We start from the raw sequence: 57,135 nt of genomic DNA, 5'->3' as shown, positions 1-57,135 counted from the left end.
GGATGAAGGCACCGATGCCGACATCACCGTGCTCGACGCCCGCGCCACGCCGGCGATGCGGCTGAGGATGGCGACTGTGGAGACGCTGGCGGAGGAGCTGTTCCTGCTGCAGACGCTGGGCGACGACCGTGCCGTGCGCGAGGTCTATGTCGCGGGGCGGCCGGCCAAGAGTGATATGATCGCGGGTTAGGACTCATCATCCGCGCGGGACAAGATGATGATTGCGCCTGGTTGCCAAGAGGTTCCCCCACTCCGTCGCCGCTTCGCGGCGCCACCTATCCCCCTCCGGAGGGAGAGGAAGGGAGCCTTTGCTTCGGAGGACGGGCGCCGGTTCGGACAGCTTTGCGCCCTTCCTCTACCCCGTCGATCGGGGGAGAGGTGTCGAGAGAAGCTCGACGGAGTGGGGGGGCGATCCTGGCGGGGCAAGACCACCACCGCGACGAGACCTTGACCGGGCGGAGCTTGTCGTACACACGATTTGTGACGATTTCGGAGAACAAAAATGGCCGCCGCAGACGACATCGCTCTGATCCAGAAACAGGAAGAGACGCTGGTCTTCCCGGCCTTCGACGAGGCCGTCGCGTTCAAGGTCGGCGCGGCGATCCGCGAGCGGGCGCTGGCCGAAAAGCTGCCCATCATCATCGATATCAGGCTGTGGGATCGGCCGCTGTTTTATGCCGCGATGCCCGGTTCAAACGCCTCCAACCCCGACTGGGCACGACGCAAGATCAATGTGGTCAAGCGCTACCTCAGGAGCACCTATCGTCTGGTGCTGGAACAGCAGCGACCGGACCGCACCTTCAAGGTCGGCGAGGGGCTGGATATTGCTGATTACGTACTGGCCGGCGGCGGGTTTCCGGTGACTGTAAAGGGTGCCGGCGTCATCGGCGTCATCGCCGTCTCCGGCCTGCCGGAACGCCAGGATCATGGCGTCGTCGTCGATGCACTGTGCGATCATCTCGGCGTCGATCGGACACAATTGGCGCTGCCGCCGGAAGGTAAATCGTGACGTTGGCGCTGCCCCTCATCCGCCTGCCGGCACCTTCTCCCCGTATAGTGACGGGGAGAAAGGACAAGCTCGAGCGCTGGCGATCCCCTCTCCCCGTCTTTCACGGGGTGAGGGTGAGGGGCAGCGCCAACGTTTGCTCATTTTGAAAACCGCCAGTTACGGCCAAGGATAACCGTGCTCGATCCCAAATCCTTTCTCATCTCGATCTTCAATGCCGCTGTTGCCGCTGCCGATCCTGAACGGACCATCAGGGATCATCTGCCGGCCAGGCCCAAGGGCCGCACCATCGTCATCGGCGCCGGCAAGGGCTCGGCGCAGATGGCGGCGGCATTCGAGAAGGTGTGGGATGGCCCGATCGAAGGGCTGGTCGTCACCCGCTACGGCTATGGCGCCAGATGCGAGCGCATCGAAATCATCGAGGCGGCACATCCGGTGCCGGACGCTGCCGGTCTTGAGGCGTCGCGGCGCCTGCTCGAAAAGGTGCAAGGGCTGACTGCGGACGACCTGGTAGTGGCGCTGATATCGGGCGGAGGATCGGCGCTGCTGCCGTCGCCTGCCGCCGGCCTGACGCTCGCCGACGAAATCGCCGTCAACGAGGCGCTGCTTGCCTCCGGCGCGCCGATCGCGGCGATGAACACAATCCGCAAGCATCTCTCGACCATCAAGGGCGGCCGGCTGGCAGCTGCCGCCTGGCCGGCCAAACTGGTATCACTGGTTGTCTCTGACATTCCCGGCGACAACCCGGCGCTGGTGGCCTCCGGCCCGACCGTGCCCGACTCCGGCAACCGCGCCGATGCGCTGGCCTCGATAGCGGCCTACGGCATGAAACTGCCCGACGCCGTCATGGCGCACATCAACTCGCCAGAGGCCGATGCGCCAGATCTGGATGACCAGCGCTTTTCACGCAATGAAGTGCACCTGATCGCCTCGGCTGGCGTGTCGCTGGAAGCGGCAGCCGCTGAGGCAAAACGGCAGGGCATCGAAGCCGTCATCCTCTCCGATTCCATCGAGGGCGAGGCGCGCGAGGTCGGTGGCGTGCATGCAGCCATTGCGCGCGAAGTGGCGACGCGCAACCGGCCGTTCAAAAAGCCGGTGCTGATCCTGTCCGGCGGCGAGACGACCGTGACCTTGCGGGCCCCTGTTGACGGAAAAAGGGGCAAGGGCGGCCGCAACTCCGAATTCCTGCTCGCCTTTGCCATCGGTATCAGCGGCGCGGAAGGTATTCATGCATTGGCCGCCGATACCGACGGCATCGATGGCTCTGAAGACAATGCCGGCGCCTTTGCCGATGGCTCAACTGTCTCGCGCATGCGTGCCGCCGGCATCGACGCCAAGGCGATGCTGGCCGGCAACAATGCCTGGACGGCGTTCAACGCGATCGGCGATCTGTTCGTGCCGGGGCCGACGGGTACGAATGTGAATGATCTGAGGGCAATCCTAATCAGTTAATTCGGCCGTGGCGGCCGAAGTTTCCAACGTTGGATTCACGACCGTAGGTGATTGGCTGAAGCCACTCAGCTTCGTCATCCCTGGGCGAAGCAGGAGCGAAGCTCCGTCGCGAAGCCCCGGGTCCATTCCGTGATGTTAGCCGTCGAGCGCAGCGGAGCAGAATTCTGCACCGTAGCAGCGTCCAAACGTCGCGGCATGAATCCTCGGGTCTGCGCTGCGTCGCTTCACTCCTTGCTCCGCCCGCGGATGACGATGTCGCTGAGGCTTTCGCTCATCTCACGACCCCATCAGCCGCTTCACCTCTCTCATATCCTTTAGGAACCGCTCGCGCTCAGCCTCCTTGTCCGTCGGCTCGTGAATGCGCAGGATAAAGGAGGGGTGGATGGTGATGAACACGCGCAAGCCATCCTCGCGTTCGATCAACTGGCCGCGCATTTTCGTCACGGCAATGGCCTTGCCCAGCAGCGACAACGCCGCCGTTGCCCCAAGCGCCACGGCGAGGTCCGGCTTGATCAGCTCAAGCTCCCGGCCGATCCACCAGCGGCAGGCCTGGACTTCGCCGGCATTTGGCTTCGAATGGATGCGGCGCTTGCCGCGCGGCTCGAACTTGAAATGCTTGACGGCGTTGGTGACGTAGACTTTTTGCCGGTCGACGCCTGCGTCATCGAGAATCGCATCGAACACTTTGCCCGCTGGCCCGACAAAAGGTTTGCCGGCGAGATCTTCCTGATCGCCAGGTTGTTCGCCGACGAAGACCACTTTGGCGTCATCCGGCCCCTCGCCGAACACGGTCTGTGTCGCGTCGCGCCAGAGCGGGCAGCGACGACAACCCTTTGCAGCCTCGCGCAAATCGGAAATCGTCTTGGCATCGTCTTCATCCGGCGCCTCGGCCGGCTCGGGCTTCGGCCAATGTCTTGCCTGCAGCTTGGCGTGGTGCGGCGCCGGCGTTGTCGGCAGTCTGGCAATCATATCCCTGGCGGCCTCGTCCGCTCCTGCGATCAGATCTGGAATGAGCGAGGCCTCGGGAAGGTTCCGCCAATATTTCTTCGGCATCTCCTTCTGCATCGCCTTCACCTTGAGCCGCGCCGGGTTGAAGATGTTTTCGAAATAGGTCAGCCACAACGCCTCGGTGTCGTCCTGATCGGGTGCATCGCCCTTGGCCGCACCCGGCCCGATCGCCAGCCTTTCGCCGTTCCAGTCGGCGGAGGCATAGGGCGTCAGGATGGTCCAGCGCATGCCGGTGAACCGCCGGACGAAGAAATCCGCGTTGCGCTCGACAATGAAATGCTCCGGCTCGAACCAGGCGACGTAGCGCTCGTTCTCGCCGTCGCCGATCTTCCGGAAGCGTACGAAGGCATGCATCTTATGGCTGTCGCGCCGCACCGCCTTTTCCATGGCTTCGAGCCGCCTGGTGTCGGGATCGGATGCGATCGCCAGCAGTTTCGGCTCGGTGCGCAGGCGCCAAAGCATCCAGTAGAGAAAGGCAAACCGGCCGGGGTCGGAGTGGCAGAAGGCGGTTTCGGCATGGGCGATGAACTCGCGCCGGACGGTAAGCTGCGCGCCCTCTGGCACCGCCGGCAAGGCATCTTGAGGATCATTGGCGTCGGACCCGACACCCCAACTAATATCCTCAGGTCGGACCTCATTCAGCGCCAGACGCCGTGCCGCATCGCGCCAACCGGCGAAATCGGTCTGGCTCGCTAGCCGGACAGTGTATCGGGCAAGGTCGAGCTGGGCCGGCTGCATGGTCAAAACAGAGACAGTTGTTCGCAGGACTTTACGATCGTGTCGCGCAAGCCGGTCTTGTCCGTCAGTCTACCCGGCGACCAGCATTCGGCGATGATGAAGGGCCTCAGCTTGGCGATCGAATGGCAGATCCGTCCGACATCTTCCAGCCGCATGTGTCGGTGGCGGCGGGTTTCAAGGATCTTCGCCACCACCTTGGTGCCCAGACCCGGAACCCGCAGCAGCGCTTCCCGATCGGCGCGGTTGATGTCGATGGGAAACCTCGCCCGATTGCGCAAAGCCCAGGCGAGCTTGGGGTCAATGGCGAGATCGAGCATGCCGTCGCTGCTGCTGGCGAGGATTTCCGGCTGCGAAAAGCCGTAGAAGCGCATCAGCCAGTCGGCCTGATAGAGCCGGTGCTCGCGCATCAGCGGCGGTTTTTGCAGCGGCAGCGACGATGACGAATCCGGGATCGGGCTGAAGGCGGAGTAATAGACGCGCCGCAGATGGTAGCTGCCATAGAGCCGCGCACTGGTGTGCAAGATGCCGTCGTCGGATGTCTTGTCGGCGCCGACGATCATCTGCGTCGACTGACCTCCGGGCGCAAAGCGTTCGCGCTTCTTGGTCCTCAGCGTCGGCTCGGCTTTTTCCTCCATCTTCCGGCGCAGGTTCGCCATGGAAAGGCGGATCGTTTCCGGCTTCTTCTCCGGCGCCAGTTTCTTGACGCCCTCATCGGTCGGCAGTTCGACGTTGATAGACAGCCGGTCGGCGTAGAGCCCGGCCTGCTCGACCAGTTCGGCCGAGCTTTCCGGAATGGTCTTCAGATGAATATAGCCGGAGAATTTTTCGTCCAGCCGCAGCCGCCGCGCCACCTCCACCATCTCGGCCATGGTCTCGTCCGGGGAGCGGATGACTCCTGAGGACAGGAAGAGGCCCTCGATGTAGTTGCGCCGGTAGAAATCCATGGTCAGCTTCACCACCTCCTCGATGCTGAAGCGGGCGCGGCGCACATTCGATGACGAGCGGTTGGTGCAGTAGCTGCAATCGTAAATGCAGAAATTGGTCAGCAGGATTTTCAGGAGCGAAATGCAGCGGCCATCCGGCGCGTAGGAATGGCAGATGCCCATGCCTTCTGTGGAGCCGATACCGCCGGATTGGAGCGAATCCTTCTTCGCCGAGCCCGACGAGGCGCAAGAAGCATCGTATTTGGCGGCGTCAGACAGGATTGCCAGCTTTTCACGGACGGTAGGTGCGCTCATCCGTTCATGATATGTTCTTGAAGGCTGCAGCGCCACCTCGTTTGATGCAGGCGGCGAAAAAGTAATCGCCGCCTGATCGTCGGGCTAGCAGGACGACTGCCCGAGTTCCAGGCGGTCTCTCAGACCTCATGGAGGTAGAGGTGGTAATCCAGCTCGCTGACGGTGCGGGCGACGCGCAGATACTCCGACTGCTTGATCGCCACGAAGGTGCGATGCAGATCCTCGCCAAGCGCCTCTTTCAGGAAGCTCGAGGCCCGCGCCGCCTCGATCGCGGCGCGCCAGTCGACCGGCATGGTCGTGCGCGTGATGGCGGCTTCATAGCCATTCCCAGTGGTTTCGGGGCCGGGGTCGAGGCCTTCGTCCAGACCCTTGATGATGCCGGCCAGCACCGTTGCCGCGATCAGGTAGGGATTGGCGTCGACACCCGACGGCCGGTGCTCGATGCGCCGGTTTTTGGCGTCGCCCGCCGGGATGCGCAGCGCCACCGAACGGTTGTTGACGCCCCAGGTCGGCGCCACCGGCGCATAGGACTGCGAGACGAAGCGCCGCCAGGAATTGGCGTGCGGCGCAAACACCAGCATCGATTCGGCCATGGTCTGGATCAGCCCGCCGAGCCCCTGCAGCAGCGGCAGCGACCAGCTTTCGCCGCCAGCCTCGGCAAAAACGTTGCGGCCGTTCTTGTCCTGCAACGAAACATGGAAATGCATGCCGGAGCCGGCGTATTTTTCGATCGGCTTGGCCATGAAGCAGGCGGTGACACCATGGCGGCGCGCCTGCGCCCGCACCAGCCGCTTCAACATGACGAGGTCGTCGGCCGCCCGCATGACATCCCTGCGATAGTTCAGCGTCAGCTCGTACTGGCCGGGCGCGTATTCGGAAATCACCGTTTCGGCCGGAATGCCTTGCGCCTTGGCCGCGGCATAGATGTCGGAAAACAGCGGCTCCATGCCGTGCAGATGGTCGACGGAATAGACTTCCGTCTTGGCCGAGCGGCGGCCGTCGAGCACGGCGTCCGCCGGCTTTACCTTGCCGTCGGCGTCACGCTCATTGGCAAGCAGGAAAAATTCGAGTTCGAAGGCGCCGGCGGGATAGAGGCCCTTGGCCGCCAAGATGTCGACCTGCCTGGCCAGCGCCAGCCGTGGGTCCGACGACATAGGCTGTCCCTCGAGATGGTACATCGCCATCAGCAACTGGCCGCGCGGCGGGTTCGTGCCGTAAAGCGGCACCAGCGTGCCGGGGATCGGCCATGCCCTGAGATCGCCGTCTCCAGTCGTCCAGATCAGCCCGGTTTCGTGCACATCCTCGCCGGTGATGTCGAGGCCGAGGATCGAGATCGGCATGTGGCGGCCGCCCTCGAAGATGCTTTTCAGCTCATGCCGGCGCACGATCTTGCCGCGGCCGACCCCGTTGGCGTCGGTCAAGACGATATCGAAGGCTTCGATTTCGGGATGGGCGTCGAGAAAGGCTTGCGCCTCGGCGGGCGTCGAGCCCGAAGGTGAAGTCATGATTAGTGTACTCGAGTTTGGCTTGGCAGCTTGTCTCATGCCGTCAGCCTTGCCGCAACCGTGGCGAAGGCGGTGATCAGCCGGTTGACCTGGACGCCGGTGGTGGCCGGTGAGATCAGCATCATGTTGTGAAAGGGCGCGATCAGCACGCCCTGGTTGACCAGCGCGACATGGATAGCCGCCTCAAGCTCCGGCGCATGGGCAGTCTCGGCTTCGGCGCCGTTCCTGAGCGGGCCAGGGGCGCAGATGAACTCGACGCGGGCGCCGACGCGGGCGACATGCCAGGGCAGATTGTAGCGATCGATGACGCCGGTCAGCCCGGCATCGAGCCGCAGGGCGAGGCGATCCATCCGGGCATAATTCTCCTGCGTCATCACCTCTTCGAGCGTTGCGCGCATGGCTGCGAACTGCAGCGGGTTCGCCGACAGCGTCGTGCCCATGCCGGAATAGCCCGGCTCCTTGGTTCGATTGTAGTCGGCATAGCGCGAGGCGACCTCGTCGCTCATGCCCCACACGCTTGCCGGCACGCCGCCGGCGATCGGCTTGCCCAGCACGAACAGGTCGGGCTGTAGTCCGAATTTCCTAGTGTAGCCGCCGGGTCCAGTCGAAATCGTGTGCGTCTCGTCTATCAGAAGCAGCGTTCCGGCCGCGCGCGTCAGTTTGCGCAAGGCGTCGTGAAAACCCGGATCGGGCAGCACCATGCAGGAATTGGTCAGCACCGGCTCAGCAATGACGCAGGCGACATCCTTGTCCTTGAGCGCTGCTTGCAGCGCGGCGACATCGTTGAATTCAATGACCTTCGCCATCGTGGTCAGGTCGCGAAACTCACCCGCCAGCCCCGGCCGATTCACGGGCTTGCCGTCGACCATCCGGACCATCGTCTCGTCGACCGAGCCGTGATAGCAGCCGTTGAAGACCAGTATCTTTTCGCGGCCGGTGACGGCGCGGGCGACGCGCAGCGCGAAGCGGTTGGCGTCGGTGGCGGTGGTGGCGATCTGCCAGAACGGCAGACCGAAACGCTGTGTGAGCAGCGGCCCGATGGCCAGCGCATCTTCCGAAGGCAGCATATAGGTCAGGCCGCGCCCGGCCTGGCGGCGGATGGCGCGCGCCACCGGCGGCGGGGAATGGCCGAACATCGAGCCGGTGTCACCGAGGCAGAAATCGTCCAGCCTGTTGCCGTCGATATCCGTGATGGCGGCGCCCTTGGCGCTTTCGACCAGGATCGGGAATGGCGTCGGCCAGTCGTTCATCCAGTGCATCGGCACACCGCCGAAGAAGCCTGGCAGGCCGTTACCGACCTTGGCCTGCGATTTCGGCCGCGCCTTGCGGAAGGTGTTCGCCTCGCTTGTCCGCAATGCAGCGATGCGGTCACGGCTGATACCGCCGATGGATGCTTTTGAACTGTTCGTGCTGTGCATGAAATCCCTCTCGGCCGGCACACTACCCAATTGGCGACGGCAACCGCAATTGGCCGTGTTGGTGCCCTGCATTGGGTCAGCAGCAAGTTCGGCAGACTTGACCTTCCGGCGCAGTCGGGCGCCAATGCGATCGGGTTTGTGGTTTGGGGAGAAAAATGCGGACGATCATCTGCGCTATTGCGCTACTCTTGTCGGCCGCTGCGGCTTCCGCATCGGGCGGCGTCTGGTGTTCCGTCGATGACAAAGCGGTGCAATTCGAGGTCGGCGCCGGGGTCACCAGAGGCATGGGCGGCCCGACCTTCAATTTTCGCGGCGATCTCGAGATACTTGGCCGGCCGGAAGGCGACAGTCTGCGCAAGACCGTCTTCGAGGATTCCGACCTCACCCAGTACTGGCTGGACGACAAGGAGTTGCGGCTGAACATCTACCACGAGCATCAGCTCGGCGATAAATTCAACTCTGTCGAACTGACGATCCTGACCAAGACCAGTGACGAGGGCGTCTATGCCGGCCGGTACACGCTTGCCGTCTACGACAACGCCGCCGACACGGAACAGGACGGCAAGCCGAAAGAATTGACCGGCAAGGTGTCGTGCGGAGCCGAATAGGTCACGCCGAGATATCGATGACGCCGCAGTCGCCGGCGGCACTGCCGAAGGCGACCCGGCGCTCTTCCTTGTCCCACATCATCGCGGTGATGGCGCCCATGCCCGGGCGGCGCAACAGCACCTCTTTGGCATCGGCAAAGCGCACCGCCATGACCATGCCGTCATCATAGCCGACGGCGACGACATCCTGGCTCGGATGGCAGGCAACCGATGTCACCATGGCGTTGCCGCGCGTGCCGAGCTCCAGCGGCGCCTTGCCCATCGGGCCGTCCTTGCCCGAAAACGGCCAGACGATCGCCGCCGGCGCGCCGGAACTCGCCAGCCACTTGCCCTTCACGCTCCACGATAGGCTTTTGACCTTGCCGGGATAGCCGGTCATGCGCATGTGCTTGCCGTCGGCGAGCTTCCAGCCATGCAGCGCGTTTTCCTGCATGGTGGTGACGAGGAAGGCGCCATCCCGCGAGAAGGTCACGCCGGTATGGGCGCCGGCCCATTCCAGCTCCACCGGTCTGCCCTCGGCGGCCGGGAAATGCAGCGTCGCGCCATTGTAGCGGGCGATGCCGAAGCGCATGCCCTTGGGGGAGAAGGCCAGCCCCTCGACCGAACGTGGATGGGCAAACTCTTTGGTCTTGCCGTCGGCAAAGCGCACGAACGCAGTCTTGCCCGTGGCATAGGCGATAGCGCCTTGCGGCCCGGCGGCAACGCTGGTGATCCACTTCTTGCCGACGCTGGCGAGTTCGCTGACATTGCCGCCGGCGGCAACGGCAAAAATCTTGCCGTCCTCGCCGCCGGTGATCAGGCGGTCGTTGGCGGCGTCATGGAACGTGGAGAGCAGGCCGTCATTGGCCTGAATTGTCTTGTGGCCGTTGTCGAGCCTATGAACTTTCCCATCGGCGAGCGCAAAATGCGGCACGTTGTCGAGGAAGACGGCGGCAAGGCAGTGACCTTCCAGGTCGAGGGGAGCAACTGTGGGCATCAGGACCATTCCAATGAAGCTGTCACCACTCCCGGGAAGCCACTGAGGCGGCCAGGCCTGGCGCCGACCTTCTCCCCTTGTGGGAGAAGGTGGATCGGCGCGCAGCGCCGAGACGGATGAGGGGTGTTGAACGGATCGCCGTCGGTGCCGAGCTGGAGCACCCCTCATCCGACCTCGCTTCGCGAGGCCACCTTCTCCCACAAGGGGAGAAGGAAGAGCGGGCAGCGCTAGCGCCATAGAGTCCGGAAATCAAGCCGCCTGGCAGGCGTCAAAGCTCTTCTTCAGCCGTTCGGCGTCAAGCTCGCGGCCGATGAACACCAGCCGGCTCTCATGCTTTTCGCCGTCTTTCCAAGCGCGCTGGTGGTCGCCTTCGATGATCATGTGCACGCCCTGGATGACATAGCGCTCGTCGTCGCCCTTGAGCGCGATGATGCCTTTCAGCCGCAGGATGTTGGGACCTTCCCTCTGAGTGATCTTCTCGATCCACGGGAAGAATTTCTTCGGGTCCATCTCGCCGCCGCGCAGCGACACCGACTGCACGGTCACGTCATGGATGTCGGAGGGATGCGCGTGATCGTGATGATGATGGTCGTGATCATGGTCGTGGTGATCGTGGTCGTGATCATGGTGGTCGTGATCATGATCGTGCGCCTCGAGAAAATGCGGATCGTTCTCCAATGCGCGCGACAGGTCGAAGGCGCCGCGGTCGAGCACTTCGGACAGCGCCACGCCGGCGCGCGTGGTGCGGTGAATCCTGGCCGCCGGGTTGATGGCGCGGATGGTCGCTTCGACCTTGGCCAGCTCTTCGGGCGTCACAAGGTCGGTCTTGTTCAGCACGACAACATCGGCAAACGCGATCTGGTCCTCGGCTTCCTTGGAATCCTTCAATCTGAGCGGCAGGTGCTTGGCGTCGACCAGGGCCACGACAGCGTCGAGTTTGGTCTTGGAGCGCACGTCGTCGTCCATGAAGAAGGTCTGCGCCACCGGCACAGGATCGGCGAGGCCGGTGGTCTCGACGACGATGGCGTCGAAGCGGCCGGGACGGCGCATCAGGCCTTCGACGACGCGGATCAGGTCGCCGCGCACCGTGCAGCAGACGCAGCCATTGTTCATTTCGTAGATTTCCTCGTCGGATTCCACGATCAAATCATTGTCGATGCCGATCTCGCCGAATTCATTGACGATGACGGCATAACGCTTGCCATGGTTTTCCGACAGGATGCGGTTGAGCAGCGTCGTCTTGCCGGCGCCGAGATAGCCGGTGAGAACGGTCACGGGGATTTGCGTCTGTGCTTCGCTCATATCTTGCCTCGAAATGGCTGGGCCACGGAATTGCGGGCCGCAAGAAGGGATTGTTGGCCTGATATAGGATGTGTGCCGGTCTTTTGCACGAGGCAAACCGCCTGGGTGTTTGACCCAGGATTGACGAAGCGGATGGGAGTGCGAGGGATGCCGACCATCAACGTGTCGCCGGAAACGCCTCTTCGTTGACCTGTGCTAAGCCGCGCCGCGTCAAACCGTTGCAATCGCCTTGGCGGAAACTCGTTTGTCATCTAACTGAAATAAACATCTGGCATCACCATTTCGAGCACCACAAATGCTTGCCGGCAAAGCTGTTTCGAAAGCCGGAATCTTTTGGATCGTCGATTGCCAACCGGCCGGCTGCGTCTATGCTGCACGCACCGGTACGGCCGAAGAGGGATCACCATGGCCAAGGCGGACAAGACTGCAACGATGAGCCGGCTGCATTCGGCGGCAAGGCTGGCAAGGACCGCGCTGGCGGCGCGGCTTCTGGCGCACGGCTTCTATGCCGGCCAAGACCAGATCATGCTGACGCTCGACCGCGAGGACGGCCAGACGCCCGGCAATCTCGCCGGCCGCCTCGGCGTTCGCCCGCCGACCATCACCAAGACCATCAACCGGCTGCAGGCCCAGGGCTTTTTGGAAAAGCGCGCCTCTTCCGCGGATGCACGCCAGGCGCATATCTTTCTCACCGACACCGGCCGCGAGATCATCCACGCCATCGAGAAGTCGGTGAAGAAGACCGAGAAGCAGGCGTTGAAGGGCCTCGACAAGAAAGAACAGAAGACGCTGTTCAAGCTGCTCGCCCGCATCGAGGCCAATTTGTCGAACGAGGAGCTGGTGCTTGTCGACGACGATGGCGACATCGACGATTGATCTTCCTGACCTAGGCGGCTACCGAAGGCCCGCGCACCAGGGTCGACCAGCGGCCGGGCGTCAGGCCGAATGCTTTCTTGAAATGCCTGTTGAAATGGCTCTGGTCGCTGAAGCCGGCGCCAACGGCAATCTCGGCCAGCGGCTCGCCCACCTCGATCATCCGTCTTGCCTTTTGCAGCCGGCGCATCAGCAGGAACCGATGCGGGCTGGTGGAATAGGTCGCGCGAAAATGGCGTGACAGCGCATAGCGGTCGAGCCCGGTGACGGCTTCCAGCTCATCGGAACGAACGGACCGCTCGGCATTCTCCTCGAGATAGCCGCGCGCCAGCGCTGCCGCACGCGAGGCCGACTTCCCCATCGGCTTTGCTTTCTGTCCCGCATGACGCCCCAGATGCTGCGCCAGCTCCGCAACGAAATCGGCGACGAACAGCTCGTCCAGTTCCTCATCGAGCGGCGACAGGGCCGAAAGCAGCGTGCCACGCAAGGCAGGATCGCTGACCACAGCATCCCTGACGAAAGGCAGCGGCGCGCCGTCGAGGCAGTCGAGCAGCAGTGAGGGTTCCAGATAGAGGATCCGGTAGCGCAGACCATCCTCGGTCCCGGCGCTGCCATCGTGCACTTCGTCGGGATGCAGCACGATAACCTGGCCGGGCAGGCTGTGGTTGACAGTGCCCCTGTAGTGGAAGCGCTGCACACCGGAAAGCGTCACGCCGACGGCAAGTGTATCATGACGGTGCAGGTCGAAGGCGTTGCCATGGAAATGCGCCTCGATGCGCTCGATGCCGGTGCCGCCTGGCGCCGAGACGATCCGGTCTTCATCCGCGCACGAACGTCCAAGACCCTGTGTCGCCTCACCGTCTAGATCGTGCGTCATCACCTATCCCTGCCCTTCATGGGCGTGCTCCGGAGTCCTCATTTTGGTGTTCGATACGAAATTTGCAATCGTGCTGCGGGACAATCTCGCCGTCTGGCAAAAGCTCAACGTCACGGCCTTCCTGACCAGCGGCGTCGTCGCGCAATTCCCCGACATTATCGGCGAACCCTACCGCGACCGCGCCGGCAACCTTTACAATCCTCTGTCGATCCAGCCGGTCATCGTGCTTTCGGCCGATGGGCCGACGCTCAACTCCATCCACCGGAAGGCGCTGGAGCGGGGCGTGACGGCGTCAGCCTATGTCGAGGAGATGTTTGCCACCGGCTTCGATGCGGCCAACCGCGCCGTCTTCGCCGAGTTCGGCCCTGAGGACGCCAAGATCGTCGGCATCGCGCTGCGTGCCGACAAGAAACTCGTCGACAAGATCACCAAGGGCGCCCGCATGCACGCCTAATTCAGCAGGAAGCGTGTAACGGCGCTCATGAATTCAGTCGGCCGCTCGACGTTCAGCATATGGACGCCCGGAAGCAGTGTAAGCGTGGCGCCGGGGATGCTGGCTGCGATCGCCTCGCTGTGGCTTGCCAGCGTTACCTTGTCGTCTTCTCCACCGATCACCAGGGTGGGGGCGGTAATGAGGGAGACAGTCCGGCGCAGATCGCAATCGCGTACGGCGGCGAAGCATCCCGCGAGACCTTGGGGCGGCGTCGCCAGGACCATCGCGCGGAACGCGTCGACGGTTTCGTTTGGGCCGGCAAGCATCGAGGCGGGAAACCAGTTGTGCATGAACATGTCCGCGGTGGCCGACATGTTGCTCGCTGCAAGGACAGTCCTGATCTGCTCATCAAAGTAAGAAGCCGGCCCGAGATGCGGCGAGGTGTTGGAAAGGATGAGACGCTCGATGCGCTCCGAGGCATGGATACCCAGCCACTGCCCTACGAAGCCGCCCAGCGACAGCCCGCAGAAATGCACGCGGGCGATTTGAAGCGCATCCAGCAGCTCAAGGACGTCGCGGCCCAGCCGATCAAGCGAATAGGCTCCGGCCGGAGCATCGGAACTGCCGTGGCCGCGCAGATCATAGCGCAGCACCCGGAAAAATCCGGCAAGTTCCGCTAGCTGCCGGTCCCACATATGCAGGTTCGTCGCAATGGAATTCGAGAGCACAAGCACAGGGCCGGCCCCCGCCAGCTGATAGGCGATCCGGCAGCCGTCGCCCGTCGTAAAATAAAGCGTGTCAGTCATCTGGTCCTCATCTCACCCTGGCGAAAGGAGTTCGATGCTCCCGCCGCCCTTTGAATGAGCCACCCTAGGCCTCGTAATTATCCAGGAAAATTACTATGATTGGACGATCTCAGTAGGTTTTTACGATAATGAATGGTCTGAAACTCCACGACTTACGGTGCTTTGACGCCGTGGCAAGCGAGGGCAGCTTCCAGGCGGCCGCCCTTGCCTTGAACCGATCGCATCCATCCGTCTTCGCCGCTGTCGCACGCCTCGAGCAGTTGCTCGGGCTCACACTTCTCGACCGCAGCGGATATCGGGTGGGGCTGACGGAGGCGGGCCGCGAGTTTCACGCGCGAGCGCAGCTGACATTGCGCGAGCTCGACCATCTGCGAACCTATGCGGGCCAGTTGGCGAGCGGCGAGGAGACGGTCCTGCGTGTCGTCATGGGTGATCTCTGCCCGCGACCGCAAATCCTGCGTATGCTCAGCGGCTTCTTTGCCGAACGCACCGGGACACGCCTGCACCTGGAGTACGAGGCGGTCGGCGGTCCGCTCGAACGGTTGATGGAAGGCTCGGCTGACCTCATCTTCCATCGCGCGGATCCTTCCGATCCGCATCTCGAGCGGATCGATCTCTGCGCGGTGCCCCTCGTGCCGGTGGTGGCGCCTGGGTTCCTTCCGTTCGCGCCTGGCCGCGAGATTGCGCCGGAGCAGATGCGGCCCTTCACCCAGTGCGTGATCCGCGACACGGCGCGGCGGCCATCGCCGGAGAGCTATTTCCTCATCGACGGTGCGCATCAGTGCTCGGCGCCGGATCATCTGATGAAGAAGGAACTGATCCTTCACGGACTGGCCTGGGGCCATCTGCCGGCATGGCTGATCGAGGACGAACTGCGGGATAGGAGGCTGATCTCGATCGCTGGTGCACATCTGCCCGGCCGGACGGAGATCCTGGCGGCGGTGCGCCGGCGCGACCGACCGCATGGACCCGTCGCCGAGGCGTTGTGGCTTCATCTCCAGGCGCAAGTGGCATCCGACGAGGCGCTTTAGCCGGCATAGGATCGGCCCGCGCTGAGCCTGCGCGCGGCTCCTGTTGTGCCAGTCGCTTTTGGCTTGCCGGGCGCACGCGATTGCCGCAAAGGTTAAGCGTTGATCCTCCCTGCCCGGCCTGACATTTGAACGTTCCCGCAAGATCAGACGAAAGCGCAACGCCGCCCGCGGCGATGCTGTTCATGCTGTCCACCTATGTCTTTTTCACCTTTCTCGACACATCGAGCAAATATCTGGTGCTGGCCGGCGTCTCGGCGCTGATCGTCGCCTGGGCCCGCTTCACCGTCCATGTCCTGCTTGTCGGCGTCTTCCTGCGCGGCTGGCGCGAGCCGTCGCGCTTCCGCGCCAACAATTTGCCGGCCCACATCCTGCGCGGCGGTCTGCTGTTCGGCTCGACGATGTGCAACGTCATGGCGCTCAAAACGCTTCAACTGGCCGAGACCACCTCGATCTACTTCTTCGGGCCGATGGTGATCACCGCCCTTGCCGGACCGCTGCTTGGTGAATGGGCCGGCTGGCGGCGCTGGCTGGCAATCCTGTCGGGCTTTGTCGGCGTGCTCGTCATTACAAGGCCGGGCATCGGCGTGTTCGGCATCGGCCATCTTTTCGCGCTCGGCTCGATGCTGTCGAACAGTTTTTACGTCATCATGACGCGGCGGATGTCAGCCAGCGAAACCTCGGAAAGCCTGATCCTGTTTTCGGCGCTGGCGCCGGCCGTGCTGCTTCTGCCGATGCTGCCGTTCTCGCATGGGCTGCCGCAGGATGGCTGGCACTGGTTCATACTGGTGATGCTGGGCGTGTTCGGCGCCGGCGGCCACTGGCTGCTGGTGCAGGCCTACCGCCTGGCGACCACCACGGCGCTGGCGCCGTACCCCTATTCGCAGATGGTCTGGATGATCCTGTCCGGCTGGATCATCTTCCACCAGTTCCCCGACCGCTGGACGCTGGTGGGTGCTGCCATCATCGTCGCCAGCGGCCTTTACATCATCCATCGCGAGCACCGTTTGCGGCTGCGCAATCGCACGACCGTCGATGCCGAGGCGGAGGCGCTGGCGAAAAAACTTTGATTTGCTCCGAATCCGATGGCATAACGCCGCATTTAAAAAATTTAAAAAAACTCGGGGAGCGAAGGGCTGGCACAAAAGATCAAGCTTTCGACGATCGCGGATGCGCTTGGCGTGTCCACGGCCACTGTCTCCCTCGCCTTGCGCGACAGCCCGCTGGTCGCCGGCGCCACGCGTGACCGCATCAAGGAACATGCGCGGGCCATCGGGTATATCTACAACCGCCGCGCCGCCTCACTGCGCACCTCGCGCTCGGGCATTGTCGGTGTCGTCGTGCACGACATAATGAACCCGTTCTTCGCCGAGATCCTGCGCTCGATCGAAAGCGAACTCGATCGCAGCCGGCAGACCTTCATCCTGTCCAACCATTATGACCAGTTGGAAAAGCAACGCACCTTCATCGATACGCTGCTGCAGCTTGGCGCCGACGGCGTCATCATGTCGCCGGCCATCGGCACGCCGGCTTCCGACATCGTCATGGCCGAGGAAAACGGCCTGCCGGCGGTGCTGATCGCACGCAGCGTGGAAGGCGCCGACGTGCCGGTGTTTCGTGGTGACGATGCCTATGGCACGGCACTTGCCACCAATCATCTGATCTCGCTCGGGCACAAGCGCATCGCCATGATCGGCGGCACCGACCAGACCTCGACAGGGCGCGACCGCTACCAGGGCTATCTCAACGCCATGGAGGCCGCCGGGCTTGAGGTCAGGCCGTCCTGGCGCATCGCCGGGCCGCGCACCAAGCAGGGCGGATTCGAGGCGGCTGGACAGTTTTTGGCGCTTAAAGACAAGCCAACCGCCGCTTGCTGCTGGAATGATCTGGTCGCCATCGGCCTGATGAACGGCATTGCCCGCGCCGGCCTGGTGCCGGGCGCCGACATCTCGGTCACCGGCTATGACGATCTCGAGGAGGCGGCAATCGCGACACCGGCGCTCACCACGGTCTGGAATGGCCAGCGAGAGGTCGGCCGCCGTGCCGCCAGCGCGCTGCTCGACAAGCTGAACGGACAGGCGGTACGGCCGTCACAGGAACTGATCAAGCCGGAACTGCATGTGCGCCAGTCGACCGGCAAGCCGGTGGAGCGTGCATGACCAAGACTGATGCGTTGCAGACCGTCGCCGTTCTGGTGCCGGGACATTTCAACGACCATGCGGTCGAGCGCATCGACCGCACCTTCAAGCGGGTCAAGATAGAGCGCGCCGATCCCGCCCTGGTCACCGAGGAGATGCGCCATGACGTGCGCGCCATTGCGTCCTTTGCCGGCGTCAATGCGGCATTGATGGATGCATTGCCCAACCTCGAACTCATCGCCTCCTTCGGCGTCGGCTATGATTCGGTCGATGCCGGCCATGCGGCCAAGAAAAACATCATGGTCACCAACACCCCCGATGTTTTGACCGAGGAGGTCGCCGACACCACGATCGGCCTTTTGCTCAACACCGTGCGTGAACTTTACAACGCCGAGAAATGGCTGCGCGACGGCAGTTGGGTGAAGAAGGGCAACTATCCCCTGAGCCGGCTGACCTTGCGCGGTCGGCATGTCGGCATTTTCGGCATGGGCCGCATCGGCCTTGCCATTGCGCGCCGGCTGGAAGCGTTCGGGCTGCCGGTGGCCTACCACAACAGGCGCAAGGTCGAAGGTCTGGCTTATGAATACCACCCGACGCTGAAGGGCCTTGCCGAAGCGGTCGATACGCTGATTTCCGTAGTGCCGGGCGGCGCTTCCACGGAGAAGGCGGTCAATGCCGAAATCCTGGCGGCGCTTGGCGCCAACGGCGTTTTCGTCAACATCGGCCGTGGCAGCACGGTCGACGAGGCAGACCTCGCCGCAGCGCTTGCCAACGGCACCATCGCCGCGGCCGGGCTCGATGTTTTCGCCGATGAACCGAATGTGCCCAAGGCTTTGCTGGAGGCGCCAAACACCTCGCTTTTGCCCCATGTCGGCTCGGCCTCGCACCATACGCGCCGCGCCATGGCGGATCTGTGCGTCGACAATCTGGTATCCTGGTTCAGCGAGCGCCGGCCACTGACCCCGGTGCCTGAGACGGCGCAAGTCAAGCCACGAAGCTGAGCGGCTCTCTGCCACACTCGTTAACGTCGGCTTAACGCTTTGGAATCATTCTGCATCTGCGCCGGGGGCGCGGAGTGCAAGATGACGAAACTTCCGGCATCGATTGCGGCAGCGGCACTTTTCGCCGGCTTTCAGCTGTTTCACGGCGGCAGCAGTGAAAGTTCGGCCAATGAAGCAAGGCCGGCAACCACCTTCAGGCTGGTCGCCAATGGCGACGAAGGCGACTGCGCGGTTAGCCGCGGCGCCGCGATTGACGATGGCCTGTCGCTGTTGACCGTGGCGCCGAATTGCCGCGGGCTGCTGCCCGGCATCGAGCGGGCAAAATTCTGGCGAGAGGGCGAGGACGGCACGATCGCGTTCAGCGCCGACGGCACCGACCCGATCGTCACCTTCTCGGTTGCGGATGGCGACGGCTACGAATCCTACGCTCCGGCCACGCCGCTGCTGTCGCTGGCGACAACCGGCGAACGGGATCAATCCGCCGGCAATTGATCGCCGGGATTTATTCCGCCGCCGCCCGTGCACCGGCCTTCGCCGCCGCATGCAGCCGCACCGCATCGCCGAAGGCGCGGAAGATCTTGGCCGAGTTGTTGTCCGACTTGACCCAGTATTCGGGGTGCCATTGCACGCCGACGGCGAAGGCGCGGGCGTCCTTCACCGAAACTGCCTCCACCGTGCCGTCGCCGGCAACCGCCTCGACCTGCAGCTTCGAGCCGAGCCGGTCGATGCCTTGGCGGTGCAGCGAGTTGACCTTGATGTCGCCGGCGCCAAACACGCCGGCCAGGCAGCTGCCCGGCTTGATCGAAATGGTCTGATGAATGGCGAAGCGTTCGTCCTGGTTGTCGCTCACCGGCGCGCGATGGTCGAGCGAGCCTTCGCGCTCCTGGATCTCGGTGCCAAGCGTGCCGCCCAGCGCAACGTTCAACTCCTGGATGCCGCGGCAGATGGCAAGCAGCGGCACGCCGCGCTCGATCGCCTTGCGGATTAGCGGCAGCGTGGTGGAATCGCGCGCCGGGTCGTAGGGGCCGTTGGCTTCGCTGGCGTCGCCGCCATAGAGCGATGGATGCACGTTGGACTTCGAGCCAGTGACCATGACACCGTCGACCGAAGACAACAGCTCGTCGAAGTCGAGCCGGTCACCGAATGACGGCACCAAAAGCGGGAACACGCCGGCGCCGGAAAGTGCTGCCTCGATATATTGCTGCGGGACGGCATGCCAGGTGTAGTTGTCGAACTGACGGACGTCGGTTGATATGGCGACGAGCGGCTGGTGCATTTTGGGTCCGGATTCCATTTGGCGCGAAGCGAATAGCTATTGTGCCTGCAAAATAGGCGATCCGAAGGCGCTTTTCCATGGCAAGTTTCGCCATCTCGCATGGGCCACGCGGCGAACGTTAGACATAGTTGCAGGCTGGCCGGCCGGCCCGCGGATTTGTCGCCAGCGCCGCCGTCAAATCCCGCCACCATGCTGGACTCGACCTTTTGCCCGTGTATTGTTTCGGGCAAATCGATACCGGACGTGAGGAGATGTCCCTGATATCGGTTGTTGGTCCAATAGGGAGGAACTGCATGGATCGTCGTTCATTCATCCGCAAGGCCGGGGTCACCGGCGTGGGCGCAGCGGCGGCTGCCGCTACGCTAGCCGCACCGGCAATCGCCCAGTCCAATCCGAAAGTGACGTGGCGGTTGGCGTCGTCCTTTCCCAAGTCACTCGATACGATCTATGGCGGCGCCGAAGTCTTCTCCAAGATGCTGTCTGAGGCGACGGACGGCAATTTCCAGGTCCAGGTCTTCGCCTCCGGCGAACTCGTGCCCGGCCTGCAGGCCGCCGACGCCACCACTGCCGGCACTGTCGAGGCCTGCCACACGGTGTCATACTATTATTGGGGCAAGGACCCGACATGGGCGCTCGGTGCGGCGGTGCCGTTCTCGCTCAACGCGCGCGGCATGAACGCCTGGCACTATCATGGCGGCGGCATCGACCTGTTCAACGAGTTTCTTGCCACGCAGGGTCTTTTCGGCCTGCCCGGCGGCAACACCGGCGTGCAGATGGGCGGCTGGTTCCGCAAGGAGATCAACACCGTCGCCGACCTGTCCGGCCTCAAGATGCGCATCGGCGGCTTTGCCGGCAAAGTGGTGCAGAAGCTCGGCGTCGTGCCGCAGCAGATCGCCGGTGGCGACATCTATCCGGCGCTGGAAAAAGGCACGATCGACGCCGCCGAATGGGTCGGCCCCTATGACGACGAGAAGCTCGGCTTCTACAAGGTCGCGCCCTACTACTATTATCCCGGCTGGTGGGAAGGCGGCCCGACCGTCCATCTCTTGTTCAACAAGGCCAAGTACGAGGAGCTGTCGCCCGCCTACAAGTCGCTTGTGCACACCGCCGCGCAGGCGGCGGACGCCAACATGCTGCAGAAATACGATTTTCTCAATCCTGCGGCGGTGAAGCGGCTGGTGGCCGGCGGCGCGAAATTGCGCCCGTTCAGCCAGGACATCATGGCCGCCTGTTTCGAGAAGGCCAATGAGGTCTACACCGAAATGGAAGCCACCAACGCACCGTTCAAGAAGATCTGGGACTCGATCAAGGGCTTCCGCAAGGAGCACTATCTGTGGGCCCAGGTGGCCGAGTACAATTACGACACCTTCATGATGGTCCAGCAGCGCAACGGCAAACTGTAGGCTGGGATCTGTCCCTTCTCCCCGTCACTATACGGGGAGAAGGTCCCGGCAGGTGGATGAGGGGCGGCGCAAACTTCGGCGATTGATCGCCTTGGGCTTGGTAGCCGCCCCGAAATTATAGCTTATCTTTCCAAGCGTTGACGCTGCACCTCACCTGCCTGCCGGCATCCTCTCCCCGTATAGCGACGGGGAGAGGGACGCGGTCATCGTCGTTTCGCCAATCGCCAACGTCGCAGGATTGAGGCTGCCCTTCAATCCCTGCCCGGCACCACCAACACCTTGACCTCGCCGGGGGCGGCCGGGTTGGAGATAACCGAGGGGGCTCCGTCCAGGCCGACCTGTCTGGAGATGAGCTTGTCGATCTCGATTGCCCCGGACGCGACAAGGTCCGCTGCCCGCCTGTGGGTGAAGGGGTTGATGAACGAGCCGAGAACCTTCAGTTCGCGAAACAGGATGTCGAACGGTTCGAAGGGCACTTTCACGCCTTGCGGCATCACGCCGACGATCACCACCGTGCCGCCGGACTTCGCCAGCCGCATCGATTGTTCGACGGTATCGGGGACACCGGCGCATTCGAGCACCACGTCGGCCCCGCCGGGCACAAGGCCGGTTGGGCCGGCGATCGCCTCGATCGGGTCGACCGCGCTTGGGTCGACCGTCGCCGTTGCACCGAGCTCTTCGGCGAGCGCACGGCGGGAGGCCTGCCGCGTCGACAGGATGATGGTCGCCGCTCCTGCGAGCCTCGCCAATTGCACGGTAAGCAGGCCGATGACGCCGCCACCAAGCACCACCACGGCAGCGCCGGGTCTGATTCCGGCGAGGTCGACAGCGTGCAGGCAGCAGGCCAGCGGCTCGCAGAAGGCGCCATGCGTTGGCTTGAGGTTCGCAGGCAGAAGAAAGGCCTGGCTCTGCGGCATCACGACATAGTCGGCGAAGCCGCCGTCGCGATGGATGCCGATGGCCCTGAGATTGCTGCACAAATTGACCCGGCCAGCCCGACAATGGCTGCAGCGTCCGCAGAAGATGTTGGGATCGCCGGTAACATGGTCACCGATGGCGATGCCGGAAACCGCATCACCGACAGCCTCGACGATGCCGCAGAATTCGTGACCAAGCGTCACCGGCGGGCTCGAAGGGAATTCGCCGTGGAGGAGGTGACGGTCGGTGCCGCAAACGCCGCAGGCTTCGACGCGCACCAGAACGTCCTGCGGTCCCGCAACAGGCTTGTCGACCTCCCGTAGCGCAATGCTGCCCACGGCTTCCAGGCGCACGGCTCTCATGACATCCTCACTCAGGTTCTCAGTGTTCACACATCAGTTGAAGTTCGGCGGCTGCGACAGGTCGGTCGCCGGCGCCGCCGGCTTGGCGGGCGGCGTCTCGCCGAAATTCGGCGGCTGCGAGAGATCGTTCGACGGTGGCGCCGCAGGTGATGGGCCACCGTTGGCTGGTGGTGGTGTGCCGAGAGGCGCAAGGCCTGGCATATCAGGCAAGTTGATCTCGATCGTTCCCGGATCGACGGCCGCACCCTTGTAGCGCATGACCATTTGCGGGAAGGCGATGGTCAGCCCGATCATGATCACCTGGATGCAGACGAAGGGCACGGCGCCCCAATAGATCTGGCCGGTGGTCACCGGCGCGATCTGCTTGCCGGTGAGGCGATCGAGATAGGGCACGCGCGCGGCGACAGAGCGCAGGTAGAACAGCGCAAAGCCGAAAGGCGGGTGCATGAAGCTTGTCTGCATGTTGACGCCGAGCAGCACGCCGAACCAGATCAGGTCGATGCCGAGCTTATCGGCAGCCGGCGCCAAGAGCGGTACGATGATGAAGGCGAGCTCGAAGAAGTCGAGGAAGAAGGCGAGCACGAAGACCAGGATGTTGACGCCGATCAGGAAGCCGACTTCGCCGCCCGGCAGCGACGTCAACAAATGCTCGACCCAGACGTGGCCGTTGACGCCGTAGAAGGTCAGCGAGAACACCCGCGCGCCGATCAGGATGAACAGCACGAAGGAGGAAAGCCTGGTGGTCGACGCGAGCGCCTGTTTGATGACATCCAGCGACAACCGCCCCTTCATTGCCGCCATCGCCAGGGCGCCAACCGCGCCCATGGCGCCGCCCTCCGTCGGGGTGGCGATGCCGAGGAAGATGGTGCCCAGCACCAGGAAGATCAGCGCCAGAGGCGGGATCAAAACGATGATCACCTGCTGCGCCAACCTGGACATCATGTTGATGTTCAGGCCCTTGTCGGCGATCGCCACGATATAGATCAGGGCTACGCCGACGCTGGCGCCAAGAATATCGGCATTGTCGCCATGCGCCGGCGCAAGGTAGCGATAGGCCGCATAGAAAGCCGCGACTGCCACCAGCAGTGCCGCGAGCAGCGACAGCACGCCGTGGCCAAGCGTGCGGGCCGCCAGCGGCAACGCCGGCATCGAGTTCGGCCGGACGATCGACATGATCAGGATGTAGAGCGTGTAAAGGCCGGTCAGCACCAGGCCGGGGATCAGCGCGCCGGCATACATGTCGCCGACCGAACGGCCGAGCTGGTCGGCCAGAACGATCAGCACCAGCGACGGCGGGATGATCTGGGCGAGTGTGCCGGATGCCGCGATGACGCCCGACGCCAGTCGTCGGTCATAGCCGTAGCGCAGCATGATCGGCAGCGAGATCAGGCCCATGGCGATGACCGAAGCCGCGACCACGCCCGTGGTCGCGGCAAGCAGCGCACCGACGAAGATCACCGCATAGGCAAGGCCGCCGCGAACCGGGCCGAACAGCTGGCCGATCGTGTCGAGCAGGTCCTCGGCCATGCCCGATCGTTCCAGCACGATGCCCATGAAGGTGAAGAACGGGATTGCCAAGAGCGTGTCGTTCGACATCACCCGGCTGCCGTAGAAATTGTCGGGCAGCGCATGCAGCAGCGGCCACGCCAGGTTGATCGAGCCGCCCGAATAGGGCGACAGCACGACACCGATGAAGAAGAACATCAGGCCGTTGGCGGCGAGCGAGAAAGCGACGGGGTAGCCGATCAGCAGGAAGATGATCAGCGAAGCGAACATGATCGGCGCCATGTTCTGGGCGATGAACTCGATCATGGGCGCGCCTCCTGGGCGAGCGCCTTGGCTTCTTCGGCAAGGGCTTTCGCCTCGAGCTCGGCCTGTTCGTGCACCGAGATGAACGGATTGGGATCGTCCATGTCGCCGCGCATGATGGCGATCTTCTTGATGATCTCGGAGATGCCCTGCAGCGCCAGCAGGAAGAAGCCGACGAGCAGGATCGCCTTGGCCGGCCAGATGATCAGGCCGCCGGAATTGTTCGACATTTCGCCGCTGCGGAACGACAGCGACACGTAGGGTATAAAATAGATCACCATCAGCGTCACGAACGGCATCAGGAAGAAGACATGGCCGAGCAGGTCGATCCAGTGCTGCACGCGGCGCGACCACATGCCGTAGACGATGTCGATGCGGATATGGTCGTTCTGTTTCAGCGTGTAGGCGGCGGCCAGCATGAAGGCGGCGCCGAACAGGTACCACTGCAGTTCCAGCCAGGCATTCGACGAGACGTCGAAGACCTTGCGGATGATGGCATTGGCGGCGCTGACCAGGATTGCCAGCAGGATCAGCCACGATATCCACCGGCCGATGAACTCGTTCATACGGTCGATCGTTCTGGATAGAGCGAGCAGCCCTGCCATGCATTCCTCCCTGAGGTCGAAGGCGCGCCGTCTCCCCTATTTTCCGTCGCGCCGCTGTGGCCCAACGGTATGCCGTGCGTGGTTCGGCGGGTCAACATGGCATGGGCGCGATCAACGCCGTCGTGACGGGAGGCAGGGGATAAGTGCCGACCGGCTGCTGCGTCATGCAACCAAAGTCTGACAGCGGATGCGGCGATCAGGCGATCTTCTGCTGGTCGCGGCCGGGACCGATCAGCACAAGTGCCGCGACCAGGAACAGATACATCCAGCCATCGCGCCATTCGATCGGGAAATAGCCGGCCCATAGCGACTCCGCCATGCCGAAGGCGGCCGCACCGAGCGCGGCCCGAGGCGGAGAGAGATAGCCGCCCACCGCCGTCACGAACAGGATTTTCAGCCCGTAGACGAGGCCGGAGCCGAAGCTGACATTGCCGTAGTAAAGGGCGGCCATGATTCCGGCCAGCGCGGCGCAGAAACCGCCGAACAGCACCGCATGCCGGAACACTGCGCGCACGTCCACGCCGCACATGGCAGCCGCTTTGGGATCGTCGGAGACGGCGCGCCAGCGGCGGCCGAAGCCCGAGCGGGCAAACGCCCATGCAGCGAGCATGATTGCCGCCAGAACCACCGCGCAATCGATGAGTTGGATCAGCGTCAGCGTCGCCTGGAAGCCGGCATCCTGAGCGAAGACAATGGGTTGCGCCAGCATCGGCGGCAGCCACCAATCATGCGTGTCGGCGGCGATACGGCTTGCTTCCGACAGCACCAGCAGGATGCCGAGCGTCGTCACCACAATGGCATTGGGCGTGCGGTCGGCCAGCGGTTCGAAGACGCTGCGCGACAGCACGTGGCCGATCAGCGCGGCATAAAAGAAAGCCGTGACGACGCCGAGCACCACTGCCGCCAGCAAGGTCAGCCACAATACCTGATAGCCGAAGGCCACGGTCAGGATCATCGTCTGGCCGCAAAAGGCGAACAGCGCGCCATAGGCGAGATTGGTCCGGTGCAGGATGCCGTTGGTCAGCACGTAGCCGAAGGCAAGCAGCGCATAGAGCGCGCCGGAATGCAGCCCGTTCAGCACCTGCTGGAAGAAATAGAGCATAGACAGCTTTCCGGGCGCCGGAGCCCGCGCCAAGGTTTGCATCGTAGAATCTAACTTGTCAAATGCGTTTTATGGGTTAGATTTCTGATATGACAGTATCCTGGACCCCACATCGCTTCACCGGCGGCATTCTTGCGCTCGATACGGCCAACACCGTGGTGTTGCGCAACGATCCGGAAAAGACCTTCGACCGTTTTGACGATCCGGCCGAGATCGCGCGCTTCGCCGATGCCGCAAGCGGCTTTCGCGGTGCCGAGCTTGGCGGCAGACCGCTGGAGGCGACCTCGCCGGACAGCATCGCCCCGGTGGTGCTGGCGATCCGCGAGACGACCGACCGCCTGTTTCGCGGCGCGGTGTCGAAAGGTGCGCTTGCCGCCGGCGATCTCGCCGCTTTTCTCAAGGCCTGCGCCAACGGCCTAGATCGGAGCCTGGCCGAAATCGGCGCACCGGGCAGACCGTTCGGCGATCCGGCGACGCCGATCGCGTTCGAGGCGGCGCTGGCGGTTTCGGCCTTGTCGCTGCTGCGCGACGACACGGTCGCCAGGCTCAGGATCTGTCCCAATTGCAGCTGGCTGTTTCTCGACAGGAGCCGCAATTCCAGCCGCCTTTGGTGCGATATGGCTGTGTGCGGCAACCGCCAGAAAGCAAGCCGTCACTATCGCCGCCGCACGGCGGCACATGAGGTCAACAATGCCTAGGGTTGTTTTTCGTTCGATCCTTGTCGGTGCAGCGCTCATTGCAGCCGTTGCGCTTGGCGCCTGCCGCGACACCGGCGGCGACGGCAAGCTGTTCGAGGTTTCCGGCAAGGTCGTCGTCTTCAATTACCGTCTCGCCCGGGCGACCTATGTCGTGACGCTGCGGCCCCTGCAGCCGATGGGCGAAGGCCAGGTTGCGGTCGCCAGTTTCCAGAATCCGGCCGGCGGCCCTCCCCTGGTGATCGAGCAGAAGGTCTGGCCGAAGCTCGACAAGGTCAGCCTGGAGAGCCCGGCGCTGACCTGTATCGTCAAGGACAAGCCCTATGCGATTTCGATCAGCATCAGGGGTCCTGACGGCACGTTCCTGCAGAAGATCGACACGACGCTGATGTCGAGCGAGGACCAGTCGATCCTTCCCGACCGGCCGCTGGTGGTCGACCAGCTCTATACGGCCAATCCCGATCTTGCCGGCCATCCCGACGGCAAGCTGCCGGGTGAGCCGAAGCCGGATTGCTCGAAAGGCTGACGCGTCTTAGCCCGGCGCGACTGCGTGGAAATTTCTGGTCGCCGGACAACCGCCGCGGACCGATTTCGTGCCGGATACGCGACGGCAGCGGATCGTTCGTTGCGCTTTGCCTGGCACTTTCGATTTCGTTTGACCTGCCTTGCAAGCGGAGAAAGACTGCGCCATCTCACTCCTACGTTGGCCGCGCGCCCCCCGGTGCTGCCTCCGCCGAGGAAATGCCTGATGACGCTGCACGACGTCGCGCTCGACGACAAGTTCGATCTTTGTAAGGAGCGCATCTTCCTGTCCGGCGCACAGGCGGTCATCCGCATGCTTTTGATGCAGCGCGAGCGCGACCGACGGGCCGGCCTCAACACGGCCGGCTTCGTGTCCGGTTATCGCGGCTCGCCGCTCGGCGGCCTCGACATGCAGCTGTGGCGGGCGAAAAAGCAGCTGGCGCAGGCCGACATCGTTTTCCAGCCCGGCCTCAACGAGGAGCTTGCCGCCACCGCCTGCTGGGGCTCTCAGCAGGCGGGATTGCTGGGTGAAGGCACGCATGACGGCGTGTTTTCGGTCTGGTACGGCAAGGGGCCGGGAGTCGACCGCTCCGGCGACGTTTTCCGCCACGCCAACCTCGCGGGATCGTCGAAGTATGGCGGCGTGCTTGCGCTGATGGGCGACGACCATATGGCCGAATCATCGACCAATGCGCACGCCACCGAATTCCTGTTCGTCGACACCATGGTGCCGATCCTCAACCCGGCCGGCGTTCAGGAGATCATCGACTACGGCCTCTACGGCTTTGCCATGTCGCGCTTCGCCGGCACCTGGGCGGCTATCAAATGCGTCAAGGACAACATCGAATCCACGGCCTCCGTCGATGCCGCGCTCGAGCGCCTGAACATCGTCGTGCCGAAGTTCGATATGCCGCCCGGCGGCCTCAACATCCGCGATGAGATCGACATGCTTGGCCAGGAGGAGCGGCTGCATGAATACAAGCGCGCCGCTGCATCCGCCTTCATCCATGCCAACGGCCTGAACCGCGTCGTCTATTCGGGCGGCCGCGCGCCGAAGCTCGGTATCATCACGCTGGGCAAGAGCTATCTCGATGTCCGCCAGGCGCTGGAAGACATCGGCATCGACGAGGCCGCCGCCAACCGCATCGGCATCCGCCTGTTCAAGGTCGGCTGCCCCTGGCCGCTCGACCTGCAGCATATCGCCGAATTCGCCCGCGGCCTCGACACCATCGTCGTCGTCGAGGAGAAGCGCTCGCTGATCGAGGTGCAGCTGCGCGAAAACCTCTACGGCACCGCCACCCAGCCGGCGATCGTCGGCAAGAAGGACGAGCGCGGCGACTGGCTGTTCCCGGCCAAGGGCGCGCTCGACCCCAACGAGATCGCCATTGCGCTGGGCGAGCGCATCCTGCGCACAATCGGCCCTTCGGAAGAGATCACTGCCAAGGTGGCGAAGCTGCGCCAGTTCCAGGCGATGCTTGCCGAAACCAGCGATATCGGTTCGCGCACGCCGTTCTTCTGCTCCGGCTGCCCGCACAATTCCTCGACCAAGGTGCCCGACGGCTCGATCGCCGCCGCCGGTATCGGCTGCCATTTCATGGCGCTGTGGATGGACCGCAACACGGTCGGCTTCACCGCCATGGGGGGCGAGGGCGCACAATGGGTCGGCCAGGCGCCATTCTCCAAGCGCGGCCACATTTTCCAGAATCTCGGCGACGGGACCTACAATCACTCCGGCACGCTGGCGATCCGCTTCGCGCTGTCGACCGATGCCAACATCACCTACAAGATCCTCTACAACGACGCCGTCGCCATGACCGGCGGCCAGCCGCATGAAGGCGGCCTGACTGTCGACATGATCGCCAGGCAGGTGCGCGCCGAAGGCGTCGAGCGCATCGCCATCGTCACCGACGAGCCGGACAAATATGCGGGGAAGGCCGAATTCCCCTCTGGCGCCACCATCCACCACCGCGACGACCTCGACCTCGTCCAACGCGAACTGCGCGACGTCAAGGGCGTCTCGGTGCTGCTCTACGACCAGACGTGCGCCGCCGAAAAGCGCCGCCGCCGCAAGCGTGGCACCTTCCCGGATCCCGACAAGCGGGTCTTCATCAACGAACTGGTCTGCGAGGGCTGCGGCGATTGCGGCGTGCAATCGAACTGCGTTTCGATCCAGCCGGTCGAGACCGAGTTCGGCCGCAAGCGCAGAATAGACCAGTCGAGCTGCAACAAGGATTTCTCCTGCGTCAACGGCTTCTGCCCGTCCTTCGTCACCGTGCACGGCGCCAAGATCAGGAAGGCCGAAGGCATTGCCGGCCGCTCCGACCCGCTTGACGGCGTGCCGGTGCCAGCCGAATTCCCGCTCGGTAGCGAGGGTTGGGCGGCGATCATCGACGGCGTCGGCGGCACCGGCGTCGTCACCATAGGTGCTGTGCTCGGTATGGCCGCCCATCTCGAGGACAAGGGCTGCGGCATGATCGACATGGCCGGCCTCGCCCAGAAGGGCGGTTCGGTGTTCACCCATGTCCGCATCGCCCGCACGCCGGACGACATCCACGCGATCCGCGTTTCGGCCGGCAAGGCCGACCTGGTACTCGGCTGCGACCTTGTCGTGTCCGGCGCCAAGAAGGTGCTTGGCGCGGTGCGCGAAGGCCATACCATCTTCCTTGCCAACACTGCCGAGATCATGCCTGGCGAATTCGCCCGCTCGGCCGATTTCTCGCTGCCCATCGAGCGCCTGAAGAAGGCGATCCGCGCTGCCGCCGGCGACGACAAGACGCATTTCTTCGACGCCACGCGCACCGCCACCCAATTGTTCGGCAATTCGCTCGGCGCCAACATGTTCATGCTCGGCTTCGCCTTCCAGCATGGCGGCCTGCCGCTGTCGGCGCAAGCTATTGAAAAGGCGATCGAATTGAACGGCGAGGCGGTGGCGATGAACATCGCGGCGTTCCGCTGGGGCCGGCGCGCCGCGCATCAGCCGGAGTTTGTGCGCGGCCTCATCGCGCAACCGAGCAAGGCCACTGAGATCGCCGAGACGCTGGACGATATCATCGCCCGCCGCGTCGCTTTCCTCTCTGCCTATCAGAATGCCGCCTATGGCAGGCGCTATGTCGAGCGGCTGGCGGTCCTGCGTGCCGCCGAGGCAAAGGCCGTGCCCGGCTCGACCGCGGTGACCGAGGCAGCCGCCAAAAATCTGTTCAAGCTGATGGCGATCAAGGACGAATATGAGGTGGCGCGGCTCTACACTGACGGCTCCTTCGCTATGGAGCTGTCAAAACAGTTCCAGAGCTACGAAAAGCTCGAATTTCATCTGGCGCCGCCGATCATGGGCAGGCGCGGCAATGACGGCAAGCCGAGGAAATCGAGCTTCGGCCCGTGGATGATGAAGGGTTTTCGCCTGCTGGCGGCGCTGAAAAGCCTGCGCGGCACGGCCTTCGACGTGTTCGGCTACAGCGCCGAGCGGCGCATGGAGCGGCAGCTTCTGGCCCGCTATGAGGCCGATCTGGAGCTTGTCGCCAAAGCACTTGCGCCAGGCAGGATCGAGGCCGCCATCGCCCTTGTCTCGGTGCCGGCGCTCATTCGCGGCTACGGCCATGTCAGGCAAGCCAGCGCCGAAAAGGCAGAGGGCGAGCGCACAAGGCTTGTCGAGCGGCTGGCCAACACGCCGGCGCGGCCTGAACTTCAGGCCGCCGAGTGATCGATACGCCTTGTTTACCTGAACACGAATTTTCGCGGTTTACGCCGATGGAGCCGACTTGACGCCAGGCGTCGGAACGGCATCTCTAAACCTTTCTTAAGGCGAATGTGACATGACTGCGGTTCGTGCGACACCGCAGGCCATGCAAGAAAACAAAGCCGCAGAGATAGGTGAGGACGTCTATGCTGGGTTCGTGCGATCGTTGTTCAACGATCCCGGGATCCTGCTGATTGGCGCATTTTGCCATGGCCTCATCGGCATTCTGGTTTATTTTACCTCGGGGCATCCGGCCTATCTTGCATTGGCCGCGCTTATGCTTGCGGCGGGGCTTTACCGTTACTACGGCATCCGCAAAGGCCTGCGCATAGGCAGTTTCGAAACTTATGAACAAGCCAAGAAGTGGGAACGCTACTACCTGGTTGGCGGCACCATCCAGGCTTTCTTCATGGGGCTTTTCTGCTTCACCTCAATCTATCTCATTCCCGATGTCTTCGGGGAAAGCGCCGCCATCGCCGTCATAATGGGCTCGACGGTGACCATTGTCGGCCGCAATTACGGCTCCAAGACCATGGTTGCGGTGCAGGCCTTCACGGTCGTGCTGCCGATCGCGGTCGGGCTGATGCTCAAGGGACATCTCGGCGATTTCATCCTCGGCCTCTACATCGTGCCGTTCATCTTCATCATCACCCGGATGGCCAGCCACGTCCGCACCGTGCTGTTCAACGCCATTTCGGAGCGCAAGACGGCCGCCAGGCTCGCCGAGCGCTTCAACCGCGCGCTCAACACCATGTCGCATGGCCTGGTCATGCTCGGCCCCGACGGCAAGGTCGTGGTCGGCAATGCCGAAGCCGCGCATCTGATGTCGCTGCGCTCGCCTGACCAACTGCTCGGGCGGTCGATCCATTCGCTGCTCCTGCGCGGCGTCGCCGGAGGCATGCTGGCGCCGAAAGACTGTCGTTATGTCGAAGCGCAGCTGACGCGCGCCTTGCGCGAGGGCCGCGACCGCAAGGTGCTGGTCTCCTTCTCCAATGGCCAGCACTATGAGTTCTCGGCCCGCGAAGGCAATCAGGATCTCGGTGTCATCACCTTCGAGGACGTCACCGCCCGCGTCGAGGCTGAGGAAAAAATCCGCTTCATGGCGCGCTATGACAGCCTTACCGGCCTGCCGAACCGCGCGTATTTCCATGAGCTGGTCGGTGAAGCCATGGCGTCGGGCAGCCGCGACCGCCTGTGCGCCCTGGCGGTGCTCGATCTCGACGATTTCAAGAGCGTCAACGACACCCTCGGCCATCCGGTCGGCGACGGACTTATCTATGCCGTTGCCGAGCGGCTGGCGGCCGTCGCCGGGCAAGGCGTCAATGTCAGCCGTTTCGGCGGCGACGAGTTCATGATCTTCTTCGACCGCGTCGAGGATGAAAGCCATCTGACGGGCCTGCTCGACCAGATCTTTGCCGATCTGCAGGGCGAGGTCGACGTCGCAGGCCACGGTCTGCGCATCCAGGCAAGCGCGGGCGCCGTGCTGTCCAGGGTCGACGACACCGATGTCGACGCCATGATCGTCAAGGCCGATCTGGCGCTCTACAAGGCCAAGGAACTCGGCAAGAACAACTGGCGGCTGTTCGAGGCAGCGATGGATGCGGCGTTCCGCAACCGCCAGCTGATGAAGGCCGACCTGCGCACGGCGGTCGAAGGCAAGGCGCTGCGGGTGGTCTATCAGCCGATCGTGGCGATGAACACCATGCGCATCGCCAGCTGCGAGGCCCTGTGCCGCTGGGATCATCCCGATCTCGGGCCGGTTTCGCCCAGCATCTTCATTCCGCTGGCCGAAGAAATGGGCATCATCTCCGAGATCAGCACTTTTGTGCTCGCGGCTGCCTGCGCCGAATGCGCCAAATGGCCGGGCCAGACCAGCGTCTCGGTCAACCTTTCGGCCAAGGATTTCCGCAACCGCGACGTTGTCCAGAAGGTTCGCGACGCGCTTGCCACTTCGGGGCTCGCCGCCGGCCGCCTCGAGATCGAAGTCACCGAAACCGCGCTGCTCGACGACAAATCGCTAACGCGCCAGTATATCGAGGAACTGAAGCAGCTTGGCGTGCGCATTGCGCTCGACGATTTCGGCACCGGCTATTCAAGCCTGAGCTACCTCCACAAGCTGCCGCTCGACAAGATCAAGATCGACCGTTCGTTCCTGATGGACGTGACCCAGAACAAGCGTTCGCTCGACTTGTTGAAGGGCATCGTCGACCTGACCCGCGTGCTCGGGCTGACCGTCACCATCGAAGGTGTGGAAACCTTCGAACAGCTGAAGATCCTGGTGCATTCGGTCAAGCCGGACCTCGTCCAGGGCTTCCTGTTTGGCGCAGCACTTAGTGCCTCGGGCATAGAGACCATGTCCAACGTGACCTGGCCTTTCGCCGCCGAGCTGCGGCCGGCGGCAAAACTCGCCACGCCCTGACCCGTCATTAAATTGCGCTTGAAAAGCCCGTCTAAAAAGCGTTGTATTGTCTAGACGTTAACTGATTGTTAAGGTTAATGATCGGTAAACACAGACGATTAGAGTTTCATCTTCTTGTTCCTTCGGTCGTCCGGTATTGTTCTCCTGCGGCGGTACGAGGGGAAGTAATGGACACGCATCAGTCAGGTGTGCTTTCGGGTGCGGCAGTCAAATCTGGCCCGCCTTCCCTGTTCGCCCGCAACGTCCTCGACGTCCTCGAGCGTGTCGAATACCGGCGCTGCGAAAGCGGCGAGGATCTCGAAGCGGTCTACCGGCTGCGCTACAAGGCCTTTCATACACACGGCCTGCTTGACACCATTACCGAACAGAAGCTCGTCGATCACCTTGACGAAGTGCGCAATTGCTACTGTTTCGGCGTCTTCATGGATGGCGAGCTGGTCAGCACCGTCAGGCTCCACCATTTGACCCGCGAGACCCCCGAAGCGCCGATCATGACCGTTTTCGGCGACCGGCTGCTGCTGCGGCTGGCGCGCGGTGAAACCTTCATCGACCCGAGCCGGTTGGCGATCGATCCGCAAATGTCGTCGGCCAACCGCGCCCTGCCCTATGTCACGCTGCGGCTCGCGGTTATCGCCAACACCTTCTTCAACGCCACCAGCTGCATTTCGATGATCCGCGAGGAGCACACGGCCTTCTACCATCGCATCTTCGGATCGGTGCAGGTCGGCGAGCCGCGCCTCTACCCGCCCTTCACCATGCCGATCTTCTTCTATGAATCGATCTGCGAGCAGAACATGGCCCCGACGCTGGAGCGCTTTCCCTTCTTCCAGTCGACGGCGCTGGAGCGGCGTATGCTGTTTGCCAAGGCGCCGGCCGGCGAGCTCGCGCCGCTGACCATCCTGCCCACCGCTAAATATTTTCGCGAAGCAGCGTAATGTCGGCAAAGCCGGCGCACTTTAGCGCCCGGTGCGAGGAGCTTTCCGGCCGCTTCGGCGTTCTGGACGTCACGACCCCGACGCGGCCATAGAAAGGAACCGACATGCATATTCCCGAGCTAGCATTGACCCCGCTGATCTCGCTGATTGCCGGCGTGCTGATCCTGGTGATGCCGCGGCTGCTCAACTACATCGTCGCGCTCTATCTGATCGTCATTGGGCTGCTCGGGCTGTTTCCGCATCTAGCCGGTTGAAACGCAAAACCCTCAACGTTCGACGTTAGGCCGGCGACAAGAGCCCATACCGCCGGCTTTCAACATTCTTTGAGGCTGTTGTCGCTGGTCGTGCGGCAATAGCGCCATTGCTCTTGGTCCAGCTTTTCGCTATGTGCCTCAAAGATGTCTTCGAAGGGGTATTCCTATGGCTGATCACACGCCGACCGGTCCTGTCGAACTGGGCGCGAAGATGGACTATGCCGAACATGACCGCACCTATCATGGCTTTCTGGCGCTGGCCAAATACGGCTCGCTGTTCTGCGGCGCCCTGCTCCTGGCCATGGCTTTCGGCTTCTTCGCAGGCGGCTTCTTCTCCGCGACCATCCTGTTCGTGCTGATCCTCGCCCTCGGCGCCTTCATTCTCCGATAGTCTCTTCAGACCCTTGCCAAGGGCGTAGCCGGACATCCGGCCGCACTCTTTCGCAAAGCCGCACTCTTGCGCAAACAGGTTCCAGCCGAAAGGATCATGCGGTGGGACAGACGGTTTTCATCCCTCGCGAGCTCGATGCCAGCGAGCCTCGTGTCGCGGCCTCGCCCGATACCGTGAAGCGGCTGGCGGCGCTGGGCTTCGACGTCACCGTCGAGACGGGCGCCGGCACCAGGTCGCGCATTCCCGATGAGGAGTTCGCCAAGGCGGGTGCCGCGATCGGCAAGGCTTCGGATGCGAGACGGGCGGATGTGGTGCTGAAGGTGCGCCGGCCGACCGACGCCGAGCTGAAGGGCTACAAATCGGGTGCGGCGGTCATCGCCATCATGGATCCCTACGGCAATGATGCCGCGGTCGCGGCGCTTGCCGAGGCTGGGGTCACCGCCTTCTCGATGGAATTCATGCCGCGCATCACCCGCGCCCAGTCGATGGACGTGCTGTCGTCGCAGGCCAATCTCGCCGGCTACCAGGCCGTGATTGACGGCGCATCGGAGTATGACCGCGCGCTGCCGATGATGATGACTGCGGCCGGCACCGTGCCGGCGGCGAAGATCTTCATCATGGGCGTCGGCGTTGCCGGCCTGCAGGCGATCGCCACGGCGCGCCGTCTCGGCGCTGTCGTCACCGCCACCGACGTTCGTCCCGCCGCCAAGGAACAGGTGGCGTCGCTTGGCGCAAAGTTCCTCGCCGTCGAGGACGAGGAGTTCAAGGCGGCCGAGACCGCCGGCGGCTACGCCAAGGAAATGTCGAAGGAGTACCAGGCGAAGCAGGCAGCGCTCACCGCTGAGCACATCGCCAAGCAGGACATCGTCATCACCACGGCGCTGATCCCCGGCCGGCCGGCGCCGAAGCTGGTGTCGGCGGCGATGGTCGCCTCGATGAAGCCGGGTTCGGTGATCGTCGACCTCGCCGTCGAGCGCGGCGGCAATGTCGAAGGCGCGGTTGCGGGTCAGGTGGTGACGACGGCCAACAACGTTAAGATCGTCGGCCACCTCAACGTGCCCGGCCGCGTCGCCGCATCGGCCTCGCTGCTCTACGCCAGGAACCTGTTCGCCTTCCTCGAGACGCTGGTCGACAAGACCAGCAAGACGCTCGCCATCAACCGCGAAGACGATCTGGTTAAGGCGACGATGCTGACCGACGCTGGCCGCGTGGTGCATCCGGCCTTCGCCAAGGCGGCGGAACAGCCCCATATCGAACCGGCGGCCATTCCGGCCGAGACCATGGTGGCTGATGCCACGCCGAAGAAGGCTGCACCGAAAAAGGCGTCCGACAAAGCCACTGCCGGCAAGTCCGCCGCCAAGCCGAAGGGGATCGCGTGATGGATCAGACCTTGCAGAAAGCCCTCGATCAGCTCGACCAGGCAAGTGCCGCCGTCCGGCTGGCTGTGCAGAACCTGGCCAACGCGCCCGGTGGCGCCGATGCGGCGGGCGATGCCGCGCACGCACTGTCCGGCGGCGCCATCGATCCCTTCGTCTTCCGCTTCGCCATCTTCGTACTTGCGATCTTCGTCGGATACTACGTCGTCTGGTCGGTGACGCCGGCGCTGCACACGCCGCTGATGGCGGTCACCAACGCCATCTCCTCGGTCATCGTCGTCGGCGCGCTGCTGGCCGTCGGCATCTCGGCCTCCGGCATTGCCACCGGCTTCGGCTTCGTCGCGCTGATGCTGGTCTCGGTCAACATCTTTGGCGGCTTCCTGGTCACCCAGCGCATGCTGGCCATGTACAAGAAGAAGGACCGGTAGAGCGCCATGAACGCCAACTTCGCGTCCTTCCTCTACCTGGTCTCTGGCGTCCTGTTCATCATGGCGCTTCGCGGCCTATCTCATCCGACCACCAGCCGCCAAGGCAATCTCTACGGCATGATCGGCATGGGCATTGCCATTGCCACCACGCTGGCGCTGGCGACTCCGTCCGCCGGGCGCTTCGGCCTGATCGTGCTTGGTCTAGCCATCGGCGGCGGCGTCGGCGCCGTTACAGCGCGCCGCATCGCCATGACGTCGATGCCGCAGCTGGTCGCCGCCTTCCACTCGCTGGTCGGCCTTGCCGCCGTCATGGTCGCGGCAGCCGCCATCTACGCGCCGGAAAGTTTCGGCATCGGCACGAATGGCGACATCCACGCCCAGGCGCTGATCGAGATGAGCCTTGGCGTTGCCATCGGCGCCATCACTTTCACCGGCTCCGTCATCGCCTTCCTCAAGCTCGATGGCCGCATGTCGGGCAAGCCGATCATGATCGGCGGCCGTCACATCATCAACGCGGTCCTCGGCATCGCGCTGATCGTGCTGATCGTGCTTCTGGTCACCACCGAGGCCAAGCTGGTGTTCTGGCTGATCGTCGCGGCGTCGCTGGCGCTCGGCGTCCTCTTGATCATCCCGATCGGCGGCGCCGACATGCCGGTCGTCGTCTCGATGCTGAATTCTTATTCCGGCTGGGCCGCCGCGGCACTCGGCTTCACGCTTGGCAATCTGGCGTTGATCATCACCGGCGCGCTGGTCGGCTCGTCCGGCGCCATCCTGTCCTACATCATGTGCAAGGGCATGAACCGGTCGTTCATCTCGGTCATCCTCGGCGGCTTCGGCGGCGAGACCGCGGCGGTTGCCGATGACGGCATCGAACGCACGGTCAAGCAGGGCTCGGCCGACGACGCTGCCTATCTGATGATGAACGCACAGAAGGTCATCATCGTGCCGGGCTACGGCATGGCGGTCGCCCAGGCCCAGCACGCGCTGCGCGAAATGGCCGACAAGCTCAAGGCCAATGGCGTGGATGTCAAATACGCCATCCACCCCGTGGCAGGCCGCATGCCGGGCCACATGAACGTGCTGCTCGCCGAAGCCAATGTTCCCTATGACGAAGTGTTCGAACTGGAAGATATCAACTCCGAGTTCGCGCAGGCCGATGTCGCCTATGTCATCGGCGCCAACGACGTCACCAATCCATCCGCCCGCGACGACAAGTCGTCGCCGATCTACGGTATGCCGATCCTCGACGTCGACAAGGCCCGCACCTGCCTGTTCGTCAAGCGCTCGCTCGGCTCGGGCTACGCCGGCATCGACAACACGCTGTTCTACAAGGACGGCACCATGATGCTGCTCGGCGACGCCAAGAAGATGACCGAGGAAATCGTCAAGGCCATGGATCACTAAGCCGCCGCAACCTTCCACTGGAAGGTTGTCGGTCCATCATCGGAAACAAAAAAGCCCGGTTCGACCGGGCTTTTTGATGTTGAAGACCGGTTCAGCGGCTGGTCAGGAAAACCGCTTCCTCGTCGTCGCGCTGCCTGCCGCCCAGGGCTGCCGCAGCGCTGGCGATGAAGGCGCCGATAACCAGCGACAGGGCGCCAAGCAGGGCGAAGGTGGCGCTGCCTTTCCGCGCGGCGTCGGCGGCCTGCTTTGCCTTGACCTTGGCGTCCTCGACCCTGGCCACCAGGGCGTCGACACGCGCCTTGGCGTCGGCCTCGGAAAGCCCGGTGCGGGCGGCGACCAGCTGCGACAGATAGGTCTTGTCGTCAGCCGAAACTTCGCCTGCCGCCGCACTGGCGATGAGGATGCGCGAAGCCTGCCCGGCCGCAGCCGCATCGCTGTCCGGATTGGCCGCCGCGAGCCTGGCGGCATCAGCCGGACGGAACAGCGTATCCACGAGATAGGACGTTGCATTGTCGGCCGGTGCGCTGCCGGCATTGGCGGACGCGCCGGCCGAAGCACCCATGGCGGCGCCTGAGGCAACAGTAGAAGCCGCCTGCACGCCTGAACCAAGCACTGCCGACAGCGCCGACCCGAGAATGCCGACGACCAGCAATGTCGCCAGCGCCCAGGCGAGGAGGCCGTGCGCGGTGTCACGGAAATAGACCTCGTCGGTGTGGATGCCGACCCATTTGGTGCGCAGGCGTCCGGCAAGATAGCCACCGACCCCGGAGGACAGCCATTGCACGATGATGAGCCAGATGGCGCCGGACACCGCGAAGGTGGTCAGCGAGGCACTGGCGCCGGACCACGGCGAGACCATGGTCAGCCCCAGCCCCGAACCGAGCAGCATGAGGATGAAGGTCAGCGTCGAGGCCGCGAAGGCGCCGGCGATGATCGGCCCCCAGCTGACGGCCGTGGCGGAGGATTCTGTTGAAGCAGATACGTCGACAGCCGATACGGTGGACTGCATCGACGCCTCCTACCGTACGAACAGCATGATGAGAATGATGATCGGGATCGGAATACCGAGCAACCAGAGCAAAATACCGCGTCCCATAAAGAGCCTCCCTGCGAGAAATTGATCGATGTCGTCACAATGTTCCTGAGCGATTTCCGTTCCGAGGAGCAATGAAATGATTTGCTTACCGGGAACGGAACTATTTTCCGCGCGGCCCGAGGCACGACTGCGAAACTGTGGATTGGTTCACGGAGTTCCACATGGGCTGCCGTGTATTGTTGGCTCGGTGAGCCGGGGGTAGCATGAGCGATCCCGCCGTCGGATGTCGTCAACGGAGACGCTGATGCCCAAGACTGTCGCATCGCTGGCTTACAAAAAGGCGCAGCCCAGCCAGGCGGTGGTGATCGTGCATGGCATGGGCGAGCAGCGGCCGATGGGTACGCTGAGGGGATTCGTCCAGGCGGTCTGGAGCAGCGATCCCACCCGTGCTCCACCCTACGCCCAGATTCCCGATCCGGCCGTTTCCGGCGCCACGATCAACCAGAGCTGGATCACGCCCGACAGCCGGACCAAGTCACACGAGCTGCGCCGCATCACCACGCCCTACGACGTCGATGGCCGCCGTACCGATTTCTACGAGCTTTATTGGGCCGACATCACGCAAGGCACGACGCGCGGCCGGCTGGCCGCCTGGGTGACGAACCTGTTGTGGCGCAAGCCCGCCGACATTCCGCTCGACGCCCGCAAGCTTTACGTCGCCACACTTCTGATCGTTATCGTCATTCTGGGCGCAGCACTCGTGCTGGCAACATCGGTCTGGCAACAGGCCGTTACCTTGACGACCGGCCTGATGATCACCACCCTCGCTTCTTTTGTCATCTGGGCGGTGGATCAGTTCGCCCTGCCCTATTTCGGTGACGTCGCCGCTTATGTGCGCGCCGAGGCGGCGACGATCGAGAAGCGTGCGCTGATCCGCGACAGAGGCCTGACGTTGCTCAAGACGCTGATGAAGGACGATGCTTACGACCGCATCGTGCTGGTCTCGCACAGCCTTGGGTCGATCATCGCCTATGATTTGCTGCAGATCCTGTGGGCCGAGTTCCGGCCGCGAAGGCTGGAAGCGGTCCGCGACAAGGCCAAACTGGCGGCGGTCGAGGCCGTCGACAAGGCAACGCTCGGCTCTGATGGGTCAGCGTGGCCAAAGAACCTTGAAGACCTCGCCGGATTCCGGCGCGGTCAATGGGCGCTCTACCAGCAGCTTCGGACCAAGGACGCCGACCACCCGCTGCCCTGGAAGATCAGCGATTTCGTCACGCTTGGCAGTCCGCTCTCCCACAGCGAATTCCTGGTGACCTACAATCTCGCGGAATTCAGGCGTGGCCTTGCCGAGCGCCTGTTCTCGGCTTGCCCGCCGATTGCCGATGACGGGCGCCCCGGCGGCACCGTGCTTTACCGGGAAGGACACAGCCAAGGCAAGGCGCAGCGCGCGGTGCATCATGGCGCGGTGTTTGCGGCAACGCGCTGGACGAACGTCTACGACCGCGGCAATGGCTGGGCGACAGGCGATCCGATTTCCGGTCCGATGACGGAAAACTTCGGCCCCGGTGTGGAGAACATCCAGATCGAGCTTCGCAGCTCACTTGGCCGTATCTTCACCCACACGCTTTATTGGTCATCGACGGCAAACGGCGTCGAAATCGCCCTGCCGGCGGGCACCGCGCCGCGCTCGCATCTGCAAGTGCTGCGCGACGCGGTGGACCTTGGTCGGAAGCTGGAGCCAAAGGCCTGACCCGGAGTGGAGCTCCGGCGGCAAGGCCCCCAGCCCTCAAATGTCCAGATTGGCAACTGACAGCGCGTTGTCCTGGATGAATTCGCGCCGCGGTTCGACCTCGTCGCCCATCAGCCGCGAAAACAGCGAATCCGCATCGGTGGCGTCATTGACCTTGACCTGCAGCAGCGAACGCACATTCGGGTCGAGCGTGGTTTCCCAGAGCTGCTCGGCATTCATCTCGCCGAGGCCCTTGTAGCGCTGCATGGTCAGGCCCTTGCGGCCGGTCGCAAACACCGCGTTGAGCAGCGCCAGCGGCCCCGAAATGGTTTCGGAGACATCCTTGCGGCGCAGCACCGGCGGCTCGCCATAGACTTCCATGAGGCGCGGGGCATAGCGGTCGAGCTGGCGTGCGTCGGCCGAATTTATCAGCCCGGCATCGAGCTGCGCGAATTCCTTGACGCTGCGCACCGTGCGTTCGAACACATAGCCGCCGACGCCTTCATTGGAGGTCGACAGCCGGCCGGTCCAGCCGCGCTCGGTGTCCTCGGCAATGATGTCAAGGCGCTGGGCGACGCGTTCGGCCATGGCATTGGCGCGGCCGAGGTCGTTTAGCACATCGGCGTTGAGCGCGCCGGCGATCGCCGCCTGTTCGACCACGCCCCTGTTGTAGCGCGTGTGCAGCCCGTTGATGAGCTGGCGCACGGCCAGTGCATCATCGATCGAGCCGCGCAGATCCTGTCCGGCCCGCGCCTCGCCGGAGGCAAGCGTCAGCGACGCCTCCTCCAGCCCGGAGCCGATCAGGAACTCCTCGAAGGCGCTCTCGTCCTTGATGTATTGCGAGCTTTTTCCGCGCGTCACTTTGTAGAGCGGCGGCTGGGCGATGTAGAGATGGCCGCGCTCGATCAGCTCCGGCATCTGGCGGAAGAAGAAGGTGAGCAGCAAGGTCCTGATATGGGCGCCGTCGACGTCGGCGTCGGTCATCAGGATGATCTTGTGGTAGCGCAATTTGTCGGCGTTGAACTCGTCCTTGCCGATCGAGGTGCCGAGCGCGGTGATCAGCGTGCCGATCATCTCGGAGCCGAGCATGCGGTCGAAGCGCGCCCGCTCGACATTGAGTATCTTGCCGCGCAACGGCAGGATTGCCTGGTTCTGGCGCGAACGGCCGCCCTTGGCAGAGCCGCCGGCCGAGTCACCCTCGACGATGAAGATTTCGGATTTCGCCGGGTCGCGTTCCTGGCAGTCGGCAAGCTTGCCAGGCAGAGAGGTGACGCCGAGCGAGCTTTTGCGGGTGATGTCTCGGGCCTTGCGCGCGGCTTCGCGCGCCGCGGCCGCCTGGATCACCTTGTCGATGACCACCTTGCCCTCGGTCGGGTGTTCTTCCAGCCAGGTGCCAAGCGCCTCGTTGACCAGGCCTTCGACCACCGGGCGGACTTCCGACGAGACCAGCTTGTCCTTGGTCTGGGAGGAGAATTTCGGGTCGGGAACCTTGACCGACAGCACCGCCGTCAGGCCTTCGCGGCAGTCGTCGCCGATCAGCGCCACCTTTTCCTTCTTGGTCAGGCCCGACGATTCGCCATAGCCGGTGATCTGGCGCGTCAGCGCGCCACGGAAGCCGGCCAGATGGGTGCCGCCATCGCGCTGCGGGATGTTGTTGGTGAAGGCCAGCACGTTCTCGTGGTAGCTGTCGTTCCACCACATCGCCACTTCGACGGTGATGCCGTCGCGCTCGGCCTTGATGGCGATCGGCTTGTCGATCAGCGGTTTCTTGACCCGGTCGAGATATTTGACGAACTCTTCCAGGCCGCCATCATAGTGCAACTCGTGGCGCACGAGATCGGCATGGCGGGCATCGGTCAAAATGATGCGCACGCCGGAATTCAGGAAGGCGAGCTCGCGCAGCCGGTGCTCCAGCGTGCCGAAGTCGAACTCGACCATGGTGAAGGTTTCGGACGACGGAAAGAAGGTGATCTCGGAACCGCTGCGGCCCTCATAGGTGCCGGGCTGCTTGTTCTGCTCATAGCTGCCGGTCGCCTTGAGCGGCGCATCGGCATTGCCATGCGTGAAGCTCATCTCGAAAATCTGGCCGTTGCGGCGGATTTTCAGCTTCAGCCAGGCCGACAACGCGTTGACCACCGAGACGCCGACGCCGTGCAGGCCGCCAGACACCTTGTAGGAATTCTGGTCGAATTTGCCGCCGGCATGCAGCTGCGTCATGATCACTTCGGCCGCCGAAATGCCTTCGCCAGTGTGAATATCGGTCGGAATCCCGCGGCCATTGTCGATAACGGTGACCGAACCGTCGGGATTGAGCGTCACCGTGACCAGATCGGCATGGCCGGCCAGCGCCTCGTCGATGGCGTTGTCGACCACCTCATAGACCATGTGATGCAGGCCCGAGCCGTCGTCGGTGTCGCCGATATACATGCCCGGCCGCTTGCGGACAGCGTCCAACCCCTTCAAAACCTTGATGGAATCGGCGCCGTATTCGGCCTCAGCGCCGTTGGCGTTGTCGCTTTGATCGCTCATGAAAACCTGTCTGATTGATGCCGCATGCTCAGCGCGAAAAAATGGCTTCGAATCACGCCGCTTTGATGTCCTAGATATAGGCGCAAAAGGCGGTTTTTCCAAGGTTTGCGGGCATTTCAGGGCTGAATCCCGAGCTGGCAGCCGGCTATTTTTTCGCGGCTTTCGATTTGGGCAGAAGACGGCGCAGATATTTGATCGTGGGTTTGTCCCTCGGCGCCAGTTTGCCTGTGCGGTCAAGCTCCAGCGTCAGGTCTAGCGCCTGCGACAACACAGCCTTCGGATTCTTCGCCACATAGGCATAGTTGATATAGGCCTGTACCAGATCGAATTGCCAGATCGCATTGTCCGGATCGGACAGGGCCAACCGCTGGCGGATGGCCAGGCTGGCTTCGAAGGCCTTCTTCGAGCCCTCATAGTGGCGCTGCTTGGTCTCCAGCAGGCCTATTTCCTCGAACGTGATCGACAGGTCGCGCTGCCAGTCGGAATTGCCCGGGTCGAGATTTGCCAACCGGTCGGCAATGACGAGACTGTCCTGGTAGTTCTGCAAAGCACCGGCGATATCGCCCTGGGCATCAAACACGCCGGCAATTTTTTCCAGACAGACCGACAGGTCGCGCTGCCAATCGGTGTTGCCTGGGTCGCTGGCGGCAAGGTCTCGCGCCGTGGCCAGCGCCTGCTGGTAGGCCTCCAACGCGAATGGCCAGTCCTTCTGGTCGCCGTAAGCATTGCCGATCTTGGCGTAACCGACCGACAGGTCGCGCTTCAAATCGGTGTCGTTTGAGTCGCGGCGCACCAGCGCTTCGGCGATTATTTGGCTCTTGTTGTAGGCGTCGAGCGCGCCCGCAGCGTCGCCACGCTCGCGCAGGACGTCGCCGATCCTGGTGTAGCTGACGGAGACGGCGCGCTGATGCCTGGGGTCGTCGGGGTTGTTCTGCGCCAGCGCCAGCCGAATTCTCAGGCTCTCTTCGAATGCAGTCTGGGCGCCATCCAGCTGGCCGGCGGTACGGGCAAGACCGCCGATTTCGTCGTAGGTAATGGTCAGGTCGCGCAGCAGATAGACGCTGTTCGGCTCGGCATCGGCCAATTGCTGCTTGATGGACAGGCTTTGCTGGTAGGCCTGGGCTGCCGCACCCAGGTCGCCTTGCGTGGCCAGCACATTGCCGATCTTGTCATTGGCCATGGCGAGATCGCCGAGCCAGTCCTTCTTGTCCGGCACGTCTGTGGTCAGGCCCTGCAACATGTCCCTGGCCGCCTCATAGTTTTGCAGGGAGGCCGGCAGATCGCCTTGCGCCATCTTGATGTTGGCGAACTTGATATGGCCGATGGCGAGGTCGCGCTTGACGCTCGGATCGGTTTCCTGGCGCGCTCGCTGCTCAAGATTGGCGACCAGCGCCGCAAAGGCGCGGCCGGCGGCGTCGGTGTTGCCGACCGTTGTGTAGAGGATGCCGAGCTCTTCCAGCGTGCGGCTTTGGCGGTCGGCCTGTTCCAGGCTGAGCGAGGTCTGCCCGGCTTCGCCATAGAGCGCCAGCACCGTTTCATAGTCCTTGATGGCGGTTGCATAGTCCAGGGTGGCACGCGCCGCGCCGCCCGAGAGAAATCGCGTCGCGGCTTCGGACAGGGTGCGGCTGACGAAATTGGCCTTCAACGCCTGGCGCGAGACATTGTCGACGTCGGCGGCCTTGGCGAGGATCACGCGTGCACCATCGAAAGCGCCGAGCGCCAACTGTTCCTCGGCCTGGCGGCGCAGTTCGGTCACCTGCGGGTCGTCGGCGGCCAGCGTCTTCATCTCGCCGCGCACCTTGACGAAGGCGTCGGCCGCCTCGCGCAGCTTGGCGTCCAGGCTTTCGCCGGAGAGATGGCTGGTGTCGGAACTGATCAGCGCGCCATAGAGCGGCGCCAGCGGCATGTCGGCATCGCTGGCGACCCGTTCGACCGCGCCGCGCATTTCCGGCGTCACATCGGCCATGGCAAGCAACAGCCGCTCGCGCTCCGGCAGTTGTTCCTTGGCCGCCGAGGCGAAGAACAGCTTCGGCAGCCCGCTCTCGACGTAGGGCAGCTGTTTTCCGCGCGAAAGGTCGTAGACCTCCTGCTGCACCAGCGTCAGCACCGAGCGGATTTCGAGCCCGTCGGTGCCGAGGTATTTGATCAGCGCCGCTGTAAAGGGCGAATTCGCACCGGTACCGTCGGCAGCCGTCTCGCCGGGCGCCGCCGAAAAGGCGAACAGGATGTTTTCCGCCTTGCCGACGCGTCCGAGGCCCGGCTTGATCTTGTCCACCAGGTCCTTGATCAGCGATGTGGCGCCACGCCCGTCGCCGTTGCCGCCTGTGAACGGATCGCTGCGGCAGGCGTCGAGCACGATCAGCCCGACCTTCGCCGTGGCGGCAACCGCATCGCGCACTTCCTCCAACGGCAGGCTGGTCTTCTCCAGCTGGTCGAGCGAGGAGGCATCGGCATCGACCGGCAGAAGACGGTTGTCGCCGGAGATTTCGACGCCATGGCCGGAGAAATACACCAGCGCCACGTCGGCGCCCATGGCGTCCTCGCGAAAATCGTCGAGAGCCCGGCGCATGCGCCTGAGATCACGATTGGTCTCGACCACGACCTCGAAGCCGAGCTTCTTCAGCGCCACTTCCATCACCTCGCCGTCATTGACAGGATTGGCCAGCGGCCGCACCAGCCGGTAGTCGTCCTCGGCAATGACCAACGCCACGCGCCGCTCCGCCACCGCTGTGGCGGTGGTCGCAAGCATCAACAGCAAGGCAAACAACAGGCGCAAATCGAACCGCCCCCGGCTCAGTCACCTGCCGACCATTCCACCTCTTTATGGCATGAGCAAGCCGGGGCCGGCTGCGTTACGTAGCCCGCATCGGCTTCAGCGCCCCGCTCCAGCGCGAGAGCTCGTCCAGCATGGTCTTGGTCCCACCCTCTACCTGCTCACTAGCCTGGAAGGAGCCGTCGCTCTCCAGCAGTTTCTGATACATCGGCAGCGCGACGCCTTCCGAGATGGGCATGACGCCCACCGCGGTCAGCAGCGGCTTCAGCGCCTGCGCGGCGCGCAGGCCTCCGGAAATGCCGCCATAGCTGAAGATGGCGGCTGGCTTGTATTTCCATTCGCGCGCAAGGTAGTCGATGGCGTTGACGATCGCAGGCGCCACGAACACGAAGGCGTCGGCGGCATCAATGACCTTCGACCAGGCTTTGGTGTGGTCGTTCTGGTAATTGCCGAGCCTGGGGTGATGCGGCTCGTCCAGAACCGGCAGATGGAACGTGGCAATGTCGGTCAGCACCGGTTCGAATTTGCCGTGCTCGCGGGCAAAATCCTCCAGCCAGTGGGCGAAGACCGGCCCGGCGCGGCCCGGCCGCGTGCTGCCGATTATGATGTTCAGCTTGTGCTTCAAGCGGACTCTCCTGGGCGATTGGCAGTAGCTGTTGGTAACTGTCACCTATGGCAGAGTGTCCAACCGGACAAGCCGCAACCGTTTCACCGGCGGTCACGATCCGATGAACACACCGTCTGTCGGGCACACCGGGCGCTGCAGCGTTTCAGTTTGCCGTTCGGTCACATGGACGCCCGGATTGCCAGCCACTACATCTGAGCTATCAGCGGAGCACCTCATGGACACGCAGCCCGTCCCCTTCGTGCCGCCGGCGCCCAGGCCGCGCACGACGCCGCCTTCGACGCTGGAGATGATGCGGATCGTCTACCGCAATCCGCTCGAACTGTGGGGCGAGCACACCTACAACGAGCCCTGGATTTCGGCGAATGGCGTCGGCGGGCATCTGATCGTCGCCAACGATCCCGGCCTTATCCGCCACGTGCTGATCGACAACGCCAAGAACTACAAGATGGCGACGGTGCGCCAGATGATCCTGCGACCGATCTTGCGCGACGGGCTGTTGACCGCCGAAGGCGAGGTGTGGAAGCGCTCGCGCAAGGCGATGGCGCCGGTGTTCACGCCGCGGCATATCTTCGGCTTCGCCGAGCCGATGCTGCGCCGCACGATGCAGTTCGTCGCCCGCTATGACGAAGGCGGCATGACCGATGTCGCCCATGACATGACGCTGCTCACCTACGATATCCTGGCCGAGACGCTGTTTTCGGGCGAGATTGCGGGCGAGCCCGGCAGTTTCGCGCAGGAGATCGACCGCCTGTTCGAGACCATGGGCCGCGTCGATCCGCTCGACCTGTTGCGCGCGCCCGAATGGCTGCCGCGGCTGACCCGCATCCGCGGCCGCAAGACCATGGCCTATTTCCGCAAGATCGTCACCGATACGGTCAAGATGCGCGAGGAGCGGCTGAAGCGCGACCCCGACACCGCGCCGCAGGATTTCCTGACGCTTCTGCTGCGCGCCGAAGGCCCCGACGGGCTGACGCGGGCGGAAGTCGAGGACAACATCATCACCTTCATCGGCGCCGGCCACGAGACCACCGCGCGGGCACTGGGCTGGACGATCTACTGCCTCGCCGAAGCGCCGTGGGAGCGCGAAAAGGTCGAGCGCGAGATCGAGGCCGTGCTGGCGCGCGAACCCGACCCAACGAAATGGCTCGAGGCAATGCCGTTCACCCGCGCCGCCTTCGAGGAGGCGCTGCGGCTTTATCCGCCGGCGCCGTCGATCAACCGCGAGCCGATCGAGACGGAGACCTGGAACGATCTGGTGCTCCCCAAGCGCGCGGCCGTACTGGTGATGCCTTGGGTCGTCCACCGCCACAGAAAACTGTGGGACATGCCCGACGCCTTCATGCCCGAACGCTTCCATCCGGGAAACCGCGAGAAGATCGACCGCTTCCAGTATCTGCCGTTCGGCGCCGGTCCGCGCATCTGCATCGGCGCCAGCTTCGCCATGCAGGAGGCGATCATTGCGCTGGCCATCATGCTGTCGCGCTTCCGCTTCGATGTGACCGCCGAGACCAAGCCGTGGCCGGTGCAGAAACTGACGACACAGCCGCAGGGCGGCCTGCCGATGCAGGTCACGCGGCGCGTTTAACGGCGCAACGCCTTGTTACGCGATACCGGCGGGCTTGCGCTGGAACTGGCCTGCGGCGCGGAAGCGCCAGAGATAGCTGGGCAGGATGGTGCCGATAGACTGCGGCTGGATGTCGAGGCCGGCAAGGTTCCGGTTGGCCTTGTTGGCCTCCTCCGACACGATGTTGGGCTGGCGCAGCAGCAGCACCTGGTCCTTGGTCAGCAACGGGTTGGGCAGCAGGCCGAGGATCGAGGCCTGCAGATTGGCCATCCACCACGGCACCGGTACCAGGAGCCGCTTGCGCTCGATGACGGTCAGCAGCTCTTCCATGCACTGCTTGAAGGTGAGCACTTGCGGCCCGCCGAGTTCATAGATCTGGCCACCCTTGACCTTGCCCTCGACCGAACGCGCCACGGCTTCGGCGACATCGCCGACATAGACCGGCTGGAACTTGGTCTGGCCGCCGCCGATCAGCGGCAGCACCGGCGAATAGCGCGCCATGTCGGCGAAGCGATTGAAGAAACTGTCCTCCGGTCCGAAATTGATCGACGGACGGAAGATGACGGCGTCCGGGATCGTCTCCAGGACGGCCTTTTCGCCGAGCGCCTTGGTGCGGGCATAGTCGGATTCGGCGTTGAGGTCGGCGCCCAGCGCCGAGATGTGGGTGAGCCCTGCGCCGACCGAGCGTGCGGCTTCGGCGACGGCGCGGGCGCCGAATTCGTGCACGGTGTTGAATTTCTGCCGGCCGCTTTCATGCGGGATGGCGACCAGATTGATGACATGGTCGGCGCCCTGCACGGCGCGGTCGACCGACCAGCGCACGCGCACATTGGCCTGCACCGGCTGGATCTGGCCGACATTGCCGAGCGGCTGCAGATGTCCCGCCAGATCGGGCCGGCGCACCGCCACCCTGATGCGGTAGCCGCGCTTGGCCAGCGCCCGCACGATGTGGCGGCCGACGAAGCCGGAGCCGCCGAAGACGACCACGAGCTTGGGGATCTGCAGGATTTCGGTCATGGCTGGCTCCGGCGCTCGAAAGCTTGGCTGAAGCCGTTTCATAGTCCGTTTTGGGCCAAAGGCAAAGGGTGACGCGTCGTCGCTGCCACCCTCTTATAGACCCTTCAGAACGCCTTGCCGAGGCGCGCGTCGACCGACTGGCGGTTGCCGCCGCGGATAACGAAGAACAGCAGGATCGCCGCCCATAGAAGCGACTTTTCAGCGCCGGAAAAGCCCTGGCCGACAGTGATCCAGTGGAACCAGACGGTGACCAGCAGCACGATCATGCCGGCAAAGGCGGCGGGCCGAGTCAACAGGCCGATGGCGATCAGAATGCCGCCGAAGAATTCGGTGCAGGACAAAAGCAACGACCAGAACGCGCCGGGATAGAAGCCGAGGCCTTCGACCATCTCGGCGGCGCCGAAAGGGTTGGTGATCTTCTGCGAGCCGTGAATGGTGAGAAACCCGCCGGCGACGACGCGCAGAAGGGTTTCGGCGCCGTCATGCAGCGACGAGTACAGGCGGCCAAACACCGGAATGATCAGTCTGCCGCGGGAGGCGTCGGTGGTTGCGGACATCGTAGCTCCTGTTGTTGTGATGACCTCTCGCAAACGCCCGATGGTCCCATCAAGTCAAGTTAACAAAAGTTAACTTTCACCGTCATGTTTATTGCTCACGGAGGGATGAAACGCAGAAAACCCCGCCGAAGCGGGGTTTTCCGGGCAGCATCAGGACGAAGCCAGGGGCCGACGGAGCGGCCTGACCTGAGACGGTATCAGGAGGGCGTGAAGCAAGTACGCCCACCCCAGCCCTGGACATCCGACATGGTGCCGCCGACCTGCTTGCAGGCCGCGATGAAGTCGGCGCTGCAATTGGCAAATTTGGCGTGGCCGTTCTTGCAGTAATGGTCCTCGGTTGCACCGCCGCTCGGAGCCGTGATGACGCCGGCCGAAGATGGCTTGACCGGCGCGGCCTTCAGGGAGGCCGCCTGGGTGGCGCCCATGAAAGAACCGAGCAGAAGGACTGCTATCAGCAGGGTGGTCTTGGTGTTGGTCATGATGATTTCCTTTGATTGCGGTTGATGTTTCCGGAGCGCAAAGGGCACACCCTTCGCGTGAAGCAGGCTTTCGATTTGGTTGGGTGTTTCCTCCGGTCTGGTTCGGGCAAGCTCACCTTGCCCTGGACAAGGATGGGTCGCCGCAAGACGCAAGAAGGTTCAGCAGGCGGCGCAAATGCGCGCCTGCCCGTCGCCAACCGGAAGGTCAGTTTAAATTGTTTGATAAAGAAGGATTCTTCAGCCCGAATAGCGCTCGGCGAATTCGGAAATGCGCTGCACCACGGCTTTGGGGGCGTTGATGCCGCGCGCCTGCGCCTTCTCCGCCGCTTCGGCCCGCGCCCGGCCCGGCACGTGCACGCCAAAGCGCCGGCGCAGCCGGTCGNGCACGCCAAAGCGCCGGCGCAGCCGGTCGAGCTGGTCCTTCATGCGCTGCTCAAAATCCGGGTCGAGCAGCTTGGGCTCGACGGCGAGCACGAACAGGCCGGTTCCCGGGCTGTCCGGTCCGCCGGAGAACCAGGGCGCGTCGAGCGACCAGTTGGCGCCCGACAGGCCAGCCGCCAGCACTTCGACCATCAGCGCGATGTTGGCGCCGCGCTGGCCGCCGAAGGCCAGCATGGCGCCCTTCATGGCCGCGGCCGGATCGGTGGTCGGGTTGCCGCTGGCGTCCAGCGCCCAGCCTTCGGGGATCTTCTTGCCGTCCTCGGCCGCCTTGCGGATGTTGACGAACGCCGTGGCGCTCGACGACTGGTCGATGACCAGCGGCGCGCCATCGGCGGCGGGTGCCGCAAACGACATCGGGTTGGTGCAATAGACCGGCTTGACCGAGCCCGAGCCTGCCAGCACCGCCGGCCCGTTGGTGGCGGCGAAGGAGACCAATCCCAGCTGCGCCAGACGCCCGGTGAAATAGCCGAGCGCGCCGCAGGTATAAGCGTTCTTCTGCGAGAAGATGGCGACGCCGAACAGCTTTGCCGCCTTGGCAAGGTCATCGATGGTGCGGTCGAACCCGGTATGGGCGAGGCCGCCACGCGCATCGGAGAGATAGACGGCGAGCGCCGGCCTGGTGATCACCGGATCGGCATTGCCGTCGATGCGGCCGGCTTCCAGCGCTTCGAGGTAATCGATGAAATGGGTCAGCCCGACGGTCGAAAGCCCTTCCGCCTCGGCGGCAATGATCGAGGCGGTGAGCGACCGCGCCGCCTCCTCATTGGCGCCGGCGCCGAGCGCCGCCATCCGGCACAGCCCTGTTGCCTGGTCGAGAGAGAGTTGCATGGTGCGGACCCGATTGGTGGTGAGAGTGAGTAGGGAGTAGTCAGTAGGGAGTAGCGAAAGCAAGCGGTTTCCCGGTCATATGCTGACTACTCACTACTGCCTGCTCACTATTCCCTAGCCCACCTTGTTCGGTATGCGCGCTTCGATCTTGCTGAATGCAAACACCAGTATGCCGGTGATGATCATGTAGATCAGCGCCAAAAGCAGCAAGGGTTCGTAGGTGAGGTAGGTGTCCTGCCGGACCTTGGACGAGACTGCGAAGATGTCGATGACGCTGATCGTCGCCACCAGCGGCGTCGACTTCAGCTGCAGCACGGTTTCGCCGGTCAGCGTCGGCAGCGCCCGGTAGATGGCCTGCGGCAGCCAGATGCGGCGGAAAATCTTCCAGCGGCTCATGCCGAAAGCGCGGGCCGCCTCTAACTGCCCCTTCGGCACGCCGGCAAAGGCGCCGCGCATTACTTCGCCCTCATAGCCGGCGAAGGACAAGGTCAGTGCCAGCACGCCATAAGGCCAGGCTTGCCTCAGATACGGCCACATCCAGGATTCGCGGATCCAGGGAAATTGCGGAAACAGCGAGCCCAGCCCGTAATAGAGCAGCCATAGCTGGATCAGCAGCGGCGTGCCCCTGATGACGGTGCAGAATGTCCTGGCGGGCGCGGAAAACCAGAACGGGCCGGCGGCCTGCGCGAGCCCGAGCGGCACGGCGAGCAGGAAGCCGAGAAAGCAGGTGACGGCCAGGATCCACAGCGACCGCCAGATGCCGAGAAGCCCCATTTCATAATATTGCGGCAGCCAATCCCAGCGCATGAAGAAGGCTGCGCCGAAAACCAGCGCGATCGCGACCAGGATCAGCACGATGCGATGCGGCTGCAGCCACCGCGACGTGCGCGCGGCAGCGTTGATGATGGTCGCTTCTCCGGCCATCAGCGCGCATCCTTGAGCGACGGCATACCGCGCCGCGACCAGGCCTCGAGGCGGCCGATGAGCAGGTTGGAGACCAGCGACAAGATGAGATAGAGCACGCCCGCGGCGAAAAAGAAGGTGAAATAGGCTTTGGTGACGCCCGCCGCCTGCCGCGTCGCCAGCGCCAGTTCGTAAAAGCCGACGACCGCCAGAAGGGCCGTATCCTTGGTGGCGATCAGCCACAGATTGGCGAGCCCGGGTATGGCGAAGGGCAGCATTGCCGGCAAGGTGATGCGCCGCAGCATGAGCCCGGGTGACATGCCATAGGCGCGGGCGGCTTCGATCTGGCCCTGCGGTATGGCCAGGATGGCGCCGCGGATCACTTCGGTCGAATAGGCGCCCTGGACAAAGCCGAGCACGGCGATGCCCGCGGCAAGGCCGCTGATGTCGACGCGCTGGTAGCCCATAGCGGTCAGCGCCTGGTTGATCAGGTCTGTTCCGGCATAATAGAGCAGCAGGATCAGCACCAGTTCGGGCACGGCGCGCACGATGGTGGTGTAAACCGCCAGCAGGTCGCGCACGACAGGACCGCCATAGAGCTTGCCAAAGGCGCCACCGGTGCCGATCAGAAGACCGAGGACCGTGGCGCCGAGCGCGATCTCGATCGAATGGAGCAGCCCAAGCAACAGCGTGCCGCCCCAGCCCGGCGGATTGGGCGAGAGAAGTTCTATGATGCCGGCCGCCGAGGCCGAAAGAAGTGCGTCGATCAGCGTCGCCCCCGGATTGCTGGGTCCAACCACCGCCGTCGGCAGCGCCGGCGGCAAGCATGTCTGGGAAAGGTCGGGCAGGAGGGGCATGGCGTTGGCGCCATGCCCCTCAGCTCATGCGAGGATCGTCAGTTCGACTGCGCGCCGCCACCACCGTAAATGTCGAAATCGAAGTATTTCTTCGATATCTCGTCATATTTGCCGTTCGAGCGGATCGCCTTGATGCCGGCGTTGATCTTGGCCTTAAGGTCGGTGTCTTCCTTGCGCACGCCGGCGCCCACGCCCGGTCCGAGCACTTCATCGTCCGGAGCCACCATGCCCTTCAGATCGCAGCAGGCCTTGCCCTGGTCCGACTTCAGGAATGCGTCGAGCGCGATCGAATCCGCCTGGACGGCGTCGAGGCGGCCTGCGGCCAGATCGTTGTTGGCTTCGTCCTGCGTCTGGTATTCCTTGATCTCGGCGGCCGTGGGGCCGAAATGCTTCTTGGCATAGGCCGAATGGGTGGTCGACACCTGCACCCCGAGCACTTTGCCCTTGAGATCGTCCGGCGTGGCGCCGAATTTCTGGTCCTTCGGCCCGATGATGGCGGTCGGCGTGTTGTAGTACTTATCCGAGAAGTCGATGGTCTTCTCGCGTTCGGCGGTGATCGACATCGAACTGGCGATGACGTCGATCTTCTTGGTCGTCAGCGCCGGGATGATGCCGTCCCAGGCGACAGGCGTGATGACGCAGTCGAGCTTCTCCTCGGCGCAGACGGCGTCGATGAACTCGATTTCCCAGCCAACCCATTTGCCGGAAGCGTCCGGCGAGGTGAAGGGCGGATAGGGCTCGGCGGCGACACCGATCTTGACCGGATCGGCCTTGGCCACGCCCATGGCGGCAACGCCGAGCAGCAGCGCTGCGGCGAATGTTTTCAGAACAGTCTTCATGTCACGACTCCCAGTTTGTTGTTGGTTCCCGGTTTTCTTCCGTCCCGGCTTGTCCTAGCCGATGTTGCGGATGAACTGCTTCAGCCTTTCGGATTTCGGTGCGCCGAATATCTGCTCCGGCGGCCCCTCTTCCTCGACCAGCCCGTTGCAGAGGTAGACGACATGGGTCGCGACCTCGCGGGCGAATTTCATTTCATGCGTGACCAGCACCATGGTGCGGCCCTCGCGCGCCAGGTCGCCGATCACCTTCAGCACCTCGCCGACCAGCTCCGGGTCGAGCGCCGAGGTCGGCTCGTCGAACAGCATGACGCGCGGGTTGATGGCCAGGGCGCGGGCGATCGCCGCGCGCTGCTGCTGGCCGCCCGAGAGATAGGCCGGATAGACGTCGCGCTTTTCGGCCAGGCCGACGCGCGCCAAAAGCTTTTCGGCTTCCCTGATCGCCACGTCGCGCCTGACGCCCAGAACATGCACCGGAACCTCGATGACGTTCTCGATCAGCGTCATGTGGCTCCACAGGTTGAAGTTCTGGAACACCATGCCGAGCTTGGCGCGGATGCGTTCGATCTGCCGGCGGTCGGCGGGCACGGTGTGGCCGTGGCTGTCGGCCTTGAGTTTGATCTCCTCGCCATTGACGCGGATGATGCCGCTGGTCGGGTTTTCCAGGCAGTTGATGCAGCGCAGCAGCGTCGACTTGCCGGAACCCGAGCCGCCGATAATGGCGATCACCTCGCCGTCGCGCGCCGACAGCGAAACGCCTTTCAGCACATGCAGATGGCCGAATTTCTTGTGCAGGTTCTCGACATGGATGGCTTCGGCGGCGCCGTCCTGCGCCTTGCCGGATTGGACTGCGGCGGTTCCCGCCGCGCTCACCGGGGAACCTCTGCCACAGGGTCCACGGCAGATCGTCGAACGTCTATCCGGCTAATCAACATACGCTGTAATGCCCACTCCAGACTTCAGCATGGACCCAACAGCGCGAGCCCGTCAATCCCGCTCATTACGGCACTTGCGGCCTTATTGTGCAAGTGTATAAATAGCCTCCGATGAAATTTCTTCCATTTTTTTCACCCTGAACACGGCATTGAAAAGGGCACTGATGAGCGCTTTCGGATCACAGTCCATGGCGGCGCCGTTGCGGCGCGTGCTGATGCGGTCGGCGGCCAATGCCATGCGCGGTGCCGACCGGGCTACCTGGCACTATGGCCCGGGTTTCGACCCGGCGAAAGCGGCGGCGCAGCACGCGGCTCTCGCTGAGCTGGTGACGGCGTCCGGCGCCGAAATCGAATGGATCGATGACAATGCCGACGGGCTGTCGGATTCCGTATTCACCCACGATCCGTCACTGATGACCGATCGCGGCGCGCTGATCCTGTCCATGGGCAAGCCACTGCGCGCCAGGGAGCCATCGCTGCATGAGGAAACCTACACACGCTTGGGTATTCCTATCCTCGGCCGCGTCGAGGCTCCCGGCCAGGTCGAAGGCGGCGATTGCGTATGGCTGGATAAAAACACGCTGGTAATCGGGCGCGGGGTGCGCTCCAACCAGGAAGGCATACAGCAGGTTTCCAACCTGCTGACGCCGCTCGGCATTTCCGTCTACGGCTTCGATCTGCCGCTGTGGCAGGGCGAGGAGGCGTGCCTGCATCTGATGTCGGTGATCAGCCCGCTGGCCGACGACCTGGCCCTGGTCTATTCACCGCTTTTGCCGGCGCCGTTCTATCAGTTGCTGAAGGCGCGCGGCATCCGGCTGGTGGAAGGCGACGCCGAAGAGTTTGCCGCGTCCAACGGCCTCAGCCTGAACGTGCTGCCGACCAGCCCGCATAAGGTCATTGCCGTCGCCGGCTTTCCCAAGACCAAGGCCGCGATGGAAGCCGCCGGCTGCACGGTTCAAATCTTCGAGGCGGATGCCCTCTGCATCGCCTGCGAAGGTGGGCCGACATGCCTGACGCGGCCCATCCTGCGGCAATGAATGAGCGCCGCAAGTTCCGCCGCGAGGGCGAGGAGCGGCGGCGGCAGGATTTGATCGACGCGACCCTGGACAGCGTGGCCGAACATGGGCTGGAGGGCGCCAGCCTGCGCACCATCGCACTGCGCGCCGGTGTCACCGCCGGGCTGATCCGGCACTATTTCCCCGGCAAGGAAGACTTGCTGCAGGAAGCGTACGCGGCGCTGATGGGCCGCATGACCGAGCAGGCGAAGGCGGCATTGCTCATGGAAGACGCCTCGCCGCGCCAGCGCCTTGCGGCCTTCGTTGCCGCCAACCTCAACGCGCCGATCATCGATGCACGCGTGTTTTCGCTCTGGGCAACCTTCATCGGCCGCGCCGGCGCGGATCCGAGCCTGGCTCGCGCCCACCGCGAAGGCTATCTCGGCTTTCGCAACGAGGTGGAAGCAGTCGTTGCCGAAGTGCTCGGCGCCGAGCAGCGCAGGCCAAACGCAAATGAGCTGCGCCGCCATGCCATCGCGATCAACGCGATCATCGACGGGCTCTGGATCGAAGGCTGTCTGGCCGCAGAGATGTTCTCGCCTGGCGAATTGGCAGGGATCGGCGTCAAAGCCATAGAGGCCGAGCTCGGCCTCGCGCCGCAAACGCAATTCCAGGAAAAGTGAGAAGCGGTTTTCCGTCCGGAATTGCGTTAAAAACAAAGAGGTAGAGCCGATCATTGTTTCCGTTGAACAGTGGTCGGCACTAACGGGAGAGAACCCATGACCACCATCGGCGAAGCCCTCATCACGCTGCTCGAAGCGCATGGCGTCGACACCGTTTTCGGCATTCCTGGCGTCCACACTGTCGAGCTTTATCGCGGGCTGGCGCGTTCAAAGATACGCCATGTCACGCCGCGTCACGAACAGGGCGCCGGCTTCATGGCCGACGGCTATGCCCGTGCCAGCGGCCGGCCGGGCGTTGCCTTTGTC

52 protein-coding genes (2 of these 52 cut by a window edge) are annotated in these 57,135 nt (G+C 63.6%); 27 read left to right on the top strand and 25 right to left on the bottom strand.

The features are described from left to right. The 3 genes from guaD to X726_RS148240 all read left to right on the top strand — a co-directional run. On the top strand, window positions 1-190 hold the final stretch of the coding sequence (guaD, locus tag X726_RS148230; RefSeq protein ID WP_023671371.1) for a guanine deaminase. The gene continues 1,127 nt to the left of window position 1, outside the view; 190 of the gene's 1,317 nt are visible here — the last part of the coding sequence; its start codon lies off the left edge, out of view; the stop codon is at window positions 188-190. Window positions 191-502: 312 nt separating this feature from the next. Then, on the top strand, window positions 503-1,009 hold the full coding sequence (locus X726_RS148235; RefSeq protein ID WP_023671370.1) for a heme-degrading domain-containing protein: 507 nt from the start codon (window positions 503-505) through the stop codon (window positions 1,007-1,009). Window positions 1,010-1,177: 168 nt separating this feature from the next. Then, a complete protein-coding gene (locus tag X726_RS148240) occupies window positions 1,178-2,458 on the top strand; it encodes a glycerate kinase (RefSeq protein WP_023671369.1) in 1,281 nt (426 codons plus the stop codon). A gap of 276 nt (window positions 2,459-2,734) precedes the next feature. Here X726_RS148240 and X726_RS148245 read toward each other — a convergent pair whose 3' ends face one another. From X726_RS148245 to X726_RS148260, 4 genes are all read right to left on the bottom strand, one after another. Then, on the bottom strand, window positions 2,735-4,204 hold the full coding sequence (locus X726_RS148245; protein ID WP_023671368.1) for a UdgX family uracil-DNA binding protein: 1,470 nt from the start codon (window positions 4,202-4,204) through the stop codon (window positions 2,735-2,737). 2 nt (window positions 4,205-4,206) lie between these two features. Further along, window positions 4,207-5,442: a putative DNA modification/repair radical SAM protein gene (locus tag X726_RS148250; RefSeq protein ID WP_023671367.1), complete on the bottom strand. Its 1,236-nt coding sequence runs from the start codon at window positions 5,440-5,442 to the stop codon at window positions 4,207-4,209. 119 nt (window positions 5,443-5,561) lie between these two features. Beyond that, window positions 5,562-6,947 carry a glutamine synthetase family protein gene (locus X726_RS148255; RefSeq protein ID WP_023671366.1) on the bottom strand — a complete coding sequence of 462 codons (1,386 nt, stop codon included), beginning with the start codon at window positions 6,945-6,947 and terminating at the stop codon, window positions 5,562-5,564. Window positions 6,948-6,982: 35 nt separating this feature from the next. Continuing rightward, window positions 6,983-8,365, bottom strand: a complete 1,383-nt coding sequence (locus tag X726_RS148260) for an aspartate aminotransferase family protein (protein WP_023671365.1) — start codon at window positions 8,363-8,365, stop codon at window positions 6,983-6,985. A 155-nt stretch (window positions 8,366-8,520) separates the two neighbouring features. Between X726_RS148260 and X726_RS148265 the strand changes: the two genes are divergently transcribed. Continuing rightward, window positions 8,521-8,973 (top strand): hypothetical protein, encoded by a 453-nt coding sequence (locus X726_RS148265; protein WP_023671364.1) that lies wholly within the window; start codon window positions 8,521-8,523, stop codon window positions 8,971-8,973. A 1-nt stretch (window position 8,974) separates the two neighbouring features. Here X726_RS148265 and X726_RS148270 read toward each other — a convergent pair whose 3' ends face one another. Together X726_RS148270 and X726_RS148275 are read right to left on the bottom strand one after the other, a co-directional pair. Continuing rightward, window positions 8,975-9,949, bottom strand: coding sequence for a WD40 repeat domain-containing protein (locus X726_RS148270; protein ID WP_023671363.1), 975 nt, complete (start codon window positions 9,947-9,949; stop codon window positions 8,975-8,977). A gap of 249 nt (window positions 9,950-10,198) precedes the next feature. Continuing rightward, on the bottom strand, window positions 10,199-11,251 hold the full coding sequence (locus X726_RS148275) for a GTP-binding protein (protein WP_023671362.1): 1,053 nt from the start codon (window positions 11,249-11,251) through the stop codon (window positions 10,199-10,201). Window positions 11,252-11,656: 405 nt separating this feature from the next. Here X726_RS148275 and X726_RS148280 point away from each other — a divergent pair, with 405 nt between their 5' ends. Further along, a complete protein-coding gene (locus tag X726_RS148280; RefSeq protein WP_023671361.1) occupies window positions 11,657-12,127 on the top strand; it encodes a MarR family winged helix-turn-helix transcriptional regulator in 471 nt (156 codons plus the stop codon). A 10-nt stretch (window positions 12,128-12,137) separates the two neighbouring features. On the opposite strand, the gene X726_RS148285 is transcribed toward X726_RS148280, so the two are convergent. Then, window positions 12,138-13,001, bottom strand: coding sequence for an AraC family transcriptional regulator (locus X726_RS148285; RefSeq protein ID WP_023671360.1), 864 nt, complete (start codon window positions 12,999-13,001; stop codon window positions 12,138-12,140). 46 nt (window positions 13,002-13,047) lie between these two features. On the opposite strand from X726_RS148285, the gene X726_RS148290 reads away from it, so the two are divergent. After that, a complete protein-coding gene (locus tag X726_RS148290; protein WP_023671359.1) occupies window positions 13,048-13,455 on the top strand; it encodes a DUF2000 family protein in 408 nt (135 codons plus the stop codon). Here X726_RS148290 and X726_RS148295 read toward each other — a convergent pair. Then, window positions 13,452-14,240, bottom strand: coding sequence for an alpha/beta fold hydrolase (locus X726_RS148295; protein ID WP_023671358.1), 789 nt, complete (start codon window positions 14,238-14,240; stop codon window positions 13,452-13,454). The two genes, X726_RS148290 and X726_RS148295, sit on opposite strands and share 4 nt — an antisense overlap. A 128-nt stretch (window positions 14,241-14,368) precedes the next feature. Here X726_RS148295 and X726_RS148300 point away from each other — a divergent pair, with 128 nt between their 5' ends. The 5 genes from X726_RS148300 (at window position 14,369) to X726_RS148320 (ending at window position 18,899) form a co-directional block, all read left to right on the top strand. Then, window positions 14,369-15,271 (top strand): LysR family transcriptional regulator, encoded by a 903-nt coding sequence (locus X726_RS148300; RefSeq protein WP_023671357.1) that lies wholly within the window; start codon window positions 14,369-14,371, stop codon window positions 15,269-15,271. Window positions 15,272-15,453: 182 nt separating this feature from the next. Then, window positions 15,454-16,338 (top strand): DMT family transporter, encoded by an 885-nt coding sequence (locus X726_RS148305; RefSeq protein ID WP_032886143.1) that lies wholly within the window; start codon window positions 15,454-15,456, stop codon window positions 16,336-16,338. Window positions 16,339-16,404: 66 nt separating this feature from the next. Next, window positions 16,405-17,427, top strand: coding sequence for a LacI family DNA-binding transcriptional regulator (locus X726_RS148310; RefSeq protein ID WP_023671355.1), 1,023 nt, complete (start codon window positions 16,405-16,407; stop codon window positions 17,425-17,427). After that, window positions 17,424-18,407, top strand: coding sequence for a 2-hydroxyacid dehydrogenase (locus X726_RS148315; protein ID WP_023671354.1), 984 nt, complete (start codon window positions 17,424-17,426; stop codon window positions 18,405-18,407). The genes X726_RS148310 and X726_RS148315 overlap by 4 nt, the downstream gene beginning before the upstream one ends. An 81-nt stretch (window positions 18,408-18,488) precedes the next feature. Continuing rightward, window positions 18,489-18,899, top strand: coding sequence for a hypothetical protein (locus X726_RS148320; protein ID WP_023671353.1), 411 nt, complete (start codon window positions 18,489-18,491; stop codon window positions 18,897-18,899). Between the two features lie 10 nt (window positions 18,900-18,909). On the opposite strand, the gene X726_RS148325 is transcribed toward X726_RS148320, so the two are convergent. Then, the gene (locus X726_RS148325; RefSeq protein ID WP_023671352.1) at window positions 18,910-19,683 is read right to left on the bottom strand and encodes a gamma-glutamyl-gamma-aminobutyrate hydrolase family protein; all 774 of its coding nucleotides are present in this window, start codon (window positions 19,681-19,683) and stop codon (window positions 18,910-18,912) included. A gap of 293 nt (window positions 19,684-19,976) precedes the next feature. On the opposite strand from X726_RS148325, the gene X726_RS148330 reads away from it, so the two are divergent. Beyond that, window positions 19,977-21,086: a TRAP transporter substrate-binding protein gene (locus X726_RS148330; protein WP_023671351.1), complete on the top strand. Its 1,110-nt coding sequence runs from the start codon at window positions 19,977-19,979 to the stop codon at window positions 21,084-21,086. A gap of 251 nt (window positions 21,087-21,337) precedes the next feature. On the opposite strand, the gene X726_RS148335 is transcribed toward X726_RS148330, so the two are convergent. From X726_RS148335 to X726_RS148350, 4 genes are all read right to left on the bottom strand, one after another. After that, on the bottom strand, window positions 21,338-22,366 hold the full coding sequence (locus X726_RS148335; protein WP_023671350.1) for a zinc-dependent alcohol dehydrogenase family protein: 1,029 nt from the start codon (window positions 22,364-22,366) through the stop codon (window positions 21,338-21,340). A gap of 33 nt (window positions 22,367-22,399) precedes the next feature. Beyond that, complete coding sequence (locus tag X726_RS148340; protein ID WP_023671349.1) at window positions 22,400-24,178, bottom strand: TRAP transporter large permease subunit; 1,779 nt, start codon at window positions 24,176-24,178, stop codon at window positions 22,400-22,402. After that, on the bottom strand, window positions 24,175-24,780 hold the full coding sequence (locus X726_RS148345) for a TRAP transporter small permease subunit (RefSeq protein ID WP_023671348.1): 606 nt from the start codon (window positions 24,778-24,780) through the stop codon (window positions 24,175-24,177). Before X726_RS148345 ends, X726_RS148340 begins: the two co-directional genes overlap by 4 nt. A gap of 196 nt (window positions 24,781-24,976) precedes the next feature. Next, a complete protein-coding gene (locus X726_RS148350) occupies window positions 24,977-25,882 on the bottom strand; it encodes a branched-chain amino acid ABC transporter permease (protein WP_023671347.1) in 906 nt (301 codons plus the stop codon). 89 nt (window positions 25,883-25,971) lie between these two features. Here X726_RS148350 and X726_RS148355 point away from each other — a divergent pair, with 89 nt between their 5' ends. The 10 genes from X726_RS148355 (at window position 25,972) to X726_RS148395 (ending at window position 38,039) form a co-directional block, all read left to right on the top strand. Beyond that, window positions 25,972-26,580, top strand: coding sequence for a CGNR zinc finger domain-containing protein (locus X726_RS148355; protein WP_023671346.1), 609 nt, complete (start codon window positions 25,972-25,974; stop codon window positions 26,578-26,580). Beyond that, the gene (locus X726_RS148360) at window positions 26,561-27,103 is read left to right on the top strand and encodes a hypothetical protein (protein ID WP_031197797.1); all 543 of its coding nucleotides are present in this window, start codon (window positions 26,561-26,563) and stop codon (window positions 27,101-27,103) included. The genes X726_RS148355 and X726_RS148360 overlap by 20 nt, the downstream gene beginning before the upstream one ends. Before the next feature lie 222 nt (window positions 27,104-27,325). Beyond that, window positions 27,326-30,796, top strand: a complete 3,471-nt coding sequence (locus tag X726_RS148365) for an indolepyruvate ferredoxin oxidoreductase family protein (RefSeq protein ID WP_023671344.1) — start codon at window positions 27,326-27,328, stop codon at window positions 30,794-30,796. A 142-nt stretch (window positions 30,797-30,938) separates the two neighbouring features. Further along, the gene (locus tag X726_RS148370; protein ID WP_023671343.1) at window positions 30,939-33,251 is read left to right on the top strand and encodes an EAL domain-containing protein; all 2,313 of its coding nucleotides are present in this window, start codon (window positions 30,939-30,941) and stop codon (window positions 33,249-33,251) included. Between the two features lie 167 nt (window positions 33,252-33,418). Further along, complete coding sequence (locus tag X726_RS148375) at window positions 33,419-34,186, top strand: hypothetical protein (RefSeq protein ID WP_023671342.1); 768 nt, start codon at window positions 33,419-33,421, stop codon at window positions 34,184-34,186. Window positions 34,187-34,290: 104 nt separating this feature from the next. Beyond that, on the top strand, window positions 34,291-34,440 hold the full coding sequence (locus X726_RS1000000169305; RefSeq protein WP_023671341.1) for a DUF3096 domain-containing protein: 150 nt from the start codon (window positions 34,291-34,293) through the stop codon (window positions 34,438-34,440). 166 nt (window positions 34,441-34,606) lie between these two features. Continuing rightward, the gene (locus X726_RS148380) at window positions 34,607-34,831 is read left to right on the top strand and encodes an aa3-type cytochrome c oxidase subunit IV (protein WP_023671340.1); all 225 of its coding nucleotides are present in this window, start codon (window positions 34,607-34,609) and stop codon (window positions 34,829-34,831) included. Between the two features lie 101 nt (window positions 34,832-34,932). Beyond that, a complete protein-coding gene (locus X726_RS148385; protein WP_023671339.1) occupies window positions 34,933-36,210 on the top strand; it encodes a Re/Si-specific NAD(P)(+) transhydrogenase subunit alpha in 1,278 nt (425 codons plus the stop codon). Continuing rightward, the gene (locus tag X726_RS148390) at window positions 36,207-36,635 is read left to right on the top strand and encodes a proton-translocating transhydrogenase family protein (RefSeq protein ID WP_023671338.1); all 429 of its coding nucleotides are present in this window, start codon (window positions 36,207-36,209) and stop codon (window positions 36,633-36,635) included. Before X726_RS148385 ends, X726_RS148390 begins: the two co-directional genes overlap by 4 nt. A gap of 6 nt (window positions 36,636-36,641) precedes the next feature. Next, window positions 36,642-38,039, top strand: a complete 1,398-nt coding sequence (locus X726_RS148395; protein ID WP_023671337.1) for an NAD(P)(+) transhydrogenase (Re/Si-specific) subunit beta — start codon at window positions 36,642-36,644, stop codon at window positions 38,037-38,039. A 91-nt stretch (window positions 38,040-38,130) separates the two neighbouring features. On the opposite strand, the gene X726_RS148400 is transcribed toward X726_RS148395, so the two are convergent. Then, window positions 38,131-39,048 (bottom strand): membrane protein, encoded by a 918-nt coding sequence (locus X726_RS148400; protein ID WP_023671336.1) that lies wholly within the window; start codon window positions 39,046-39,048, stop codon window positions 38,131-38,133. A gap of 331 nt (window positions 39,049-39,379) precedes the next feature. Between X726_RS148400 and X726_RS148405 the strand changes: the two genes are divergently transcribed. Continuing rightward, window positions 39,380-40,825, top strand: a complete 1,446-nt coding sequence (locus tag X726_RS148405) for a hypothetical protein (protein WP_031215118.1) — start codon at window positions 39,380-39,382, stop codon at window positions 40,823-40,825. Between the two features lie 36 nt (window positions 40,826-40,861). On the opposite strand, the gene gyrB is transcribed toward X726_RS148405, so the two are convergent. From gyrB to X726_RS148420, 3 genes are all read right to left on the bottom strand, one after another. Then, window positions 40,862-43,333: a DNA topoisomerase (ATP-hydrolyzing) subunit B gene (gene gyrB, locus X726_RS148410; RefSeq protein ID WP_023671333.1), complete on the bottom strand. Its 2,472-nt coding sequence runs from the start codon at window positions 43,331-43,333 to the stop codon at window positions 40,862-40,864. Between the two features lie 145 nt (window positions 43,334-43,478). Then, complete coding sequence (locus X726_RS148415) at window positions 43,479-46,109, bottom strand: caspase family protein (RefSeq protein WP_023671332.1); 2,631 nt, start codon at window positions 46,107-46,109, stop codon at window positions 43,479-43,481. Between the two features lie 76 nt (window positions 46,110-46,185). Then, window positions 46,186-46,731, bottom strand: a complete 546-nt coding sequence (locus X726_RS148420; RefSeq protein ID WP_023671331.1) for an NADPH-dependent FMN reductase — start codon at window positions 46,729-46,731, stop codon at window positions 46,186-46,188. A 217-nt stretch (window positions 46,732-46,948) separates the two neighbouring features. Between X726_RS148420 and X726_RS148425 the strand changes: the two genes are divergently transcribed. Next, entirely contained in the window at window positions 46,949-48,319 is a 1,371-nt protein-coding gene (locus X726_RS148425; protein WP_023671330.1) for a cytochrome P450, read from the top strand. Window positions 48,320-48,334: 15 nt separating this feature from the next. On the opposite strand, the gene X726_RS148430 is transcribed toward X726_RS148425, so the two are convergent. From X726_RS148430 to X726_RS148465, 8 genes are all read right to left on the bottom strand, one after another. Then, window positions 48,335-49,315, bottom strand: coding sequence for a complex I NDUFA9 subunit family protein (locus X726_RS148430; protein WP_023671329.1), 981 nt, complete (start codon window positions 49,313-49,315; stop codon window positions 48,335-48,337). Window positions 49,316-49,419: 104 nt separating this feature from the next. Next, on the bottom strand, window positions 49,420-49,872 hold the full coding sequence (locus tag X726_RS148435; RefSeq protein ID WP_023671328.1) for a DoxX family protein: 453 nt from the start codon (window positions 49,870-49,872) through the stop codon (window positions 49,420-49,422). 197 nt (window positions 49,873-50,069) lie between these two features. Continuing rightward, window positions 50,070-50,351: a hypothetical protein gene (locus X726_RS148440; RefSeq protein WP_023671327.1), complete on the bottom strand. Its 282-nt coding sequence runs from the start codon at window positions 50,349-50,351 to the stop codon at window positions 50,070-50,072. Window positions 50,352-50,588: 237 nt separating this feature from the next. After that, window positions 50,589-51,620, bottom strand: a complete 1,032-nt coding sequence (locus X726_RS148445; RefSeq protein ID WP_023671326.1) for an Ldh family oxidoreductase — start codon at window positions 51,618-51,620, stop codon at window positions 50,589-50,591. A 114-nt stretch (window positions 51,621-51,734) separates the two neighbouring features. Further along, window positions 51,735-52,544 carry an ABC transporter permease gene (locus X726_RS148450; RefSeq protein WP_023671325.1) on the bottom strand — a complete coding sequence of 270 codons (810 nt, stop codon included), beginning with the start codon at window positions 52,542-52,544 and terminating at the stop codon, window positions 51,735-51,737. Continuing rightward, window positions 52,544-53,257, bottom strand: coding sequence for an ABC transporter permease (locus tag X726_RS148455; RefSeq protein WP_196813869.1), 714 nt, complete (start codon window positions 53,255-53,257; stop codon window positions 52,544-52,546). The genes X726_RS148450 and X726_RS148455 overlap by 1 nt, the downstream gene beginning before the upstream one ends. Window positions 53,258-53,418: 161 nt before the next feature. Then, the gene (locus X726_RS148460; RefSeq protein ID WP_023671323.1) at window positions 53,419-54,219 is read right to left on the bottom strand and encodes a transporter substrate-binding domain-containing protein; all 801 of its coding nucleotides are present in this window, start codon (window positions 54,217-54,219) and stop codon (window positions 53,419-53,421) included. Window positions 54,220-54,273: 54 nt separating this feature from the next. Continuing rightward, complete coding sequence (locus X726_RS148465; RefSeq protein WP_023671322.1) at window positions 54,274-55,089, bottom strand: ABC transporter ATP-binding protein; 816 nt, start codon at window positions 55,087-55,089, stop codon at window positions 54,274-54,276. A gap of 226 nt (window positions 55,090-55,315) precedes the next feature. Between X726_RS148465 and X726_RS148470 the strand changes: the two genes are divergently transcribed. The 3 genes from X726_RS148470 to X726_RS148480 all read left to right on the top strand — a co-directional run. Then, a complete protein-coding gene (locus X726_RS148470) occupies window positions 55,316-56,188 on the top strand; it encodes a dimethylarginine dimethylaminohydrolase family protein (protein WP_023671321.1) in 873 nt (290 codons plus the stop codon). Further along, window positions 56,158-56,829 (top strand): TetR family transcriptional regulator C-terminal domain-containing protein, encoded by a 672-nt coding sequence (locus X726_RS148475; RefSeq protein WP_023671320.1) that lies wholly within the window; start codon window positions 56,158-56,160, stop codon window positions 56,827-56,829. Before X726_RS148470 ends, X726_RS148475 begins: the two co-directional genes overlap by 31 nt. Before the next feature lie 96 nt (window positions 56,830-56,925). Continuing rightward, window positions 56,926-57,135 carry the start of a 5-guanidino-2-oxopentanoate decarboxylase gene (locus X726_RS148480; RefSeq protein WP_023671319.1) on the top strand. It continues 1,371 nt past the right edge of the window, so only the first 210 of its 1,581 coding nucleotides appear in the window; it begins with the start codon at window positions 56,926-56,928; its stop codon lies off the right edge, out of view.

It is taken from the genome of Mesorhizobium sp. LSJC285A00 (assembly GCF_000503155.1).
Taxonomy (GTDB): Bacteria; Pseudomonadota; Alphaproteobacteria; order Rhizobiales; family Rhizobiaceae; genus Mesorhizobium.
This window is presented reverse-complemented; position numbering and strand designations above follow the sequence as displayed.

What these genes read in the sequence shown, in the direction of transcription:
- X726_RS148235 (WP_023671370.1), top strand. Translation starts at nt 503, where the DNA reads ATGGCCGCCGCAGACGACATCGCTCTGATCCAGAAACAGGAAGAGACG.
- X726_RS148245 (WP_023671368.1), bottom strand. Translation starts at nt 4,204, where the DNA reads ATGCAGCCGGCCCAGCTCGACCTTGCCCGATACACTGTCCGGCTAGCG.
- X726_RS148250 (WP_023671367.1), bottom strand. Translation starts at nt 5,442, where the DNA reads ATGAGCGCACCTACCGTCCGTGAAAAGCTGGCAATCCTGTCTGACGCC.
- X726_RS148255 (WP_023671366.1), bottom strand. Translation starts at nt 6,947, where the DNA reads ATGACTTCACCTTCGGGCTCGACGCCCGCCGAGGCGCAAGCCTTTCTC.
- X726_RS148260 (WP_023671365.1), bottom strand. Translation starts at nt 8,365, where the DNA reads ATGCACAGCACGAACAGTTCAAAAGCATCCATCGGCGGTATCAGCCGT.
- X726_RS148265 (WP_023671364.1), top strand. Translation starts at nt 8,521, where the DNA reads ATGCGGACGATCATCTGCGCTATTGCGCTACTCTTGTCGGCCGCTGCG.
- X726_RS148270 (WP_023671363.1), bottom strand. Translation starts at nt 9,949, where the DNA reads ATGCCCACAGTTGCTCCCCTCGACCTGGAAGGTCACTGCCTTGCCGCC.
- X726_RS148275 (WP_023671362.1), bottom strand. Translation starts at nt 11,251, where the DNA reads ATGAGCGAAGCACAGACGCAAATCCCCGTGACCGTTCTCACCGGCTAT.
- X726_RS148280 (WP_023671361.1), top strand. Translation starts at nt 11,657, where the DNA reads ATGGCCAAGGCGGACAAGACTGCAACGATGAGCCGGCTGCATTCGGCG.
- X726_RS148285 (WP_023671360.1), bottom strand. Translation starts at nt 13,001, where the DNA reads ATGACGCACGATCTAGACGGTGAGGCGACACAGGGTCTTGGACGTTCG.
- X726_RS148295 (WP_023671358.1), bottom strand. Translation starts at nt 14,240, where the DNA reads ATGACTGACACGCTTTATTTTACGACGGGCGACGGCTGCCGGATCGCC.
- X726_RS148300 (WP_023671357.1), top strand. Translation starts at nt 14,369, where the DNA reads ATGAATGGTCTGAAACTCCACGACTTACGGTGCTTTGACGCCGTGGCA.
- X726_RS148305 (WP_032886143.1), top strand. Translation starts at nt 15,454, where the DNA reads ATGCTGTCCACCTATGTCTTTTTCACCTTTCTCGACACATCGAGCAAA.
- X726_RS148315 (WP_023671354.1), top strand. Translation starts at nt 17,424, where the DNA reads ATGACCAAGACTGATGCGTTGCAGACCGTCGCCGTTCTGGTGCCGGGA.
- X726_RS148320 (WP_023671353.1), top strand. Translation starts at nt 18,489, where the DNA reads ATGACGAAACTTCCGGCATCGATTGCGGCAGCGGCACTTTTCGCCGGC.
- X726_RS148325 (WP_023671352.1), bottom strand. Translation starts at nt 19,683, where the DNA reads ATGCACCAGCCGCTCGTCGCCATATCAACCGACGTCCGTCAGTTCGAC.
- X726_RS148330 (WP_023671351.1), top strand. Translation starts at nt 19,977, where the DNA reads ATGGATCGTCGTTCATTCATCCGCAAGGCCGGGGTCACCGGCGTGGGC.
- X726_RS148335 (WP_023671350.1), bottom strand. Translation starts at nt 22,366, where the DNA reads ATGAGAGCCGTGCGCCTGGAAGCCGTGGGCAGCATTGCGCTACGGGAG.
- X726_RS148340 (WP_023671349.1), bottom strand. Translation starts at nt 24,178, where the DNA reads ATGATCGAGTTCATCGCCCAGAACATGGCGCCGATCATGTTCGCTTCG.
- X726_RS148345 (WP_023671348.1), bottom strand. Translation starts at nt 24,780, where the DNA reads ATGGCAGGGCTGCTCGCTCTATCCAGAACGATCGACCGTATGAACGAG.
- X726_RS148350 (WP_023671347.1), bottom strand. Translation starts at nt 25,882, where the DNA reads ATGCTCTATTTCTTCCAGCAGGTGCTGAACGGGCTGCATTCCGGCGCG.
- X726_RS148355 (WP_023671346.1), top strand. Translation starts at nt 25,972, where the DNA reads ATGACAGTATCCTGGACCCCACATCGCTTCACCGGCGGCATTCTTGCG.
- X726_RS148360 (WP_031197797.1), top strand. Translation starts at nt 26,561, where the DNA reads ATGAGGTCAACAATGCCTAGGGTTGTTTTTCGTTCGATCCTTGTCGGT.
- X726_RS148365 (WP_023671344.1), top strand. Translation starts at nt 27,326, where the DNA reads ATGACGCTGCACGACGTCGCGCTCGACGACAAGTTCGATCTTTGTAAG.
- X726_RS148370 (WP_023671343.1), top strand. Translation starts at nt 30,939, where the DNA reads ATGCAAGAAAACAAAGCCGCAGAGATAGGTGAGGACGTCTATGCTGGG.
- X726_RS148375 (WP_023671342.1), top strand. Translation starts at nt 33,419, where the DNA reads ATGGACACGCATCAGTCAGGTGTGCTTTCGGGTGCGGCAGTCAAATCT.
- X726_RS1000000169305 (WP_023671341.1), top strand. Translation starts at nt 34,291, where the DNA reads ATGCATATTCCCGAGCTAGCATTGACCCCGCTGATCTCGCTGATTGCC.
- X726_RS148380 (WP_023671340.1), top strand. Translation starts at nt 34,607, where the DNA reads ATGGCTGATCACACGCCGACCGGTCCTGTCGAACTGGGCGCGAAGATG.
- X726_RS148395 (WP_023671337.1), top strand. Translation starts at nt 36,642, where the DNA reads ATGAACGCCAACTTCGCGTCCTTCCTCTACCTGGTCTCTGGCGTCCTG.
- X726_RS148400 (WP_023671336.1), bottom strand. Translation starts at nt 39,048, where the DNA reads ATGCAGTCCACCGTATCGGCTGTCGACGTATCTGCTTCAACAGAATCC.
- X726_RS148405 (WP_031215118.1), top strand. Translation starts at nt 39,380, where the DNA reads ATGCCCAAGACTGTCGCATCGCTGGCTTACAAAAAGGCGCAGCCCAGC.
- gyrB (WP_023671333.1), bottom strand. Translation starts at nt 43,333, where the DNA reads ATGAGCGATCAAAGCGACAACGCCAACGGCGCTGAGGCCGAATACGGC.
- X726_RS148425 (WP_023671330.1), top strand. Translation starts at nt 46,949, where the DNA reads ATGGACACGCAGCCCGTCCCCTTCGTGCCGCCGGCGCCCAGGCCGCGC.
- X726_RS148430 (WP_023671329.1), bottom strand. Translation starts at nt 49,315, where the DNA reads ATGACCGAAATCCTGCAGATCCCCAAGCTCGTGGTCGTCTTCGGCGGC.
- X726_RS148435 (WP_023671328.1), bottom strand. Translation starts at nt 49,872, where the DNA reads ATGTCCGCAACCACCGACGCCTCCCGCGGCAGACTGATCATTCCGGTG.
- X726_RS148440 (WP_023671327.1), bottom strand. Translation starts at nt 50,351, where the DNA reads ATGACCAACACCAAGACCACCCTGCTGATAGCAGTCCTTCTGCTCGGT.
- X726_RS148450 (WP_023671325.1), bottom strand. Translation starts at nt 52,544, where the DNA reads ATGGCCGGAGAAGCGACCATCATCAACGCTGCCGCGCGCACGTCGCGG.
- X726_RS148460 (WP_023671323.1), bottom strand. Translation starts at nt 54,219, where the DNA reads ATGAAGACTGTTCTGAAAACATTCGCCGCAGCGCTGCTGCTCGGCGTT.
- X726_RS148470 (WP_023671321.1), top strand. Translation starts at nt 55,316, where the DNA reads ATGAGCGCTTTCGGATCACAGTCCATGGCGGCGCCGTTGCGGCGCGTG.
- X726_RS148475 (WP_023671320.1), top strand. Translation starts at nt 56,158, where the DNA reads ATGCCTGACGCGGCCCATCCTGCGGCAATGAATGAGCGCCGCAAGTTC.